The organism is Methanobrevibacter sp. (genome assembly GCF_015062985.1).
GTDB lineage: Archaea > Methanobacteriota > Methanobacteria > Methanobacteriales > Methanobacteriaceae > Methanocatella.
The window spans coordinates 57,672-112,517 of the sequence record NZ_SUTI01000003.1 but is presented as its reverse complement, the minus strand read 5'-3'; the positions used below and the strand labels follow the sequence as shown (position 1 = coordinate 112,517).

The 54,846-nt window shown below is 35.1% G+C and carries 77 protein-coding genes (2 of these 77 running past the window's edge); 15 read left to right on the top strand and 62 right to left on the bottom strand.

What is annotated here, in order from left to right; genetic code table 11:
• From E7Z77_RS02470 to E7Z77_RS02355, 24 genes are all read right to left on the bottom strand, one after another.
• On the bottom strand, positions 1-1,258 hold the beginning of the coding sequence (locus E7Z77_RS02470) for a phage minor head protein (RefSeq protein WP_292749790.1). The gene continues 1,280 nt to the left of window position 1, outside the view; only the first 1,258 of its 2,538 coding nucleotides appear in the window; the start codon lies at positions 1,256-1,258; the stop codon falls past the left edge of the window.
• Between the two features lie 13 nt (positions 1,259-1,271).
• Positions 1,272-2,867 (bottom strand): phage portal protein, encoded by a 1,596-nt coding sequence (locus E7Z77_RS02465; protein ID WP_292749788.1) that lies wholly within the window; start codon positions 2,865-2,867, stop codon positions 1,272-1,274.
• Between the two features lie 23 nt (positions 2,868-2,890).
• Positions 2,891-4,363, bottom strand: a complete 1,473-nt coding sequence (locus E7Z77_RS02460; protein WP_292749786.1) for a terminase large subunit — start codon at positions 4,361-4,363, stop codon at positions 2,891-2,893.
• A gap of 2 nt (positions 4,364-4,365) precedes the next feature.
• Complete coding sequence (locus E7Z77_RS02455) at positions 4,366-5,085, bottom strand: hypothetical protein (RefSeq protein WP_292749784.1); 720 nt, start codon at positions 5,083-5,085, stop codon at positions 4,366-4,368.
• A gap of 10 nt (positions 5,086-5,095) precedes the next feature.
• Positions 5,096-5,419: a hypothetical protein gene (locus E7Z77_RS02450; RefSeq protein WP_292749782.1), complete on the bottom strand. Its 324-nt coding sequence runs from the start codon at positions 5,417-5,419 to the stop codon at positions 5,096-5,098.
• Complete coding sequence (locus E7Z77_RS02445) at positions 5,409-5,714, bottom strand: hypothetical protein (protein ID WP_292749780.1); 306 nt, start codon at positions 5,712-5,714, stop codon at positions 5,409-5,411. The genes E7Z77_RS02450 and E7Z77_RS02445 overlap by 11 nt, the downstream gene beginning before the upstream one ends.
• A gap of 613 nt (positions 5,715-6,327) precedes the next feature.
• Complete coding sequence (locus E7Z77_RS02440) at positions 6,328-6,486, bottom strand: TFIIB-type zinc ribbon-containing protein (protein ID WP_292749778.1); 159 nt, start codon at positions 6,484-6,486, stop codon at positions 6,328-6,330.
• 90 nt (positions 6,487-6,576) lie between these two features.
• Positions 6,577-6,858, bottom strand: a complete 282-nt coding sequence (locus E7Z77_RS02435) for a hypothetical protein (RefSeq protein ID WP_292749776.1) — start codon at positions 6,856-6,858, stop codon at positions 6,577-6,579.
• Positions 6,855-7,175 carry a hypothetical protein gene (locus E7Z77_RS02430; RefSeq protein ID WP_292749774.1) on the bottom strand — a complete coding sequence of 107 codons (321 nt, stop codon included), beginning with the start codon at positions 7,173-7,175 and terminating at the stop codon, positions 6,855-6,857. The genes E7Z77_RS02435 and E7Z77_RS02430 overlap by 4 nt, the downstream gene beginning before the upstream one ends.
• Positions 7,176-7,181: 6 nt before the next feature.
• Positions 7,182-7,427, bottom strand: coding sequence for a hypothetical protein (locus E7Z77_RS02425; RefSeq protein ID WP_292749773.1), 246 nt, complete (start codon positions 7,425-7,427; stop codon positions 7,182-7,184).
• A gap of 64 nt (positions 7,428-7,491) precedes the next feature.
• Positions 7,492-7,746, bottom strand: a complete 255-nt coding sequence (locus E7Z77_RS02420) for a hypothetical protein (RefSeq protein ID WP_292749771.1) — start codon at positions 7,744-7,746, stop codon at positions 7,492-7,494.
• Entirely contained in the window at positions 7,743-7,934 is a 192-nt protein-coding gene (locus tag E7Z77_RS02415; RefSeq protein WP_292749769.1) for a hypothetical protein, read from the bottom strand. Before E7Z77_RS02415 ends, E7Z77_RS02420 begins: the two co-directional genes overlap by 4 nt.
• A gap of 112 nt (positions 7,935-8,046) precedes the next feature.
• Positions 8,047-8,181: an LIM domain-containing protein gene (locus E7Z77_RS02410; protein ID WP_292749767.1), complete on the bottom strand. Its 135-nt coding sequence runs from the start codon at positions 8,179-8,181 to the stop codon at positions 8,047-8,049.
• Positions 8,182-8,186: 5 nt separating this feature from the next.
• Entirely contained in the window at positions 8,187-8,375 is a 189-nt protein-coding gene (locus tag E7Z77_RS02405; RefSeq protein ID WP_292749765.1) for a hypothetical protein, read from the bottom strand.
• On the bottom strand, positions 8,372-8,554 hold the full coding sequence (locus E7Z77_RS02400; RefSeq protein ID WP_292749763.1) for a hypothetical protein: 183 nt from the start codon (positions 8,552-8,554) through the stop codon (positions 8,372-8,374). The genes E7Z77_RS02405 and E7Z77_RS02400 overlap by 4 nt, the downstream gene beginning before the upstream one ends.
• A 192-nt stretch (positions 8,555-8,746) precedes the next feature.
• Complete coding sequence (locus tag E7Z77_RS02395) at positions 8,747-8,890, bottom strand: hypothetical protein (protein ID WP_292749761.1); 144 nt, start codon at positions 8,888-8,890, stop codon at positions 8,747-8,749.
• A 73-nt stretch (positions 8,891-8,963) separates the two neighbouring features.
• Positions 8,964-9,221, bottom strand: coding sequence for a hypothetical protein (locus E7Z77_RS02390; RefSeq protein WP_292749759.1), 258 nt, complete (start codon positions 9,219-9,221; stop codon positions 8,964-8,966).
• A 145-nt stretch (positions 9,222-9,366) separates the two neighbouring features.
• Complete coding sequence (locus E7Z77_RS02385) at positions 9,367-9,552, bottom strand: hypothetical protein (RefSeq protein ID WP_292749757.1); 186 nt, start codon at positions 9,550-9,552, stop codon at positions 9,367-9,369.
• A gap of 194 nt (positions 9,553-9,746) precedes the next feature.
• A complete protein-coding gene (locus E7Z77_RS02380) occupies positions 9,747-10,145 on the bottom strand; it encodes a hypothetical protein (protein ID WP_292749755.1) in 399 nt (132 codons plus the stop codon).
• On the bottom strand, positions 10,138-10,389 hold the full coding sequence (locus tag E7Z77_RS02375; RefSeq protein ID WP_292749753.1) for an SWIM zinc finger family protein: 252 nt from the start codon (positions 10,387-10,389) through the stop codon (positions 10,138-10,140). Before E7Z77_RS02375 ends, E7Z77_RS02380 begins: the two co-directional genes overlap by 8 nt.
• Positions 10,389-11,273, bottom strand: a complete 885-nt coding sequence (locus E7Z77_RS02370) for a hypothetical protein (protein WP_292749751.1) — start codon at positions 11,271-11,273, stop codon at positions 10,389-10,391. Before E7Z77_RS02370 ends, E7Z77_RS02375 begins: the two co-directional genes overlap by 1 nt.
• Before the next feature lies 1 nt (position 11,274).
• The gene (locus tag E7Z77_RS02365; protein WP_292749749.1) at positions 11,275-11,523 is read right to left on the bottom strand and encodes a hypothetical protein; all 249 of its coding nucleotides are present in this window, start codon (positions 11,521-11,523) and stop codon (positions 11,275-11,277) included.
• Positions 11,520-11,933, bottom strand: a complete 414-nt coding sequence (locus E7Z77_RS02360; RefSeq protein ID WP_292749746.1) for a hypothetical protein — start codon at positions 11,931-11,933, stop codon at positions 11,520-11,522. Before E7Z77_RS02360 ends, E7Z77_RS02365 begins: the two co-directional genes overlap by 4 nt.
• Entirely contained in the window at positions 11,930-12,100 is a 171-nt protein-coding gene (locus E7Z77_RS02355; protein WP_292749744.1) for a hypothetical protein, read from the bottom strand. Before E7Z77_RS02355 ends, E7Z77_RS02360 begins: the two co-directional genes overlap by 4 nt.
• Positions 12,101-12,283: 183 nt before the next feature.
• Between E7Z77_RS02355 and E7Z77_RS02350 the strand changes: the two genes are divergently transcribed.
• Positions 12,284-12,436 carry a hypothetical protein gene (locus E7Z77_RS02350; protein ID WP_292749742.1) on the top strand — a complete coding sequence of 51 codons (153 nt, stop codon included), beginning with the start codon at positions 12,284-12,286 and terminating at the stop codon, positions 12,434-12,436.
• A gap of 498 nt (positions 12,437-12,934) precedes the next feature.
• On the opposite strand, the gene E7Z77_RS02345 is transcribed toward E7Z77_RS02350, so the two are convergent.
• From E7Z77_RS02345 to E7Z77_RS02290, 12 genes are all read right to left on the bottom strand, one after another.
• Entirely contained in the window at positions 12,935-14,152 is a 1,218-nt protein-coding gene (locus E7Z77_RS02345; protein WP_292749740.1) for a hypothetical protein, read from the bottom strand.
• Between the two features lie 86 nt (positions 14,153-14,238).
• Complete coding sequence (locus E7Z77_RS02340) at positions 14,239-14,670, bottom strand: DUF356 domain-containing protein (RefSeq protein WP_292749738.1); 432 nt, start codon at positions 14,668-14,670, stop codon at positions 14,239-14,241.
• A gap of 35 nt (positions 14,671-14,705) precedes the next feature.
• Positions 14,706-15,971 (bottom strand): hypothetical protein, encoded by a 1,266-nt coding sequence (locus tag E7Z77_RS02335; RefSeq protein ID WP_292749736.1) that lies wholly within the window; start codon positions 15,969-15,971, stop codon positions 14,706-14,708.
• A complete protein-coding gene (locus E7Z77_RS02330; RefSeq protein WP_292749734.1) occupies positions 15,961-16,416 on the bottom strand; it encodes a hypothetical protein in 456 nt (151 codons plus the stop codon). The genes E7Z77_RS02335 and E7Z77_RS02330 overlap by 11 nt, the downstream gene beginning before the upstream one ends.
• A gap of 81 nt (positions 16,417-16,497) precedes the next feature.
• Entirely contained in the window at positions 16,498-17,928 is a 1,431-nt protein-coding gene (locus tag E7Z77_RS02325; protein WP_292749732.1) for a Mur ligase family protein, read from the bottom strand.
• Between the two features lie 22 nt (positions 17,929-17,950).
• Positions 17,951-19,033, bottom strand: coding sequence for a phospho-N-acetylmuramoyl-pentapeptide-transferase (locus tag E7Z77_RS02320; RefSeq protein ID WP_292749730.1), 1,083 nt, complete (start codon positions 19,031-19,033; stop codon positions 17,951-17,953).
• A 197-nt stretch (positions 19,034-19,230) separates the two neighbouring features.
• Entirely contained in the window at positions 19,231-20,325 is a 1,095-nt protein-coding gene (locus tag E7Z77_RS02315) for an ATP-grasp domain-containing protein (RefSeq protein ID WP_292749728.1), read from the bottom strand.
• Positions 20,322-20,804 carry a hydrogenase maturation peptidase HycI gene (hycI, locus tag E7Z77_RS02310; RefSeq protein ID WP_292749726.1) on the bottom strand — a complete coding sequence of 161 codons (483 nt, stop codon included), beginning with the start codon at positions 20,802-20,804 and terminating at the stop codon, positions 20,322-20,324. The genes E7Z77_RS02315 and hycI overlap by 4 nt, the downstream gene beginning before the upstream one ends.
• Positions 20,805-20,813: 9 nt before the next feature.
• Positions 20,814-21,581, bottom strand: coding sequence for a methyltransferase domain-containing protein (locus E7Z77_RS02305; protein ID WP_292749724.1), 768 nt, complete (start codon positions 21,579-21,581; stop codon positions 20,814-20,816).
• Positions 21,582-21,607: 26 nt separating this feature from the next.
• A complete protein-coding gene (nikR, locus tag E7Z77_RS02300) occupies positions 21,608-22,057 on the bottom strand; it encodes a nickel-responsive transcriptional regulator NikR (protein WP_292749722.1) in 450 nt (149 codons plus the stop codon).
• Between the two features lie 116 nt (positions 22,058-22,173).
• Positions 22,174-22,641: a hypothetical protein gene (locus E7Z77_RS02295; protein WP_292749720.1), complete on the bottom strand. Its 468-nt coding sequence runs from the start codon at positions 22,639-22,641 to the stop codon at positions 22,174-22,176.
• A 59-nt stretch (positions 22,642-22,700) separates the two neighbouring features.
• Positions 22,701-23,345, bottom strand: a complete 645-nt coding sequence (locus E7Z77_RS02290) for a hypothetical protein (protein WP_292749718.1) — start codon at positions 23,343-23,345, stop codon at positions 22,701-22,703.
• 71 nt (positions 23,346-23,416) lie between these two features.
• On the opposite strand from E7Z77_RS02290, the gene E7Z77_RS02285 reads away from it, so the two are divergent.
• From E7Z77_RS02285 to E7Z77_RS02275, 3 genes are read left to right on the top strand one after another with little or no spacing between them, the layout of a single operon-like run.
• The gene (locus tag E7Z77_RS02285; RefSeq protein ID WP_292749716.1) at positions 23,417-23,971 is read left to right on the top strand and encodes a DUF2115 domain-containing protein; all 555 of its coding nucleotides are present in this window, start codon (positions 23,417-23,419) and stop codon (positions 23,969-23,971) included.
• 9 nt (positions 23,972-23,980) lie between these two features.
• Entirely contained in the window at positions 23,981-24,517 is a 537-nt protein-coding gene (locus E7Z77_RS02280; protein ID WP_292749714.1) for a TIGR00730 family Rossman fold protein, read from the top strand.
• Positions 24,517-25,164, top strand: a complete 648-nt coding sequence (locus E7Z77_RS02275) for a hypothetical protein (protein WP_292749712.1) — start codon at positions 24,517-24,519, stop codon at positions 25,162-25,164. The genes E7Z77_RS02280 and E7Z77_RS02275 overlap by 1 nt, the downstream gene beginning before the upstream one ends.
• Positions 25,165-25,170: 6 nt before the next feature.
• On the opposite strand, the gene E7Z77_RS02270 is transcribed toward E7Z77_RS02275, so the two are convergent.
• Both E7Z77_RS02270 and E7Z77_RS02265 read right to left on the bottom strand, forming a co-directional pair.
• Positions 25,171-25,812 (bottom strand): DUF6198 family protein, encoded by a 642-nt coding sequence (locus E7Z77_RS02270; RefSeq protein ID WP_292749710.1) that lies wholly within the window; start codon positions 25,810-25,812, stop codon positions 25,171-25,173.
• Between the two features lie 66 nt (positions 25,813-25,878).
• Positions 25,879-26,343 (bottom strand): HEAT repeat domain-containing protein, encoded by a 465-nt coding sequence (locus E7Z77_RS02265; RefSeq protein WP_292749708.1) that lies wholly within the window; start codon positions 26,341-26,343, stop codon positions 25,879-25,881.
• Between the two features lie 181 nt (positions 26,344-26,524).
• Between E7Z77_RS02265 and aksF the strand changes: the two genes are divergently transcribed.
• Together aksF and E7Z77_RS02255 are read left to right on the top strand one after the other, a co-directional pair.
• Positions 26,525-27,514 carry a homoisocitrate dehydrogenase gene (aksF, locus tag E7Z77_RS02260; protein WP_292749706.1) on the top strand — a complete coding sequence of 330 codons (990 nt, stop codon included), beginning with the start codon at positions 26,525-26,527 and terminating at the stop codon, positions 27,512-27,514.
• The gene (locus E7Z77_RS02255; RefSeq protein WP_292749704.1) at positions 27,514-28,983 is read left to right on the top strand and encodes a class I adenylate-forming enzyme family protein; all 1,470 of its coding nucleotides are present in this window, start codon (positions 27,514-27,516) and stop codon (positions 28,981-28,983) included. The genes aksF and E7Z77_RS02255 overlap by 1 nt, the downstream gene beginning before the upstream one ends.
• A gap of 23 nt (positions 28,984-29,006) precedes the next feature.
• Here the strand turns inward: E7Z77_RS02255 and argB are convergent, their stop codons facing one another.
• Positions 29,007-29,870: an acetylglutamate kinase gene (gene argB / locus E7Z77_RS02250; protein ID WP_292749702.1), complete on the bottom strand. Its 864-nt coding sequence runs from the start codon at positions 29,868-29,870 to the stop codon at positions 29,007-29,009.
• A gap of 100 nt (positions 29,871-29,970) precedes the next feature.
• On the opposite strand from argB, the gene E7Z77_RS02245 reads away from it, so the two are divergent.
• On the top strand, positions 29,971-30,648 hold the full coding sequence (locus E7Z77_RS02245; RefSeq protein ID WP_292749700.1) for a reductive dehalogenase domain-containing protein: 678 nt from the start codon (positions 29,971-29,973) through the stop codon (positions 30,646-30,648).
• Here E7Z77_RS02245 and E7Z77_RS02240 read toward each other — a convergent pair whose 3' ends face one another.
• The 6 genes from E7Z77_RS02240 to E7Z77_RS02215 all read right to left on the bottom strand — a co-directional run bounded on the left by E7Z77_RS02240 (position 30,649) and on the right by E7Z77_RS02215 (position 34,929).
• Entirely contained in the window at positions 30,649-31,350 is a 702-nt protein-coding gene (locus tag E7Z77_RS02240) for a hypothetical protein (protein WP_292749698.1), read from the bottom strand.
• Positions 31,351-31,419: 69 nt separating this feature from the next.
• Positions 31,420-31,668: a hypothetical protein gene (locus E7Z77_RS02235; RefSeq protein ID WP_292749696.1), complete on the bottom strand. Its 249-nt coding sequence runs from the start codon at positions 31,666-31,668 to the stop codon at positions 31,420-31,422.
• 156 nt (positions 31,669-31,824) lie between these two features.
• The gene (locus E7Z77_RS02230; protein WP_292749694.1) at positions 31,825-32,412 is read right to left on the bottom strand and encodes a DUF998 domain-containing protein; all 588 of its coding nucleotides are present in this window, start codon (positions 32,410-32,412) and stop codon (positions 31,825-31,827) included.
• A gap of 3 nt (positions 32,413-32,415) precedes the next feature.
• Positions 32,416-33,345: an SAP domain-containing protein gene (locus E7Z77_RS02225; RefSeq protein WP_292749692.1), complete on the bottom strand. Its 930-nt coding sequence runs from the start codon at positions 33,343-33,345 to the stop codon at positions 32,416-32,418.
• A complete protein-coding gene (locus E7Z77_RS02220; RefSeq protein WP_292749691.1) occupies positions 33,338-34,456 on the bottom strand; it encodes a low temperature requirement protein A in 1,119 nt (372 codons plus the stop codon). Before E7Z77_RS02220 ends, E7Z77_RS02225 begins: the two co-directional genes overlap by 8 nt.
• Positions 34,457-34,671: 215 nt before the next feature.
• Complete coding sequence (locus E7Z77_RS02215) at positions 34,672-34,929, bottom strand: hypothetical protein (protein WP_292749688.1); 258 nt, start codon at positions 34,927-34,929, stop codon at positions 34,672-34,674.
• Between the two features lie 51 nt (positions 34,930-34,980).
• Between E7Z77_RS02215 and E7Z77_RS02210 the strand changes: the two genes are divergently transcribed.
• Entirely contained in the window at positions 34,981-35,145 is a 165-nt protein-coding gene (locus E7Z77_RS02210) for a hypothetical protein (protein ID WP_292749687.1), read from the top strand.
• Here E7Z77_RS02210 and E7Z77_RS02205 read toward each other — a convergent pair.
• Positions 35,140-35,466 (bottom strand): hypothetical protein, encoded by a 327-nt coding sequence (locus tag E7Z77_RS02205; RefSeq protein ID WP_292749685.1) that lies wholly within the window; start codon positions 35,464-35,466, stop codon positions 35,140-35,142. The two genes, E7Z77_RS02210 and E7Z77_RS02205, sit on opposite strands and share 6 nt — an antisense overlap.
• A gap of 135 nt (positions 35,467-35,601) precedes the next feature.
• Here E7Z77_RS02205 and E7Z77_RS02200 point away from each other — a divergent pair, with 135 nt between their 5' ends.
• From E7Z77_RS02200 to E7Z77_RS02190, 3 genes are all read left to right on the top strand, one after another.
• Positions 35,602-36,045, top strand: coding sequence for a MarR family transcriptional regulator (locus E7Z77_RS02200; protein WP_292749683.1), 444 nt, complete (start codon positions 35,602-35,604; stop codon positions 36,043-36,045).
• Between the two features lie 21 nt (positions 36,046-36,066).
• A complete protein-coding gene (locus E7Z77_RS02195; protein ID WP_292749681.1) occupies positions 36,067-37,431 on the top strand; it encodes an MATE family efflux transporter in 1,365 nt (454 codons plus the stop codon).
• A gap of 141 nt (positions 37,432-37,572) precedes the next feature.
• Positions 37,573-38,046 carry a hypothetical protein gene (locus E7Z77_RS02190; protein WP_292749679.1) on the top strand — a complete coding sequence of 158 codons (474 nt, stop codon included), beginning with the start codon at positions 37,573-37,575 and terminating at the stop codon, positions 38,044-38,046.
• A 35-nt stretch (positions 38,047-38,081) separates the two neighbouring features.
• Here the strand turns inward: E7Z77_RS02190 and E7Z77_RS02185 are convergent, their stop codons facing one another.
• The 11 genes from E7Z77_RS02185 to E7Z77_RS02135 all read right to left on the bottom strand — a co-directional run bounded on the left by E7Z77_RS02185 (position 38,082) and on the right by E7Z77_RS02135 (position 48,322).
• Complete coding sequence (locus tag E7Z77_RS02185; protein WP_292749677.1) at positions 38,082-39,098, bottom strand: zinc-binding dehydrogenase; 1,017 nt, start codon at positions 39,096-39,098, stop codon at positions 38,082-38,084.
• On the bottom strand, positions 39,091-39,801 hold the full coding sequence (locus tag E7Z77_RS02180; protein WP_292749675.1) for a 2-C-methyl-D-erythritol 4-phosphate cytidylyltransferase: 711 nt from the start codon (positions 39,799-39,801) through the stop codon (positions 39,091-39,093). Before E7Z77_RS02180 ends, E7Z77_RS02185 begins: the two co-directional genes overlap by 8 nt.
• A gap of 196 nt (positions 39,802-39,997) precedes the next feature.
• Positions 39,998-40,588, bottom strand: a complete 591-nt coding sequence (locus tag E7Z77_RS02175) for a methyltransferase domain-containing protein (RefSeq protein ID WP_292749673.1) — start codon at positions 40,586-40,588, stop codon at positions 39,998-40,000.
• Between the two features lie 298 nt (positions 40,589-40,886).
• A complete protein-coding gene (argJ, locus tag E7Z77_RS02170; protein WP_292749671.1) occupies positions 40,887-42,110 on the bottom strand; it encodes a bifunctional ornithine acetyltransferase/N-acetylglutamate synthase in 1,224 nt (407 codons plus the stop codon).
• 17 nt (positions 42,111-42,127) lie between these two features.
• A complete protein-coding gene (locus E7Z77_RS02165) occupies positions 42,128-42,466 on the bottom strand; it encodes a hypothetical protein (protein ID WP_292749669.1) in 339 nt (112 codons plus the stop codon).
• A gap of 23 nt (positions 42,467-42,489) precedes the next feature.
• Positions 42,490-43,692 carry a hypothetical protein gene (locus E7Z77_RS02160; RefSeq protein ID WP_292749667.1) on the bottom strand — a complete coding sequence of 401 codons (1,203 nt, stop codon included), beginning with the start codon at positions 43,690-43,692 and terminating at the stop codon, positions 42,490-42,492.
• Positions 43,685-44,710 (bottom strand): Zc3h12a-like ribonuclease, encoded by a 1,026-nt coding sequence (locus tag E7Z77_RS02155; protein WP_292749665.1) that lies wholly within the window; start codon positions 44,708-44,710, stop codon positions 43,685-43,687. The genes E7Z77_RS02160 and E7Z77_RS02155 overlap by 8 nt, the downstream gene beginning before the upstream one ends.
• 86 nt (positions 44,711-44,796) lie before the next feature.
• Positions 44,797-45,540 carry a metallophosphoesterase family protein gene (locus tag E7Z77_RS02150; protein WP_292749663.1) on the bottom strand — a complete coding sequence of 248 codons (744 nt, stop codon included), beginning with the start codon at positions 45,538-45,540 and terminating at the stop codon, positions 44,797-44,799.
• A gap of 5 nt (positions 45,541-45,545) precedes the next feature.
• A complete protein-coding gene (locus E7Z77_RS02145; RefSeq protein ID WP_292749660.1) occupies positions 45,546-45,896 on the bottom strand; it encodes a nascent polypeptide-associated complex protein in 351 nt (116 codons plus the stop codon).
• Positions 45,897-45,985: 89 nt separating this feature from the next.
• The gene (locus E7Z77_RS02140) at positions 45,986-47,128 is read right to left on the bottom strand and encodes an aldo/keto reductase (protein ID WP_292749658.1); all 1,143 of its coding nucleotides are present in this window, start codon (positions 47,126-47,128) and stop codon (positions 45,986-45,988) included.
• 129 nt (positions 47,129-47,257) lie between these two features.
• Positions 47,258-48,322, bottom strand: a complete 1,065-nt coding sequence (locus tag E7Z77_RS02135; protein WP_292749656.1) for an acyltransferase — start codon at positions 48,320-48,322, stop codon at positions 47,258-47,260.
• 40 nt (positions 48,323-48,362) lie between these two features.
• Between E7Z77_RS02135 and E7Z77_RS02130 the strand changes: the two genes are divergently transcribed.
• The 3 genes from E7Z77_RS02130 (at position 48,363) to E7Z77_RS02120 (ending at position 49,896) form a co-directional block, all read left to right on the top strand.
• Positions 48,363-48,914: a DNA-3-methyladenine glycosylase I gene (locus E7Z77_RS02130; RefSeq protein WP_292749654.1), complete on the top strand. Its 552-nt coding sequence runs from the start codon at positions 48,363-48,365 to the stop codon at positions 48,912-48,914.
• A gap of 154 nt (positions 48,915-49,068) precedes the next feature.
• A complete protein-coding gene (locus E7Z77_RS02125) occupies positions 49,069-49,251 on the top strand; it encodes a hypothetical protein (RefSeq protein WP_292749652.1) in 183 nt (60 codons plus the stop codon).
• 102 nt (positions 49,252-49,353) lie between these two features.
• Positions 49,354-49,896 (top strand): hypothetical protein, encoded by a 543-nt coding sequence (locus tag E7Z77_RS02120; protein WP_292749650.1) that lies wholly within the window; start codon positions 49,354-49,356, stop codon positions 49,894-49,896.
• A gap of 331 nt (positions 49,897-50,227) precedes the next feature.
• On the opposite strand, the gene E7Z77_RS02115 is transcribed toward E7Z77_RS02120, so the two are convergent.
• The 4 genes from E7Z77_RS02115 to modA form a co-directional block, all read right to left on the bottom strand.
• Positions 50,228-50,776, bottom strand: a complete 549-nt coding sequence (locus E7Z77_RS02115; RefSeq protein WP_292749648.1) for a DUF2115 domain-containing protein — start codon at positions 50,774-50,776, stop codon at positions 50,228-50,230.
• Between the two features lie 55 nt (positions 50,777-50,831).
• Positions 50,832-51,869 (bottom strand): ATP-binding cassette domain-containing protein, encoded by a 1,038-nt coding sequence (locus tag E7Z77_RS02110; RefSeq protein WP_292749646.1) that lies wholly within the window; start codon positions 51,867-51,869, stop codon positions 50,832-50,834.
• A gap of 27 nt (positions 51,870-51,896) precedes the next feature.
• Positions 51,897-52,571, bottom strand: a complete 675-nt coding sequence (modB, locus tag E7Z77_RS02105; RefSeq protein WP_366510233.1) for a molybdate ABC transporter permease subunit — start codon at positions 52,569-52,571, stop codon at positions 51,897-51,899.
• A gap of 114 nt (positions 52,572-52,685) precedes the next feature.
• On the bottom strand, positions 52,686-53,510 hold the full coding sequence (gene modA, locus E7Z77_RS02100; protein ID WP_292749641.1) for a molybdate ABC transporter substrate-binding protein: 825 nt from the start codon (positions 53,508-53,510) through the stop codon (positions 52,686-52,688).
• Between the two features lie 399 nt (positions 53,511-53,909).
• On the opposite strand from modA, the gene E7Z77_RS02095 reads away from it, so the two are divergent.
• On the top strand, positions 53,910-54,317 hold the full coding sequence (locus E7Z77_RS02095) for a pyridoxamine 5'-phosphate oxidase family protein (protein ID WP_292749639.1): 408 nt from the start codon (positions 53,910-53,912) through the stop codon (positions 54,315-54,317).
• A gap of 26 nt (positions 54,318-54,343) precedes the next feature.
• Here E7Z77_RS02095 and E7Z77_RS02090 read toward each other — a convergent pair whose 3' ends face one another.
• On the bottom strand, positions 54,344-54,846 hold the 3' portion of the coding sequence (locus E7Z77_RS02090; RefSeq protein WP_292749637.1) for a carboxymuconolactone decarboxylase family protein. It continues 217 nt past the right edge of the window; the window shows 503 of its 720 coding nt (coding positions 218-720); its start codon lies off the right edge, out of view; the stop codon is at positions 54,344-54,346.

Genomic DNA, 54,846 nt, shown 5'->3' with positions numbered 1-54,846 from the left:
AATTATCAGCAAACCCCCGTGGACTATTTGAATAACCTTTATAAAATTCTATGTCATCTACTCCAACTTTTAGATTAGGGTGAGATTCATCATATATTCTTAAAATGTCTTTCAAGCGATATCCATTAAACTCATTATAACTCTTAGAATTTGTGAAATCAATGTAATTACATTTATTATACTTATCTTTAGCAAATCTTAGTATTGTATCATGTTTTGGGTCATAAAATTCAAAAGTTCTCATTCCTGCTTCTTCATAATATAAACCTTTTTCTCTATATTCATATCCAAAATAATCTGCAATTTCTTCATGTGTTTTCAATGCTTTGAATTTTGGGTCATTAGAAATAGGTGTATTGGCTAATGAGTATTCATGTGCATAATCATTTTCTAATAATCGTGGAGGGTTCCAGTAGTCTAATGTTGGGATTAAATCTTCTTCTTTGAATGGTGCAAATGATGGGGCAATATAACCATCCGGAATAACAAAAGGAGCATTACTACATCTACAATTAATCCATTCTTTTAGCGGACCTGATGTGTCTCCAGGATATCTCAAATCATTGCTATATGTTCCTCCCATTGGTATGATTTCACGATCTACATCCAAGTGTGAAGTTCTTGTCCTGGAGTCATGTGCAGCTATCCATTGAGTATATTCAACTCCCATTTCTTGGTAGATATCCATTGTTCCCATATTATGGGCGTTATGGATTTCTGTACGTGCAATCCTTGTAGATTCCCATGAGGATAACTGGTCAAACCTTTTAGTGATGTCATTTCGTACAACATTGATTCCTTTTCCGTTACGATAGCCATCACTTAATATTTTATTAATGTCTGAATCTATACGATTCATTGTACGTTCACTGGCTGTGAAAGTTTGATTTAATAATTTTTGCTCAGACCATGGGTTAGTATCAAATAGCTCATCCTTTTTAATTGTTGCATTTAATATGCTGGGCGTTTTACTTGCTTTATCAGCATAAGTTAAACTACCTTTTTTTGCTTTTTTACGTGCAAGTTTAACTAATCTACGGCCAGTTTTACGTCCAAACTTGTATTCCTTATGATTGAACTTACGTAGAATATTATAATATTCCTGTTGAGCTTCAAAAATAGGGGCCAATATCAAGTCAGCATGAGCTTGAAACATGAACTCTTCAGAGTAAAATTCTTCCAATTCACTGAGTACAGATTTTTTAAGGTTCTGGAAAAAAAGTGTTAATTCATACTTTAACGCTTGTTCATTGTTCAAGCTTCTAATAACACTAATCTTCGAGGCCAGTATCTGATTCTTCACTTTCTTCGATTGAGAACTCATCAACAGTTTCTCCTCTTAAGTTATCCTCTAAATCACCTAAAATCTTATCAGCTTCAAGATAAGGATTGTTCTCACTATTCTCCCAAACCTTTTCAAGGGGAACATTATTCAAATAATAACTGTTTAAATATGGGTCATCTGGGTTTTCTGGTGATAATCCGAATTTTTCACCGAAAGTGTTGATTAGATCCATTGGAGTCATTGCAGCACAACTAAACAAGAACTGTGCTAATTCTTTGTCTTTACTATAATCAACTGGATTAACATCAACGATTTTAAACTCCCAAGTAGTAACATCTAACTCTTCTCTTACTTGGTTAATCATTGATTCCAGTTCTGATTTAACGGGAGCTACTGTACCATATTTATAGGATTCTTTAGTGTTGTCACTGTTAGTACCGTTCAATTGTCCTGTTTCGAAAATAGCTAACCTTGATGGATCTACTTTATGAGCATGGATTACTTCATCACGAATGTCTTTACGGTACATTCTGAAATGGCCTTCTTCAGTTTGCACTGATAATGGTGTGATTTTAACTTCAACATTACTGTCAGACCCCATTGTTGGAATTGAAATACATAAAGCACTATGAGGATGTTTGATTAGCTCTTTGATTTGTTGACTTATTTGATAACGTAATGTTCTTCTTTCATCATAATCAGGATTAGTGATAGTGTTTCCATGTTCATCTTCAATAGTTTTTGGAACATCATAATCTTGAAAATCTCCTGTAACGGTTACTGCGAAACGTGGTAGTCCATTGTTTTCAAAGAAACTAACATTGTACTGTACCGCTGACAGGTCTCCTTTAATTGAAGGTAAAGCAGCAATAATTAATGGCCTTCCATAATAATTTGTTCCTGGTGCATACTCCATAGTCCACAGTAATTCATTAGCCCTTTCTTCTTCAGGCAAACTATTATATGGATAGAATACTCCTGTATCTGCATGAACATCACAGAGATGACCTTCTTCATCATAGTTTTTACCATATATTACATACCATACACGAGTCCCATCATCCGCTGTATGCAACACTCTTTTCTCATCAGTATGTCTACGCAATGTGTGGGATGGAATATGTTTGAATCGTCTAATATCAGATTTACTAGTATTTTTACGGATAATTTCTATAGCACCATAACCTAATGCTCTGCGGTCATAAGCACATCTTTTTAGATGAATATTAATCGATGGTTTGCTTGCTCTTAATATCTTATTAAACTTCTCTTTTTGAGCTTCGATAGGGTCTATTCCTTCAAGTGTATCTAAAGTGTAGTTTATACCAGCTGCATCTGTTGCTACTGCATCCACACAGGACTCATGATAACTATATAAATCAAGCAACTGCACCAATTCATACGGATCGTACTTTGGTTCTACTAATTGTTCACCAATCATGAAGTGCTTACTTGGCACCTGCTTACTTCCCGTTACTGGATCTACTTGAGCTTTGTCAGCATATTTATCTAATTCAATTGCATCTATTACATTATAATTCTTTTCATTATCTACAGTTACTATGAATGTTTCTGCTTTCATAATTCCAAAATCCTCCATTATTTTTAAACATTAATTTTAGGCCTGTTACGTGTCCAGTATCTAGCAGCTCCTGTGCATGTGTCTGTGATGTTATCCATTCCACCTTCCTCTCCAGTGAATTCAACTAATTCGTCAACAATCATGTCAAAAATAGATTCAGCAATTAATACTTTACCGTTTTCAGCTAATGCCTGTAAATCAAAACTTCTAGTTAATTTATCCCCAGCATGAGCAACATTGTCTGGTCTAATCATATGTCTTGATAGTCCTGGTAAATGTTGAAGTGTTCTTATTAACACTTTAGGTGATGCACCAGGTTCCTGTTCAACAAACACCCTAGTTTTTAAACCGTCACGTATACAGATATCTTTAAAATAATCTAACACACCTTTAGCGGTTAACTTACGGTTCAATTGTTTTCGTAAATATAAATATTCTCCATCCCAATAGGAGAGATTAGCAGCTGTCGGGTCACCATCCTCACCACTTGCACCTAAATCCCAGTAACGTAAACTAGGTAATTTCTCAATCATTTTGTCCATTTCCTTGTCAGGAACTTTACTCTTAGCAAACCATTTACGGTAGAATACGTTTCCTTCAGGTTCTCTTGGTTCACCTTGATATACTGCATTGAATCTGAAGCTTCCCATTTCTCTTTTGATTTGCTGAAGTTCTTCTAAAGGTTTTTGTTCAGGCCATAAAGGTTCACCTACTTGCCGACCTAATGAATCATTTTCCATTGCAATAGCTGGAAGGTTTAGTATTACCCAGGTCCCATAGGGGATGCTACCTCCATTTCTTAAGATTTCAATAGCTTCTTTGAAATCCATGTGAGGTTCGTTAGGAACTCGTTTATCCCCTTCAGTTTTATACAATATTTGACCTGCAAGGTCATTGATATTCAGTCTTTGCCATATGCCTATTACCCATGGTTTGGACCCGTCTTCAATGCCTGCGTTTAATCTGGTTTTAGCTTCAGTATACCACCAGTCATTAAGTTCTTTTTGATGAGTTTTTGACCTGGCTTTTTTGAAACCTTTTGTTGGATCATCAATAATGAAACCATCTGCACCTTCACCGAGAATAGATCCACCAACACCTGCTGTTACAAGGCCTCCGGAATGGTCTTTGATATTCCAGCTATGTGCTGCTTGACTGTCTTCAGCTAATTTTATGGGTTTTCCAAATGCATGTTCACCAATGAAATCTAGGAGATTTCTTACTCTTCTACCCCATTTTCGGCTAAAGTTGGCACTGTGAGTGGTTAGTATTACGTTTTTATCTGGGAAATTTCCTAAGAACCATGTTAAAAAATAGTAGCTTATTAATTCACTTTTTCCATGTCTTGGAGGCATGAATATCATTAAACGTGAGATTTTTCCTTCAACAACAAGCATTAATAAGTAGCATACTAATGTTAAGTGTATGAAGGGTTTCCATGTTCCCATGCTTGCATATTCTGCGAATTCTTTAATATTAAAAGCGAACTCTTTCATGATTATAAAATTCCTTTGTCTTTCAGTTCGTCTTCTAAACGTTTACGGGGTATGCCTTCGCGGATTTGTTTTTGAAACTCTTCCATCCTCACATCTAAAGGACTCTTAAACTCAGTTGTAGCATCAACATCCGCATCTAGATGTATATTAAAATTAGAATCTGATTCGCCTAGGTCTTTATCATCATTTTCATCTAAACCAACATAAGCTTGCACGCCTTGATTTACCTGAGACAATTTTCCCTTGATTAATTCTTTTTCAATCTTATCAAGGATATTATCTTTAATCTTCTGCTTCCTCTTGAATCGTTCTACTTTATATGCAAAACGTATTCCTCTTAGAGACCTGTTTATCTCTTCATTATCATCATTTATTTTATCAATTTCTCTAAGTGTCCAACATCCTTCTGAAGACATATTTTCAAGTTGACTTTGAGAGATAGGGATAATATTAGGGTTGATTACTCTTTGTTTATCAAAATCATAATTTTTCATCGCTTTTCTCACATCGTAACCATGGAAATATTTTTTTAATTCTTTGCGTAATTGCTCATTAGTCTCCCATGTTTTACTCATGATGGTATCGTATTGTTCTTTCAAATATTCTTCAAGTTGGCTTAATGATAGGTTTTCTTCTGTTTTTATTTGAAAGTAGAAGTGATGTCTTTGGTTTTCCATTTCTTGGAGTTTGTATGTTGGTTTTGATAATTCTGAGTATTGCATTGTTCTTTCTCTAGTGGATGTAGTTGATTATTAGCCAGATGATTCCTGAACCGAATAGTAGTGTTATTATCCATTTAATGACCTGCACTGTGTTTTCTAGGCTGGTGACTCTTTTGTCTATGTCTTTGTCATCTTTTAAGCTTTGTAGTTGTAAGTTGTTTACAGCTTCGGCTATGTGGTCTATTTTTTCTTCCATTCTTTTTTGGTCTGAGATTATCTGGTTTATTCTTTCATCTTTGTAGTTTGCACGGGTTTCGAGTTCTGCTGTTTTTCTGCTAATGTTTTGTATTGTTTCATCTTTGATACAGGTATACTCTGATTTTTTAGCAGCCATCTTCGTCACCAGTGTTTTCGTATTCACTTGCGGGATCTATATCATCAACAATATCATTAATATCAAATCGGGGTGTTTCTGTTGTGGGTTCTTGATTGAATATTGTGTTTGGGTGTGTTGCGTCTATATGTGCTAGTATTAGAAATATTATTGCACCTATTAGTTCGCTTAAACCTTCACTTGCTATTCCTAAATTAAATCCATAATTGGCAAGTAGTCCGATAAACCATCCTGCAATTAACATGCTTATGTATTTTACAATTGTTGAAATGTTTCCTATGTAATTGTCTGTCATTTTTTTAACTAACCCCCTGTAAAAAAGTTTTATTTTTTTGTGTATTGCTGGTAGTGGGAGTCGAACCCACCTTTTTTTTATTATTATAAGAAGTGATTATGTAGTATAATTAAAACAAAAACGTGAAACCGTAGTCTTTTTGTCTATTTTTTTATTTCCAGTAACCAGCATATTTTATTATGAAAAAAGTATGAAAACCCTCCCAAAAGAAAAAAATTCCTTTATTCTTTTTTTTAGAAGAGATTAAAAGGAGGATAAAACTATTCCTGTTTTTTTCCTCCTTTTTTTCATGTATCCTCTATCTTATTTTTTGAATGAAATTTGCTAAATGATTTTTTTTGAAGGAACTTTAATTAAAAGTTTAGAAAAAAAAATAATATCCGTAGGTTTGGGTTGATTTTTTTTGTGAGAATCCTAGTATTAATCCCCTATTTTTAATTCCCGTTTTTTTAATATATCCTCTGGAGTACAAAAAATGAAATTATATCGATGAAAATTTTAAGAGAAACCACTTAAAATGGCAGTAAGCATTGCAATCGTGACAAAATGTTCCATTTTAAACCACACCATGATTTTGGTGAAGCTTAAAAGGTTATGTATAAAGTTCAACCATCTATATTATCATTAGTACATCGTTTACTCTGTGGATTATTGTTCCGCATTTTTCACAGAATATTTCACCACGTTGTTCGTCGAAGCGAGTAGATGTACTTTTACAGTACCAACACATAGTGTTAGCGTGTTTCATATTTTTCAATGGATCAACTTTCATCTCACTCTCATTTTCAACCCAAAACCTAAATTATAGTCTAACCTTTAAATAAATATCCTTCAATAATAAAAGGTGGAAAAATAGATGAAATTATAAAAAAATAAGAATAACCCTAGTCATATAAGGACCATCAATATTTAAAGAATCTACAAAAGGATACAAATCATGTTCAACATTCCACTTTAACTGAGATAATTCATCTCCTGATACTGAACGATTTAAATTAAATATAAATTCAACATTAGCAATTAACTCTTTCGGTAAAACATGCATTTTGCATGATTTGATTTCCGGGTATTTTGGAATAATTGTTGAATTGATAAAGTTATAGACTTTTTCTCTGTATTCTGGATATTTAGTTTCATCTATCATATTATCCCTGCTTTTCTTTTTGCGTATTTTATTCTTTTTCGTTCTTCTATCCAATCACCAATCTTTTTAGGGAAATGAATTGTACCTATTTTCTCTGTTTCGTTGCTTATTAGGTGTCCTTCTCGGATTTGTTTTCGGCGTTTTCTTTGGTATGCTGCTTTGTTGTCTTGGGTGCTTTTGTTTTTACATTCATCTTTACAATATAAAGTTTTGTTTTGGAATTTTATAAATAGTTTTCCACAATACTTGCATTTGCTAAGGTAGAATTGTGTTTGTATTGTTCCATCTTTGTATTTGATATTTTTTTTAAGCAACATAATTATTTATATGGTTTTCTCCTGGAATTGGGGGCAGTTTGTTAACCCACCACGGTGATTGCATTCTTTTCTTTTACTTTTACAGACCAGTTCCCAACTAGTGAAAGCAGAATCTGTCGGTACACTCAAAGCTTCTCGACATTCACTGCATAAATGATATTCAATTATACTTTGTTGATCTTCTCCTTGATGCATTCCCAATCCTCCCTGCTGATTCGGTAATCTGCAAGTGGTGTTCGAAAGCAAATCCATCCATGGAATCTGCCCTCTTTTATTTCACATACGTTGAATTGTGATAGTACCCATTCTTGATGTTTCATAGTATCTCTAAATTTTCGGCTAATTGTTTTAGCACACTTTTTCCGAGTTCGGTTCGTTCTGTTTTGTAAGCTTCTTCGATGGTTTGTTTTATTTTATTGTATCCATCAACATGGAACTGAATTGTATCTCTTTTTGATTCAATTAAAGCATCTTGTTTGTTTAATCGGTTTACTGCTTGTCTAACAGTTAGTACTTTATGTTCTTTTGTGTCTATGATGCTTCCTGTATCGTAGCGGTATCTGCCTCTCATTCGATTCCCTCCATGTATAATTCATTTGCTAATTTTCGTAGGTTTCTTAATTGAGATTTTAACTGCTCATTCTCATCATGAAGTTGATTAATCAAATCAAAAGCATCTTCAACTTCAACTACATATCCAGTAGTTGTATCAATCCAAGCATAATCCCCATCACGAACAATTAATCGTTTTTCAGTCATTCACTCACCTTCCAGTTTATTGAATAAATATGCAATAATGAATAAAAGTAAAATTGTGCATACAACACTTCCAATAATACTCATAAGTAATGTTAATGGAAACATCAGTAATTCAGTCATTCATATCATCTTCCCTAAATGATGTGATTAATTCATAACAAGTCATGCAATATGGTTCATCATCAATTATTACAAATCTGCTTGTTTTTTCGATTGGATATCCGCATCTTGCACATTCTTCAGTCATTCAAATCACCTATGGTCTACAATCCAATCTTCACAGTTCTTCTTCTCATTTACTTTTCCTTTTTTTTGACAAGTTGCCAATCCGAAATTTGTTATATTATCACAATATAAACAACCTCTACATTTGCCAACCCATCCCATTTCTTCTGCTAATCTCATCTCCATTGATAATCCGCAAACTATAATTTCAGTCATTTTAATGGCACTCCTAAATCCAATATTGCTTCCCTGTTTTTGATTTTCATTAATTGTTTTTCCAGGTAAGCAGCATACTTGTAAATTTTACGATCTCTTAAAGATTCGGCTTTGATAATTAACACATCATGTATTAGAAAATCAATTGCTATTTCCTCGGTTTCTTTTGGTCCATTCATTATCAATCACCTAGTTATAATTTTGAAGTGTGATTAACTCCTACCTAATTCCCACCTTTTTAAGAGTTAAGAGTTAATCACAAATTTTTCAACTCCATACAAAAACTTGGAATGGAGATGAACAAGCTGTAGAACCATTTTTTTTTATTCCTCCACAAACAATATGTTGCTTCATTGGAACTGAAAAAATAGTTATGACTTTTTAACCTCCACATGTTTCAATAAATATACATCCTCTTTCACCTTAGCAACAAAAATTCCTGATTCAATATCATCAAAATGCTGCACACTATAATTCTTTGAAAAGTTTCCTAACCATTCACTTACTGTTAACATTCTCTCACCCCACAACAACCACAACATTCAACATCAAATATAACGCATAAACCTTGACTAAACCATTTACAAATCATAAATTTTCCACCTTTCTTTTACCACTGTAATCCTCATACTTGTATCCTTGACTTTCACCGTAGGCCACCACATCACGGTACCATGCTTGACAATACCTGTTTGCCCTCGGGGGTAAGTTTTTCACGATTCGTATTGCTTGACTATACGTGTAATTTTTGTCCAGGTATGGTCTTATTTGATTGAATAGATCAATTGTTTCCTGTCGGCGTTCAGCAGTGGTTTGGGTTATTATTGTTATTCCATCATCGCTCATTTTTAGATCATCCTTTTGTATTTTTTTTGGCGTTCATCAAATTCTTTTTGTGATTTGAAATCTTCCCTGAAGATGATGAAGAAAAGGATTAAACAGATGAAACATCCTGTTATTAATCCTATGAGGAAGCTTAATTGTTCGAGTATCATAGGTGTCTGCCTCTTTTTTGTAGTGTTTCTCTGCGTTGTTCGAGTATGGTTACTAGCCAGTGGTAGTCTGTTACTATGTCACTGTAATTTGCATCTACTCCGTCTTCTAATATTTTTAGTTCGTTTATTACTGTGGTCATGCGATTGTGGTATTTTTCGAGTTCGCTTATTGCTTTTATCATGATTTTACCTCTTTAATAACATTGTTATATTCTATCATTGATTGATTGATTTTCTAAAATAAATAAAATAAAATAAAAAAAATTTCCCTCTTGAAAAAATATCTTGAGATGAATGTGTATTAATGCGCATATACACACTAATACACATGGCCTTCAGGGTACTCTCGAATTTACACTTGAAATAGTTTAATTTCTTATGTAAAATTAACATAAGCAATCCCCTCATCATCCAAAATCTGCTTAATTTCATCAAAAGAAACATGTTTACGCTTGCATTCCTCTTCAACTTTATTCAAACCAACAACACCATTCCTGGAATAAATACCAACAATCCAATTCATAATCTCTTGAATATTAGAACCAGTTTCCTTAATTCTAACCTCTTCCTGTTCAAGTTCACAAATCCGTTTAGTTATCGATTTTTCTTCAAGTTTCAACTCATGCAATCTATTAACAAGCTCATCCTTTTCATCAGAACCATACATATCCATAGCCAATAACTCATTAACCCTATTAGATACACTAGGATACTTATCTTTAGCGGCAGAAATAATATCACAATCCAAAGTTAATTGAATCCTTTGTTTACCCAATGACACCACCTACAAAAACAGTTGGATCATCAAGCAAAGCCATATTCATCATCTTCATATACCTTTCACAAGCGAGTATATGTTTACAAAGATGACCCCCTTTTAAGCATCCTGGACAATCACATAACCAACCATTATCAAAATCCCATGTAACACGGTACTTTTCTTCAGGATTACTACTTGAAGGCACTTCAAACATAATCTTCTCATCATCACCGTAAAGAATAAAAATGGAGGAGTTCATTATTCCAACTCCTCTGGACAATGTTTCTCAATAAAATCAAACAAAACAGGCTTGTTTTCTTCAGGAAGAAGCTCCTTCTTGATTAATTGAACAACTTTTATACGCATACTCATTTTTGTTACAGGAATTCCTTCTTCATCAAGCATGTTTTTGATTTCCTGACAAGTGTTTCTAACTGGATCATCTTCAGGTTTTGGTTCCTCAATTTCAGCTGCAGTTACAAAAGAATCCTTTTCAATGTCAATTGTAGGAACTTCTATTTTAGGAGGTCCTGCAGGTATAGAGTTTCCAATAGAGTTTCCTACCGGATTAGAAACTGACCCTTTAAATGTTGAGTTATTGTTGATGTAATGATGGTCAGGGTCGTCACTTACTTTATATTCAGCACTCATCTCTTCACTACTAACCTCACCTGCACCAACTAACTCAGATATGGCCCTATTGGTTGCACGTGTTTTTGCAGTAGCAATAATTGTATGATCACTAACATTGCTTTTACCTTTTTCAGCCCTACTGCATAATGCATCAGATTCAACACTACGGCCATTAGGTAATGATGCACGTACACAGTAATAAGCTTCAGTAATTCTACCATTTTTCGACCTTTGGAACTCATGAACAATAATGTGAGTATCCACATTAAATGCTCGACCTAATTTTTGCCAAGCAGATTTCTTTTTGAATTCCCTTTCAACACGAACAAATTGGCCGTTTTCATCTCTTTGTTTGACAGTGATTTTTTGATAATCACTATCATCGAGAATGCCTCTGCATAATTCCTGATATGCTGCCCATTGTTTTTTTGCAATTTCAACATTAGGAACATCATCAACTTTAACTTGAGCATGGTCAGGAGTTAACATTAAACCAGTATGAGATTCCATTTTATATCACCTCTTGGAAATGATTGTACACAGTACCAGATTCAACAGCAGATACGCCACAAATAAAGAAACATACAGCAATAAACAGGAATAACATTACAATCAATGTGATTAATGCTATGATACCAAAGTTTCTTTCAACAAAACTGTTGAGTTTCTCTTTCATACTAGGTTTCTCTTTTTTGTGAAGATCATAAACAGGTGCAACATTGGTTACGCCGAAACCTAATAATGATAGTAATGTTTTCATACTATCACCTCTAAGTGATGGTACACATTTAATAAATCCATTGGTGTGTATCCTTCAAAGGTTACGAATTTGTATCTAGGTTTATGTGCAGGTAGTATTCTGCATGTGTATCCTAGTCTGGTCATGTTTTCAACAAATCTGTTAACAACAGTGTACTCTAATTGAAGTACGTGTTGGTATTCTCCGTCTATTTGTTCATATGCGAGGTTTACTGCACCGTATCCTCGGTCAGCGAGTTTTTCACCAATTAGGAATTGCATATTAAAAATAGTTTCTGGAGTTACTTGTTGTGCTTCTTTGTGTTTGATCATGTCGAGTAGTATTCCAGGGCAGTCATTGTTGCAGTTGTAGCAGCTGACTGGTTGACTTGGTAGTTCATCGAAAAATGATGGGTAATCAGTGAGGTTCATTCGGATGCACCTCCTCTGACTGTGTTTAATCCTTCTTTGAGGATAGTGTTCTCTTCTCGTATTACTTTGTATTCTTCTTTAAGTGTTTTGTAGTGTTTAAAGAAGTTTTCCTTTTTTTCTGTTGGTAATTTATTAAAATTAGCCAACATACGGGCAAATTCATTCATTTTTTACCATCTCGTTGGATTTTTAAAAAGAACAATATTCGAGTTGCAGCTCGAAAAAATGTCTTCTTAAATAATAATAGGATAACTTAGTATATAAAGGTTTCCCTATGGATAATTATATATACTTCCCATTACAAATATTAATTTATAAATATATTGAGCTATATAATTGGAGGTATGAAGTTGAAATATGAAACAAAACTACAATCCGTATCTGGTTCCTTAACAACAACTGTTCCCGCATTTGTGAGAGATTTTTTAGAGTTACACAAAGGAGATACAATTGAATGGATTATAGATACCAAAGAAGAACAAGTAACTGTAAGAAAAAAATAATAACCATCATCATTATTTAAAAAAAACCTTAAATAATGACCATTACCATTTGAATGCAATTTTAATTTTAAATTAGAATATTGCTTCGCCATTTTAGTAAATATTAAATAATATTTGGTATAAAATTAGTAATTGGTTACTAAAATTTACTCATCTCGTTGGTGATCTATTTTTTATGTAGCCAGTAAGGGTGAGAAGTTGCAGCTTTGTTTGAGCCCTTACTCTATACAGTTTTTTAACCATTGTACTTATTTTGTGTATAAACTTCAATTATTTTATTTTCATGGTGATTATTTTCCCCTCCGGTATTTTTTTTGAGTGGTTGATGAAATATTTATCCAATTGTATATTTAAACCTTTTCTTTTAATTATTTTAAACAATGTTCAACTAATTAACAATAACAATACACTAATGTACAGCGAAAATCGCAAAAACACATGGGTCATCTTCAAGAAAAAACAATAAAAAATTAGTGAAATGTACAAAAAGAAAATCACTCAAATCACATCATCAAACTCATCAACATCAAAACCACTACTACGCCTACCCTCCAACTTCTGCAACCTAGAATCAATCTCATCAAACATAGACTTATACTTAAAATTCTCCTCCCTAAGACTAACATTCTCATCTTTAATCAAGTCTAACTCCGATTTAACACGATTAACATCATCAACCAATAAAAAAGGCAAACACTGTATATACTCATCACGCAAAACATCCAACCTCACACGAAGATAAGACTTATGAATAACCTCCTGAGGCTTACGACCCTGCAACAAATTAATCTTATGCTCACTCATACCAGCCTCATGCAACTGAGTAGCATGAAACCTACGCATCATATGCGGAGAAAACTTAACATAATTACCAGCTTTACCCAAACCCACAGCATCATTAACCTCACGAAACATTCTTTCAAGACTTCCATGATTGGTTTTGAATAATGGATCTGTTAACTGTAGACCAGGATAAATTTTAGGATTGGCAGGATGTTTTTTATTGTATCTTTCAATGCTTTCTTTTTCCTTTTTCTCACGATACAGTAAGTAGTTGTTAATTGCTTTGACAACTTCAGGGCTTCCTATTGCATCATATTGCCTTCCAGTTTTCTGCCTAGTCAATTTCTTAAAAATAGGTACAACATCTTCAGCTTGATTTAACTCATGAATCATTTCATTAACATTCCTTGGATTGGAATGGTATTCGCTGGTGCTGTTGTAATAATCCATGATTGTTAGGTTCAGTAGATCTATTAGTGCAAATCCCATTTGGGCCATTGTGATTGATGATGCTTTTACTAATGGGTTTTTGACTTCAACGCATAGTTTGAGTTCTTCCTGTGTGATGATGTCTTCAGGTGTTAGTTCGACTTTCTGATATTTTGTTGTGCTGAATCCTTTTAGTGGTAGTATGTTTATGTCGAAGTGTTTGATGATTGCTTTTATTACTGTGAAGTACATTTTTGCGGTTGAAGGTTGGAATCTTTCGTATAAGTGTTTCCTAAAACTAATTAAGCAGTGGTATAATGTGGATTTTTGCCATTTTACTTTTTGTTCTTCGGCTTCCGCTATGTTTATTATTTCGGTTAAGGTTTTTTGTGTGTGTTCTTCGAACAGGCTTACTACTTTTTTGTAGATTCTTTGAGTGTTTGCGGAACTGTTTTTTTCTAAAAAATAAGTTTGTAGTAATGACTCGGTGTTCATGTTTTTCATTTTTATCACTTCTCATATATTTTGGTATTCGGTGAGAGAGCGTTTGAAAACTAATATTCCATATAGTCATTACAATTTTAATAATATTATCTCATATAGCTATTTATTTTATCATTTTTAATGCGTCTGTTTTCCGCATCTATCTTATAGTCTATCATCCCTTCATTTTTCGCCTTATTGAAATGGAATCCTGAAAATTCCTTTGAGCTGTCAAGCATGCGATACAATTTTTCATAACCTTCATATTCATCGCTGACGACAACGACATGAGCCGGAGGATGAATTTTTTTTATTTGCATAATGCTTAATGTAGCATCTTCTTTTACAAAAAATGCAGTGGCAACATTGGATTTTGTCTTAAGCTCAGAATTCAAGATATTTTCAACCAGAGAATCGGCAAAATTGGAATCGATTACCTTTGGCTTGGTTATTAAATTCAGATTACCGTGCTTTTCAATATCTGCTATTGCACTGAGTAATTTAGTATTGTTTTCGCCTCTAACTAAAATTAATGCCATAAAAACCACCTATAAAAAAAAGAAAGAGGTGAAAATCACCGTTTTTGGAAAGATTTGAGTAATCTGCTTCTGAATACAACCAGAAGGATTAAGATTATACCAACAACAGTCTGTACACTTCCCAATATATTGAGGATATTTCCATCAATTGGCAAGTCCCAAGCAGGAGAAGACCTTTCACCTGGAAGTGCTTTATAATAAACACCAACAGCCTTAGAACCTTGTTTTACATTAAGGTCTTTAGGTTCAACATGGTCAACACCCATTAACAAACCATTATTAATACCTCTATTGATAGATCCGGCAATTGCAGATGCATCATAACCGTATTTTGCAACAGATGCCTCAACAATCTCTTTAGTTGTAGCCTCCAGACCCGGCCGGTCACTACCGTATACTGAAACACTCACAGCATCTGAACTTACAGTCAATGCATTACCTAAAGCTTCATAAGCGTAGACTGTTCTGATTTCTGCACCACAAACAGGACATCTGTCATGAGCTTCCGCTGCAGGATAACCCATAGCCCAACCACAATCGTCACAAACTTTAGAATACTCCTCATCCATCGGATAACCTGTCGTATTCATGTCTTTTGGTGTAAACATGTCTGAGGTTGAAATGCCTGATATGAGATTTACTCCACCACCACCATATTTTTCTCCGGAGTCTCTGGCTACTTCTCCCATAGCTTCTGAGACAATGGTGGTTGCAGGATAACCGTCCCTAATCATCTTACCGATATTCATTGCAGTTTCCTTTCTTACTGCATCAGCAGTACCATATAAAGGATTTCCATTAGTATTCCTCAAGTGAATAATAGCTCCTTTCTGACCCGGCTGCAAAGAAGCTACGCCACTGGTATATGGAGTAACTTTGATTTCATTACTTGCGCTGTCAACAGTGATTACATAAGCATTGAAAGAACCTCCAACGGCAGCACCTATATTAGGACCTCCAACCATAAGACGAGCTCCCTTATATGCTGAAGCGATAGAAGCGGCTGAAGCCGCAGACTGATTTTTCTCCAAGCTGGCAACAGCATCAACAATAGAATCCAACCTGGTGTCGGAACTACCGGTACCCCCGGAAAGAACTGTGAAGTGGTTGTTTCTGGAAAGTAAAAAAGTTGACTGGAACATATTCTCCGCAAAAGACATACTTCCAGCTGCAGCACCGTTAGGGTCCTGTCCACTCGGATCAGTAATAACAATAATGTTACAGGTAGCAGCTACACTGCTCATTGTTAAAAGTAATATTACAAGAGAAATAAGTAAAATTTTTAACTTGTTACTCTTCATAACTACCAGTACTCCTTGTTTGATTCTCCAGTTCAACCGAAGAAAAGTCCTCTATAACTGTTACTGTAACAACACCAGTATTTTTATCAATTTGAACATCGGCTGCCACAATAGGTTCTACAGATGTACCTGGAACAGTCGACCGTGTTGCAAATTCTTGAGCCGTCAAAATCGCATCTTGCAGCGAAACTTCCCTTTTGGAAGTTTTTAAGATATCCCCGTAGATTACACTACCATCCCTAAAACCGGCTTGCATAACATTTGCTCTGATTGTTTCGATAGGAACAATATCATTACCTTTGACGATAATACCAGAAATAGGGATTCCATCATTAATATCATTTGAGGAAGCAAAAGCAACATAAGTAATTAAACGACCACAAAGAATCAAAATAAACGCTAATAATAAAATTATTAATGTGTCTCTCCTAATCTTTATAAACATGTTTCATCCTCTTAGCATTAATATTCTTAAAAAAAGAATAAATTATACATTTATTATATTAAATTAATATAATATTTAAATTTATATTATGTCTCTTAAAATAGACTCCGCAGGATCCATTCCCTGGGCACCAATTAATAGGATAATATCCTTTTTATCAGCTTTTCTGTAAACTTCATCAAGGCAGTCCCTCAAATTGTCGTAGTGGGTGAATTCGATACCGTTGCTGTTTAATGTATCAAAGAAGATATCCCTTTCATCGTCCTCCACATGGTTCAAGTCGTTTACGACATCCTTGCTTGATGTTAAACTTAATTCAACGTCGTCGGTCATTGCGTCAACAAGCGCTTCGACATTTAGCTTGTTGATTTCAACACCCCTTGAACCTCTAATGGCACATGCCACATGCAGTTTTTGATTTGGAGGAAGGACTTTGAGAGTTTCCAAAATGGTTGACCTTATCCCATCGGGATTGTGTGCGAAATCATCATATATCAAAGGTTCTTCGTTCAACTTGGAAAAACGCCTATCCAACGCCTTATATGATTTAACACCCTTCACTATATCATCCAGGTCTATTCCCAATGAAATGCATGCTCCGATAGCTGATAAGATATTTTGAATAAAGTGACTGCCCCTGAATGGCAAATCATCAATTGACAAAATACTTTCGCCACCGTAGACAATTGAATCGCCATTGAAGAAAACAGCATTTTCCTCATCCAATTCAGACATTGAGGTATAAAAAGGATTTTGAGCCTTTAATTTCATTACAAGATTATCATCATGATTCAATACGCAGATTCCACCAGCAATAGCATGTGGAACTTCTTTTATTTCATCAAATACCTCTTCAATAGAGTTTACAAGACCAATATGATCCATTGCAATGTTGGTTATTACACCTACTTTCGGATTGACGGCATCAGTCATCAGTGCCGCATGCTTTTTCATGAGTTTTCCAAGCCATCCCTGAACTTCAGACACTTCAATTACAAGGAAGTCCAAATCTCCTTTTGCAGATATTTCATCATAAATCAATTTGGAAACCATCGGATCAATCAGTGTATTGAATTCTGATTCGCTGTCGGTATTTGTCAATGCATGATATCCCGCATTATCCAAAATATGATAAATTAAATGTGAAGTTGTTGATTTGCCGTTGGTTCCTGTAATAACAACATTTGTTGAATCAGGTGAATATTTGCCTATTGTATGTGAAAGCGCATATGCATTTGCAAGTTCAATCTTATCTGTAATGATTAACGGGAAGTTAAGCTTTTCAGCCATTTCAATAGCCCCATCCTTTGGAGTTTGAGTAATCAGACAAGCAATATTCTTTTGGAATGCAATTTCAACACCCTTACTGTTGATCCAGTGCCTGATAACAATATCGCCGGTATGCGCATCATTTAAAAAGGTAAATTTCCCAGTGAATCCGTCAATTGAAAAAAAGTCATCATTACCTACAAGTTTTCCTTTAATATCATTAGCCAAATCTTGAATTTCCATATTTTCACCCAAAGAAATTTAATTAGAAAATGTACATTTTGGCAAGAATGCCTATAATGCATAATAATGCTGTAATTCCCCAATAACTAAATACAATTTTTGTCTCAGACATACCATAATGATTTAAGGTGTGGTGTAAAGGTTCAACAGGTAACTTAATGATATGTGCTCTGTGAAGCAAGCTAACAATTACTGAAAAGATAGGAACTCCTAATGCAAGAACTCCGAAATATGGAATGTCGCATAACAGCACTGCCGCTGCATAACCTGTACCCAATACAAAAGATCCGGTATCTCCCATAAAGATTGAAGCGGGATGTTTATTGAATATTAAAAACCCTAAACATATGGCTGCAAGAATCAGGAATGGTGGGATAATTGTAAATGGCCCAAATAAATAGCCATAAACACAGCATGCAATGGAAGCGATTGCAACAATACCTGCGGCAAGACCATCCATACCATCAATAAGATTAACGGAATTGATACATCCTAAAACAGCAATGATAACGATAGGAATAGTTAAAATTCCTAAATTAAAACCTCCGATAGTGGTTACTGCGCCAGTTAATCCTAAGAACAATCCTAACACGATTTGACAGACCATCTTTTCAAGCTCTTTAGGTTCTGTCTTAATAGGCACTTCGCCAACCACTTCAAATTTGCCTTCCCTGACCAATGCATCAACTTCTTTTTTTGCTTCGGGAGTGGCTACCCTTACTTCCTCATTAGGTTCAACATTAAGTCTTCCAAATGGAATCACTTCATCAGATACATTGACAACTATCTTTTGTATCTCCTTAATTTTCAAACCCATCAAATCATCGACCATACCTACAATTCCTCCTGCAAGCATGATGTATGATAAGATTAAAATTGGAGTGTTTTGATAATAAATGGCTATAATTAATGAAATTGTAAATAAAAATGCTATTCCACCCATTGTAGGGGTGCCTTTTTTATGCCTATGTTCACTAACTATTGGACTATCCGCAATTTTTGCTTGATTAAGAATTCTTTTAACATACCAAGTGAAAATCACCGTTGCGAAAAATGTTATTAAAAAAAGAATTAACAAATCATTACTAATCATTTTACCACACATTCAACCTTTTAAACTAATAAATAATTTATTTTTAATACTATATAATGTTAATTATAAGTTATAAGCGAATTTTCAATTCCTTGATTTTGATAATATTCAACAAATTAATGTTATGAATTGAATAAATCTAGAATCTATAAAAAAAAGTAGTTTAAAAATTAAAATAAAAGGGAGAACCCTAAAAAAATGTGCTTAAATTAGATTAACTCATTTATTCTGTTTTCAAGCTCACTTTTTGAATCTGCCCTAATTGTAATTCTTTGAAAGCCTTCAGGACCGTGAACAACGAAATCATTATGTTCAAATGACTTTAAAGGCTCGTTAGGTTGAGGACCTTCATAATTTCCAATTGGAATCTCGGTTGCATAATGATATTCCAATTTTCTGGAAATATCCTCCAATGAAAATTCGCCGATCGCCATGTTAACCAACTCGTATAAAGTGTTAATGCCGCATGTTGCGCTGGTCAGATATCTTGTGCCGTTAGGTCTTGTATTGACTTCAAGGGCATATAACTTTTTTTCCTCAGTTGAAAAGATAAAGTCGAATTCGAATATTCCGTCGGAATTAAGGTTTCTTGCAATTTTGGAGGCAACGTATTGGGTATAATTATTATCCAAGCCTTCAACCATACAAGGTCCTGTTTTAATCTTATTTAATGGATGGGTTCCTTCAAGACTGGTTTCGCTTTTGCATACTGGAGGCAAAGCAACGTACTGTCCATTAAATCCCAGCACCTCAATGGATACTTCATGCCCCTGGATGAATTTTTCACACAATGCCTCATCAAAATCATTGAAATATTCTAAAACATCATCCATGGATTTGGCTATTCTGATATCTTTACCGCCTTGACCTTCAGATTGTTTTAATACTACAGGAAAATCTAATTTGAGCTCATCAGGACTCTTTAAAATCTGAAACTCTGATGTTTCCACCCCAATTTCTGTGAAAAATTGTTTGGTTTTGCTTTTATCGGATGTTATTTCAACGGCATGAACATCAGCCGCGATTACAGGAATGTCGTATTCTTTTTCAACTTCCTCTTTCATATGAGCCACATCCAACAATGGAGGGTCAATTCCAATTAACGGAACGATAGCATCGACATTTTGCATTAATGCAACCTGTTTCGGGCCTTCCATTCCACGAGGAACAATGAAAACTTGATCAGGCAAATCTAAATTAATGGCATTCTCATTAGATTCAGTTAAAACACTTTCTATTCCTTTACTTTTAACATACCAATCAATATCATCATATAATCTTGACCCAATAAATAAAACTTTCATAATATCATTCCTTTTAAAATTTCTATAAATTCATAAGCGGTTTTTTCAACTTTTGAAGTGGGCTTTGCACCCCAATCCATTGTTTCAGGTTCTATTCCAACAAAGATTATCCTGAAATCCGTATCTCTTTCAAGATATTTGACAAAATACGCCAAGGACATCGAATGGGTTGAAATGCCAATATTGACGAAATCGTCCTTATCCACAATTTTCATATCACCTGGATTCAAACCCATCAGGCATGCATCAACTATCACCACATGTGTCGGGTTTTCCTTTCTGATTTTGCCAGTGAAGTTTTCAGGAACTGTTCCAGCATCAATAAGCATGAAACTGTCGCTTTCAATATCCTCTTTCATCATCTGTTTAACTATGAAAGGTCCGACGCCGTCATCGCTTTTTAGTTCGTTGCCAACCCCTAAAATAATCAATTTTTCAAAATTGTTTAAAAAATCTCCCAACTGGACTTCAAAGGACAATCTATCACCTTAATAATATCGGGTTTGAATACTTTCAATCCCATTTCCCATAATATATTTTAGTTTAACATTTATTAAATCATTTACCTTTATTTCCTTTTCCTTTAATGGGATTAGTAACGGTGGGTTCAGCATAGGTAAGGGACCCACTATCAGATTATCATTGAGTTTTGTGAATGTTGTTATCTTCAAGCCGTTCAGCAGTCCGCTGCAATCGGCTTTAAGGGACAGGTCCATTTCAACGTTTGGGTTGATTTCATCTAAAAAGTTAAATTCCGAATAAACTGAAGGCCTTGAGAGAACGTCATAATTCACTCCCTCATCCCAGTGAACATGATGCCTTTCCATGCTCACCAGCTCTGCCGTGTTGATAATTCCCTGAGGTATGATCTTGCCGTCAGGCTTCAGGAACTTCCGAGCATGATTTAAAACAGGAACTTCTTCTTCATCAATCAGGGCGGTGTCCAACATTTCACAGACTATCAAATCCGCCTTTTTTGTGAAATCATATTCAAGAACATCGCTGTTTACAACTTCAATATTTTCAAAAGGGGATAAGTTATCCTCTGCACATGCGAATGTTTTCCTGTCCATTTCGATGGAGATTATCTCATCGAATTTGTCGCTTAAAAAATAGGACAGAACGCCACTGCCGCAGCCTAAATCATAAGCTAAACTGGTATTTCCCCCATATTCGTCAATAGCTTCATAAAAAGCAGATAGCCTATCAATATCCTTAAGTAAATCTGAATGGTATGGCGTTGTCTTAAATTTCATGATAAAAAAAATGAAAAAAAGAGAGTTTAATGAGTGTGTGGGTGGTCGTGTGAATGGCCAGGCTCTTTAAAGTCCTCTCCATTTGCAGTACTTGTAAGTTTTACGTGCTCAACACCTTTTAATCTCATTATTCTTTCAGTTAAATCACGGATTTCAGCAATGTCTCCGTTTACTACAACAATTTCCATACAGTATTTATCAGTCATGTGTATATGCATGCTTGTGTTGATTTCATTTCTGAAACTGTGTTGGATTTCTGCAAGATTTTCCATGACTCCGGTGTAATGGTGGTCATAAATAATAGTTACAATACCTATTCTTTCCCCTTCCATTGAGTTCATCCATTGGTATCTTACAATATAATCTTGAAGAGCATCACGAATTCCTTTTGAACGAGATTGGTATCCTCTTTCTCTTAAAACTTCATCAAAATCAGCCAATAATTTTTTAGGTAAAGACATACTTATTCTCATCATATTAATACACATCAATCTCAATTATTATTTATAATTTTAATTTTTAATGTTATATAAATATTATGATTAAATTAGAAAATAATAATACTCAAATATTAAAAAGAATGTAAAAAATATTATTCAATAAGAAGGTAATATTCGCCGTCTTCCTTTTCGATGGATTTTAGAAGCCCTTTATTTTGAAGGGACAATATGATGTGATACATCCTAAAATTAGTGAGTTTTAAATCGCCGTAAAGCAAGTGACCCTCCAAAGTATATTTGGATACGAGATTCTTGTCATCGACAAGCTCCTGAATTAACTTATATGATTCCGCTTCCTTCATGTTCAATTCCAATTTTTGCAAATCTTTCCTGGAATCAACAGTGTTAATCTGCTTTTCACTGTCGGACAAACTGGCCTTGTTATCCTTGAAGTTGATTAAATCCTTTTCCTGAAGCTCTTCCAGAATCTGAACTAAATCATATTCATGAAATCCCAATTCCTTTCTCAGTACACTGATTGGAATGCCTTCGGGATATTCTATATTGAATATTCTAATCTGGTCCAGAACAACTTCTTCGTTTTTAGTAATAGTAATCATATAATCAGTTGAATTTGCTTTTTATAATAATATCTATTCAAATAATATTACTTAAATATTTATGATAATTGCACTTCATTTTCCAGGGCTTTCTGTTCCTGCCTGTTTTTTTCCGCATTCTCTTCGGGAGTCAAATCGAATGGTCGTGTGAAGAACAGTTCAATGTCATTGACAACCTGACAAATTGACATGTGAAACAATTCCTTAAGAGCAAGGCTTTTCTGAACCCTGTTTAATGAATCGTCAGAGTATATCCTTTCATAGTCATCCTTATAATCCTGGCGAATTTTAGCCGGATCCAAATCAACATTGAGGGTTTCCTCTTCATATTCTTCTGTCAGAAGCATGAAATTAATCAATTCGGCTTTTTCATCTTCAAAATCGTTTTCCTCATCATCAATAACATCATGGAAATATCTGAAAACAGACTGGAACACATCCCTTGAAACGTTGCCGTTTATGATATTGTCCAAAAATAAGCCGAAAGTCTCTGAGATGTAATATTTGCCGTTCTCTTCTTTTGTATGGAAAACAAGCTCATTTTCAACATTTGCAACATATTGGATTAAAACGACGTCCTGTCCTTTTTCGAATGTATTGAGATTAAATTTAGTGTTATTTAATTTATAATCTGCATTGACTTTCAATGCGTTTTCAACATTTACGATATCCTCTTTTGAAATTTCCATGAATTCCTCTTCCATATAAATCAACCTGAATATTAATTTGGATTTTATATTAAAAGTATTTATTTATTGAATTTTATAATAAAATCATGGAAAGCAAGTGCATATTAGTTGAACTAAAAAGATTATCCCTCAACGAAAATATCACCAAAAAGGATATTATGGATATGCTTAAAAGATATGCCGCCACCATTTCAGTGTATGATTTGATGTTGGCTTCAGCATATATGAGAAAAGATGGGGAATACATTCATGCCCAATACCGTGAAAAATACCTGGAAATCTATATCAAACACTTTATCATGAGAATGAAGGAAGTACTTGAAAAAGAAGACTACGAACACCATTCAACTATTGATAAAGCGGCTTTAATAAATTCACTCCCCCTTCTTGAGAGAACATTCGAAAATGAAAGAATGAATGACTCTAAAGATGACAAATTCCCATTGATTTATGTGATAACCTCATTATACACCACTTTCATTTTAGAGGAACCTATTCATCCTGTTGGAAGCGAATTTCCGGGAAGTTTGAAAGTTGAAGAAAGAAACGGAGAGTTCTTCTGTCCTGTCAAAGATAATCAGAAGGACAACGTTAATGCAATCTGTCATTTATGCCTTGCAGAGCAGACACCCGACATATAGAGTGATTACATGAACATCTGTTTATATGGATCAGGAAGCAGAAAAATAGATAAAATCTATACTGATGAAGCATACAAATTAGGCTGTGAAATTGCTAAAAAAGGCCATAAACTTGTTTTTGGTGGAGGAGACACCGGAATGATGGGAGCATGTGCCCGTGGCGTTCATGACAATGGTGGAGAATCTCTTGGAATAGCTCCAGAATGGATTAATGACTTTGAACCGCTGTGCGAAAACTGCAGCGAATTCATCTATGTGGATACAATGGATGAGCGAAAGAAGAAGTTTGAAGAAAATTCCGATGCGTTCATCATATCCCCCGGAGGAATCGGCACGCTTGATGAATTCTTTGAAATTGTCACACTCAAAAAGCTCAAGCAGATTGACTCCGAAATCATCATCTTCAACATTGCCGGCTTTTATGATAAGATGATTGAAATGATTGATGAAATGGATGAAAAGGGATTCCTGTATAAACAGGAGGAACTCTTTAAGACAGCAGACAGGATTGACGAAATATTCGAACATTTAAGTAGGGTAGGATAATGATAAGCGATGAGGAAGCTTTAAAAATAGCTGAAAGATTGGAAAATGCCGACAACATTGACATTAAAGAGACAATTGAAAAAGCTGCAACCGCAGGATATTTGGGAGAAAAGCACTTTTACTGCACTGCTATAGAAGATGGGGGCATAACCCATACGGTTCCTGAAATATTGGGAGACAGATACAAATCAATACCCCTGGACAATCTGTATTATGACATCATTTCAAAATCCCTTGACTTTGATGGGATTTATATTTCATTGGGATACTGCACCGCTTATTTTAACATTCCCGATGAGGAATGCAGCGAAATAATCGAATATGACGATTATGATTTGGATGACGATGAATATGACTATCTGATTGAATACTGCCTGATTGCTGCAAGCGGCATTAAGAAATTCAGGATATATGCCGAAGAAGGAATATCAGGCCATGAGCGAACGGAAGATGTCGGACTCATCGTGAACATAATTGACGGGGAATACAAGGCTTATTTTGCACTTAGATCAACCGACCAGTGCATGTCCATTTTCAGAGTTATTCCTTTTGGCGCTGAATATCCTAAAGAACATCCATTGTCATTCAGAAATCCGATAAACAAGCTGCTGATTGAAATGATTGATGAAACAATTGTATTGAAATAGAAGTTTCTATTCTATCAATCTTGCAACTGATGAATCAAGGTATTTCTTAAGAACCCTGACAATAGGTCCTATGATCAGGGCAGAAATTACTGTACCTTCACGGACTCCAGCAAGATATCCTAAAAATACTACTGACAAGACTGCTGCGATAATAACCATTGAAGTGTCAACGAATGGCTTTACGGTGGAAAACTCCTTTTTTAACACTTTTGAGATTGCTACAATAACACCATCGGCGGGAAGATAAACGATTTCCGTTTGAATCTCAAGCAAAACACCGAAAGCAACGACCACACAGCTAACAAGCAACAGAATCATCTGATTAACATATCCGACAGGATTTATGAAACCGACAAGAATCAGTGAAAAATCAACAAAAACAGAAAATATTGTTCCGACAACCAGCTGCAGGTATTGCCTTTTTTCAAAATCACCCCTTAAAAGAGCGACCTGGATAAAAATGAAAATGAGAGTAAATGCAAACATCACTTCTCCAACGCTGAATTTGGTAATCAGACTGCAGACATAAGGCAGACAGATTAACGGAGAAGTTCCCAAATTAGCTTTGATGGATAATGAAGCTCCTAAGGATATGATAAACAAAGAAAGAAAATATATTATATACCTGTTGTACTTTTTTAATCCCATGATTAAATATTGTTTTAAATGATTAAAAAAATTTATTAAAAAAAAAGAAATGAAAAGAAATAGAATCTATTTCTTAATGGAAGCTATTGCACTTTGTGCACCTTGTCTTACAAAACCGCTTTCATCGTCAAGCAGTTTTTCAAGTTCAGGGATAGCTTTTTCATCACCGATGTTTCCAAGAGCCCAAGCTGCTGCCCCTCTTACTCTCCAGTCTTCATCAGCTAAAGTTTCAATTAAAGGATCTAGAGCAGGTTGACCCATACGGGATAAAGCGGTTGATGCTTCTCTTCTAACTAACTTATTGTTGTCTTTTAAAGTATCAATTAAAGCAGGAATAGCTTTTGGGTCACCTATTGCACCTAAAAGAGTAGCTGCATGTAATCTTACACCTTTTTTCCTATGAGATAATGCATCAATTAACGGATCTAAGGATTCTTCTTTTCTTAATTCTAATTCGCCCATGACATCTTCAACAACGAAGTCATCTTTGTCATTCAATAACTCAATTAATTCATCGATACTTCTTTCCATTTTTAATCCCTCACAAATTCAATAAGGAAATCTATCTTAATTTATGTAATTAATATATAATTATAACTTTGGTTATATAAAAGTATTTCGATAGTATACGAACAAAATTTAAAATTAACTTAAATAGCATAAAATCAATATTATTAATATACGAACAAATATTGTATTCAAAGGGAGAATAATGTATAACATTGCAATTATAAGTGGAGACGGAATAGGAAAAGAAGTAATGGAATCATGCGAATATCTGCTTGACAATCTTGATTTGGAATTTAGTTTTGAATATGGGGAAGCCGGTTTCGAGTGTTTTAACAAAAACGGAACAACATTACCAGAAGAAACAATAAAAATAGCTAATAAAAGCGATGCAGTATTATTTGGAGCATCCACATCAACACCCGGTGAACCTAGCCCGATTATCAATTTAAGAAAGGAGCTTAACGTTTATGCAAACATAAGACCCATAAAATCTTATAAAGGCGTGGACTGTATCCGTGATGACATTAACTTCACAATAGTTAGGGAAAATACAGAAGGGCTCTATTCACAGGTTGAATATGGCGATGAAAATAAGATGATTGCAGAAAGGCACATCACAAAGAAGGCCTCAGAAAGAATTTCAAAAGCAGCATTCAATTTATGCATAAAAAGGGGGCAGAACAAGGTGACATGTGTCCATAAAAGCAATGTGTTGAAAAAGACTGACGGAGTATTTAAAGAAAGCTTTTACAAAGTGGCTCAGCAGTACCCTCAAATCACTACTGAAGATTATTATGTGGATGCAATGGCAATGTATCTTATTACCCAACCTCAAAACTTTGATGTTATCGTTTCAAGCAATTTATTTGGAGACATACTCTCTGATGAAAGCGCAGGTTTGGTGGGCGGACTTGGACTTGCACCATCCGGAAACATTGGAGACCACAACGGATTATTCGAACCTGTGCACGGATCCGCACCAGACATTACCGGAAAGAATATTGCAAACCCTTGTTCTATGATTTTATCCGCTTCAATGATGCTTGATTACTTGGGAGAATGGGAAATCTCCAACGACATCAAACAGGCTGTTGAAAAGGTAATTGCTGACTGCAAAATCAGAACCCCCGATTTAGGAGGGGATTCATCAACAATGGAAGTTACAAAAGCTATTGTTAGGGAGTTAATTTAATGTTGAACATTACAACTTTTTTAGATGCGAATTCAAAACGTTTGGATAAAGATGTATTATACAATCCAACAACAGGAGACAAATATAATTCCAATGAAATCTTATCAATAGTTTCTGAAATTGGAAGAGAATTAAAAGCACGTGAAATTGAAAAGGGCGACAGAATTTTAATTTATTTGAAAAATTCCGAAGAATACCTGTTTTCACTTTTCGCAATTTGGAGGATAGGTGCAATAGCCATCCCGACAAACAGGGTCTTCACCCCTTCAGAACTCGAATACATCGCAAGCGATTCGCAAGCCAAACTGATGATTACAGATAACGAAGCGAAAGGCATAATCGATATTGAAATGTATGTCCCTGAAAACATCACAGAGTTTAAAAGCTGCGAAGTGCTGGAAGCTGAAAATACTGATTGGGATGACTTATGCCAATTGCAGTACACATCAGGAACTACCGGAAAACCAAAGGGCGCAATGCTAACTCATGGAAATTACTTTACTGCGATACACAATGAGTGCGATGTTTTGACATTGAAACAGGATGATGTTTTTTTAGGAATATACCCTATGGCTCACGTGGGCCTTTCCTGGGGAATATCCGCACTAAGGGCAGCCGCCTACTACATCATGATGGAACAGTTCAACATTGATGAATATTTAGAACTATGTGAAACTGAAAAGGTTACTGTCTTAAGCGGAATGCCACCCGTAATCCATTCCTTAACAACCATGGATGCCAGAAAGCACCTGAAGACCGTTCGTGAAATCATCTCAGGCGGAGGGCCATTGCATAAAAAAATATGGAAAGACTTCCACCAGACATACCAGATACCGATTATCAATGCATACGGACTGTCAGAAAGTATTGTAATCGGGACCGGAACAGTCATAAGACCTGAAGATTACTGGGAAGCGGACAGATTTGAAAGTGTGGGACATCCCGTTTGCTTTTCAGAAGTTAAAATCGTGGATGAATATGATCCGTCAATGACCTTGCAAAAATACAAGCAAGGTGAAATTGCGCTTAGAGGTCCGGCCATTGCAAAAGGATATTGGGGAAATGAGGAAAAGACCAAAGCATCATTTTTAGATGACGGATGGTTTTTAACCGGAGATGTCGGATATCTTGACGAAGACAACCGTTTATTCATTACTGACCGTAAAAAGGATATGATTGTAATGAGCGGATGGAAAATCTATCCTACTGAAGTGGAGGAAGTCCTAATCAAATACCCTGCAGTTAAAGAAATAGCTATTTTCAGTATCGATGACTGTCACAGAGGCGAAATCCCCGTAGCTGCAGTAGTTTGGGAAAATGAAGCTGACGATGAAGGATTAATCAGATTTGCCCGTGAAAACCTGTCAAGATATAAGGTTCCCAAAAAGATATTTGCTCTCGACGAACTTCCAAGAGTGAACGGGTGGAAATTGCTTAGAAGAGAGCTTAGAGAAATGTTTAAAATTTAAAAAAAAAGAAAAAATGACTATGATTATTTACAAATCATAGTTCCAATACCATCTGTTGTGAATATTTCCAAGAGTAATGAGTGCTTTTTACGTCCGTCAATGATATGAGCTGATTTGACACCATTTTCAATAGCGTTTACACAGGTCTCAATTTTTGGAATCATTCCTCCGGAAAGGATACCATCTTCGATTAAACCAGGCACTTCATCAACATGGATTTCTTGAATTAATGATGTTGGGTCACTAGGATCTCTTAAAACACCCGGAACATCTGTTAATATAATCAATTTTTCAGCATTGACTGCACTTGCCACTTCACCTGCTGCGGTGTCTGCATTCAGATTAAGACTGGTTCCATCCTCTGCAATACCGACAGGAGATATGACTGGAATGTAATTATTATCCAAAAACATGTCGAGCAATTCAGTATTCACGCAATCGACTTCACCGACAAGCCCTAAATCAACAAGTTCTTCATCAATTTTACTTGCTCCTTTTTTATGAGCAAATATCAAGCTTGAATCTTTTCCGGATAAACTGATTGCATCACCGTCATTCTTAATAAGTTCTGAGACTATTTCTGTTGATATCTTACCGACAAGAACCATTTCAATGATTTCCATGGTTTCCTCATCGGTTACTCTCAATCCTTTAATAAATTTAGGTTCCTTACCTAATTTATCCATTGATCTGGATATTTCAGGACCTCCACCATGTACAATCAATGGTTTCATACCAACATATCTAAGTAAAACAGTATCGCGAGCAGTGGAAGACATTGCACCATCATCTATCATCGCGTGTCCGCCATATTTTATTAAAATTTTTTTTCCATGAAACTTCTTAATATAAGGTAAAGCTTCAATCAAAACCTCAATATCTTTCATTTTATCACTATTTTAATATTTTACTTAATCCTTTATAAGTTATACAGTCAAATGTTTATTACAACATCATTTAAATAATTTATTAATTATAACAAATATTATGTCTGAGATGAATGAACTTAAAGAATACTTGATAAGTGTGGGGGCGAGCAAAGTCGGATTTGCTGACGTTAATGGATTGGCTAAGGAATTTGTTGATTTGCCTAATGGAATCAGCCTCGTTTTAAAAATTCCAAAAGAAACTATCCAATTAGTTAAAGATGAGGAGTATGAGCAATACTGGAAGTCTTTTCACAGACAGATTGGCGAATTAACCAGAATTTCCCACAAAGGTGAGAGATACATCAAAAAACTCGGATATAATGCATTTGCACTTACCATGAAACGGAATGAATGCGATATGGAAAAGCTGTTAAGCATCTTGCCATATAAAACAATTGCTACAAAATCAGGTCTCGGTTGGATTGGGCGCTCTGCATTGTTTGTCACACCTGAATACGGTTCTGCAGTAGCATTGGGCGGAATACTTACAGACATGCCGCTTGAATTTGGAACACCCATAACAGACAGTGAATGTGATGAGTGCACCAACTGTCAGGATGCATGCCCTGTTGATGCAATAAATCCTCAAAAATGGAATGACCGGCTAAATAGGGAAGACATCATTGACATCGCTACCTGCAGCGAATATATCATTGACCAATACAGGGCAGGTCTCGGCTGTACAAAATGCATGAGTGAATGCAAGCTAACTCAGGAATATTTAAAAAACGAATAGCTAATCGAAGCCTTCCGATTCCAGATAATTGTCAATGTCATAGTTATCCCCATATTCATAATGGTCATAATAAGCACCAGGGTCGACTCTTGACAAAGTATATCTGTCGGGCACTACTGTGTGATAATGACCTGATGGGGCTGAGGAATAACCGACACCGCCATATTGGCCAGATTCATATGATAACTTAAATCCGTTAGGATTCAAACCCAATATATTATATATTAATTGAGATTCGGAATAATCATAACGTTCCGTACTAAGCATCACCCCATAGACCGCATGGTCTTCATATGAATATTCAACGAAACATTTTCCGGCAATGCTGCCGGTCAGATAGCAGGAAACATATTGATTTACGGATTCATTTGTCTCAACCCAATAATACTTGCCGGGGTCCGTTTTCCAGATAATGAAATAATCCTTATCGCCGAACATGTCGACGTAGGTTATGTTTTTTGCATCGTAATATTTTATTTCACCCTGTGAAGTTGAAAATGATCCGTCAGGTATGTCCCTTTCGTCGATTTTTAGACAACGCTTGAGCGTAACGTTTAAAAAATCATCTCCTCCTATTTTTTCAAAAACAACATCGTTATTATAATCGGCCTTAGGGGGAGCAAAGATATGGCTGAAAAATGAAAAGGCGCCAATGACCAAAACAGCCAATACCAGAATAATGATGATTTTTTCTTTTGACATGATAAAATATTAATATGAAATTTGTATTAAAGTTGTTGCTAAAAAAAAGGTAGGAGTTAATTAAAACTCCTATAATCCGCATTTGAATTTGAATCTGTACTCTTGGTTAACAATTTCCATTCCTTCAAATGAACCGTCTAAGATGTCAGCAACTTTCTGCAAGTCGCTTGCGGTTATTTCACTACCGTTTGCAATCGGTGAGAAAAAAGTAATCTCATCGTCAGTTATAAGGTAGTTCAAAAGTTTTGTATTTTCCTTTTGATATTTTTCAACGATTGCTAAGATTTCTTCTTCGGTTTTTTTATCAAGGTCTGTCATAATATCACCTTTAAACATAATTAATTAAAGTAATATTTAAATCTTTATACATCATGTGGACTAAGTGAAAAAAAAACTATTTGAAAATAATGATGCAATTAAAAGGATGCTTTAATAGAAGATTTTGCGAACTCTTGAAAATGATTCAGGACAAAATCAGTTTCTGATAACGTGAATGCCTGTTAAAAAGAACCAGATTATCAGGGTGTATACTGACAGCCTTTCAAACACAGGCATGTAGGCATTTCGCATGTTGAAAAACATTATCCAGAATGCCACCAATCCGATAATTCCAAGAAGCAATGTCAATTTCTGATAAAATCCAAAATCCTCCATTGACCTTGAAATGATTACCAAAAGAATATTTCCACCTAGAATTGCCATCATTGCCCCCAGCATATGATAACCTAATGTAAACGGATTTCCTCCATGAACCAGACCAACAATGATAACGCCGACAGCGGCTATCACTGAAAATATATAGAAAACAGCCTTGTTTTTAATTATGAAATCTTTAAACTTGTAAAAGTTGCCGAAAAGCAGAAGTAAACCAATAAGAATAAATGCTGAATTCATTAGCCAGAATAATGGTGAATTCATATTCGGAATTCCGAGTTCCGAAATCGTGTGAAAAATATAGGTGTTGAAAAGGGAATCATTGAAAAAAGTTGCTGAAATGGCCTCGGCTTTAATATAGTACAAGCTTCCGATTATAAATGCGCATCCGGCAACTTTGCTTTTCATGATTTAAATCCCGAATTTCTTATCAAAATATTTTTGTTTTAAGTCAAAATTAAGCTCTTCAATGTCTGCACCCGCAATAGCTTTCTGGAGAACCTTAAAGCAGATTTTCTTAGGTACAGTAATGTTTGTGATATGTGATTTGCTCCATATCCTGTCAAATCTTTTCTTTAGACTGCCCATCTCCAATTTTTCAAGGACATTTTTCAGATTTAAAACATTAGCTTCATTAATTATATTGTATGTAGCATAAGTTTGAGGGTCCATTACAATCGGATTCAATCCTAGAATATAGCGTTGCAGGTCATAGTCTAAAAATGAATCGTAATCCCCATCATATGCATAGACATGCGCTTTTGCAGACAATGCATCGATAAACACTAAAAACTGATTTGCCAGCAATGCTCTTGAGATGATTTCATCACAGAAGTTCAATGCTGTTTCAATCTTGCCGGCAGATGATGAGCCAACATAGGTTTCATAGTCTTCGAACCTGAATGCGACAAGGGCAAACATGTACAGATCCATCCAGTCATTTTCTTCTAAAAATCCATAAGCCTTGTCAGTCAATTTCAAATCATATGATTTTTCTTCACCGTCCTCATTTGACTTGCCTGCGTCAGCAGCTTCCTGCAATACGGGCAAAACTCTTTCAACAAGTTCGGCCTTTTTGCCTGAAACCTTCAATCCGTTTTCCCTCAAGATATCCTTTAACTCGGAAACAGTGTATTTTTTTGATATCTCCTCGGCAGTTATCTCCACTTTATCATTGACCGGGAAATCGCCTTCAAGATATCCTTCCTCAACCATATATCCAATGCAATCCTCGGCTGATGGAAATGTTCCAAATTTGCCTTCATTCAATATATCTTCAAGTTCAAAGCCTCTATTTAAAAAATTCAAAACATTAAAAATCTCTAATTTTTGTTCACTCACTTAAACACCCTTTATACTTGGTTAACAATATTTTAAAGTTACCAAATGTTATGATTAAACTTCCAATTAAGAAAGCATATAAATTAGAAATAAATATCAATGAAATAATTATTCCCAAACATGTTACTAATAACATTAACAATATATCTCTTTTAGTTAATTTAATGTTTTCCTTATAATACTGCTTATTTGCCATTAGGGAAATATAAAAAATCACAAGCGAAACAATCATCAAAACTGTTGCGAATATGGGGTTCACTTCACCACTATGGATTAACTCCAAAGCTACAGTCACTAAATTTATACTAATAACAATGAAATAATGGCTGAACATTAATCTTAAAGACCTTTCCACCCTATGATGTTCCATTAGATAATGAATTTGAATCACATAAGAACCAAACATTGTTAAGACAATGAAAAATACCAAGATAGGCACTAATGAAAAATTTCCCACATCAAAAAAATGTGTGAGTCCCACAATAGCTTCACCGAATGTTATGATTGTTAAAAGTTCAAATCTTTCAACCAGATGCGGAAAACTGATTATACTTTTATCAAAATTTCCTCTAATGAAAAATGGCAGAAACGCACCGCCCAAAACCGCTACCACATCAATTAAAATAACATAATTTGCAGGCAAATTGAATATTAAGGCTACAATAGCTATCAGATAAATAGTACATACAATTGAAAGAATTGAAATAGAATTGCCTGCTGCACCTTTAAGGGAATTTTCTCTTCTGGCTTGAATAACATACAATATTACAACCGTCAAAAGCATTATAAGCATGGATAAATTAAATGTAAACGACATGGATGTCCAGTTTGGCGAGATTGTATTTGCCATGTAAATTACGGCAATCATGTTCACACAGACCAGCGCATAATCATGCCACTCCCATTTTCCATAACGATTAACATAGTTTGTAAAGTAAAGCCATGCCTGAAGGATTACAAATGAAGTGATGATATATGCAAAAAAGTTATTTAAGGGAATTATGCCCCCAACAGGTTCGGAAACCAAAGCAGTTAATTTTGAAATTGCATAAACAAATATCAAATCATAAAATAATTCTATTAGCTCAACTGGTTTTACTTTAACTTCCATATTAATATTTAACACAATAATCAATATGTATTTTTCTAAGAAATCAGATGATTGAAACCAATGCTGGTTTCAACCAACACGCTCTCAACATAGTCTTAAGTGATTTGCAATGCCATTAACGTTATAACAAGACTGTGCCGTAATCTGCAGCAAGAAATAATAATTAAAATGATTTAGGAAATACGGATTGAAAGTAATCCTATAAAAAAAAAGATTTAAGGATTGCATGCCTCATCGGCAGCACCCATAACAACACTGATTTCATCGGAAATGTTTATTTCTGATATCCTTTTTTCAGACTGGTATTTGGCATTGTAATAGGCCTGTGCAAAATTCATAGTGATGAATGTTACATCCTTAAAGTCAATTATAAAGTCATCTTTAGGTATCTTATTCAAAATATCAATTAATTCTACTGCAATTTCGCTAGTTTCCAAATGTGTGCCGAATTCAGCACCAATATTAATAAGCATGATTACACCTACACTAATATTTAAGGTTCATTATTAATATAATTGAATAATATGAAAACATGTCCGAAATGCATGAGGGAATTGAAAAAGGTCTTTCATGACTCAACAGACGAGCTTGCAGTTGAATCAATGAAGGGGGAAATAATAATTGGAAACTGCTGCACAAGTGAGTACAACTATTATTGTGAATACTGTGACGAATTCTTTAGATTATAAGCCTAAAACATCCCTGTCGGGATCGGCATTTTTGAATAAATTAATTTTTGCATCCCTTTTCCATGTGAATTTCAAAAGGCCTGCATGAACAACTTCAAGTTCCTCATCAGAAAAGCCATCCAAATAATAGATTTTGCCCCTTTCGCCGACATTCACCAAAAATCTGATCATATGCCTGTAAACCATTATTGCATGCGGTCTGTAAACCACGATATCATCTGTAATGTATTCAACCAGGTCATCTATCTCAAAGACATCGGGGCTTATTACCTCAACATTGCATGTCGGAAACTTTTCAGAAATTATTGCTTCGTAATCCACAACATCACCATTAATAGTTTTTCATTGCTTGCTATTAAAGTATTCCAACATATTGTTTATCGATAAACAGTTTCCGAGGAAACATTTATATACTCTTCAAAACAAAGTAATCTTAAAAAACAATATGATGAAATCATGACTGGTGAAGAAATGGACAAGTTCGATACAATGCCTTTCATTGCATTAATCCAGCACATATCTAAAAACAAACTGAAATACTCTTTGAAAAACCCGAATCGCATAGATATGATTCATGAAGGTCAATATCTGATGGAGATATATGAAAAGAAAAATTTATCCCAGGATGACCTTGCAAACATATTCGGCCAGAGCAAAGGAACAATAGCCAAAGCCTTGAGAAAATTGGAAGACAATGAATATGTTGAGAGAAGGATTGATGACAACAACAGGCGAAAATACATATTGAATACAACAGAAAAAGGAGAGAAATTAGCTATTCTATTAAAAAAGGATTTGAATGAATGGGAAGAACTCGTCGGAATCGATAAATTGGACGACACCACAAAAAATCAATTGAAAGAAATAGCTAGAAAAAGTGAAAAGATACTTGAAGAATAATTATTAAAGATGGGATTAATTATGGCTAATAAAAATGTAGAGTTAATGAGAGGAGAACCTGAAATAGCAGTTAAAAAACTGGCCATCCCGATTATGATATCAATGATTCTGACTGCATTATACAACATCATTGACGGAATCTGGGTAGCGGGGCTAGGACCAACAGCAATTGCAGGAATCGGTTTTGTAACACCTATTTTCATGGTATTGAACGGTGCAAGCGTAGGACTTGGAAACGGTGCAACAAGCAGCATATCCAGGTTCATTGGTGCAAAAAATAAGGAAATGGCTACCGAAGCGGCAAAACACTCAATGTTTATTTTTTTAATAGCTTCAGTCGCATTGACAATCATCTTCATAATTATACAAAAGCCTCTGCTTATGAGTTACGGCGCTACCGGGCAAACCTTAAATGAAGCTATTGCTTATGCAACACCTTTATTTTTAGGTTTAGTAGCATTGATGTTTGGAAACGGCTGCAGCGGAATTCTTCGTGGTGAAGGGGACATGAAACGTGCAATGTATGTCGTGATTGTTTCCGTCTTTTTAAACGCAACCCTTGACCCGATATTCATTTATGTCTTCGGTTTAGGATCAGCCGGAGCGTCACTCGCCACAATAGTGAGTGCCGCCGTCTCAGCAATTGTAATTTTATACTGGATTTTAATTAAAAAGGACACATATATTGATGTTACCCTTAAAGACTTCAAGTTCAATCACAAATTGGCAAGAGACATTTTGAAAGTCGGAATTCCGTCAGCGCTTGACATGCTGATTATGGCAATTGCAATGTCCATCTACCTCATAGTGATTTCAATGGTGGGTGGCGATTACGGAATCGCAACATTCACTTCAGGTCAGAGACTGTATCTGTTTGCAATAATGCCACTCACATCCATTGGATCTGCAGTTATTGCAGTGGCAGGAAGTGCATATGGTGCCAGAAACGGAGATTACCTGTCCAGAACACACACATATGGTGTTAAATTCGGTTTTGCTTTAGGAACTGTAATTACCATAATACTTGTAGTGTTTGCAACTCCCCTGGCTACAATATTTGCATATACTCCCGAAACTGCAAATCTGGTTCCTGGAATTGCAGAATACCTCAGATTGGTTTGCCCATGCCTAATCCTAACAGGTATAGGAATACCATCCAGTTTCTTCTATCAGGGAATTGGAAAAGGAGTGTACAGCCTGATGTTTACAATTTTAAGAGAGATACTCTTTGTAGTTCCTTTAATCTACCTCTTCGTATTTGTCTTCAATTGGGGCCTTGTTGGAATCTGGCTGGGATTATGTATAGGAAGGGCAATAGCTAGTGTAATAAACTACCTATTTGCAAGATACGAAATCAGAAGAACAAGAGCAAAATTCGGAAATTAAGAGTTTTTTTAACTCTTAACTATTTTTTTATTTTAAATATTGATTTAACTTTATCAAATTGCTTTAAAAAATTACTTACTACTTTATAAATCTTAAAATCAAATATAACTAATGCAAATTAAAAATTGTAAAGGTTAAACTATGAACAAGCAAGATTTTGAGATTAAAGCAAAAATTATAAGAGAAACATTTAATGATAAACGAAAGATAAAATATCCCCTGTGTGAAAATTTTGAAAACATCTACGGTGCAGAAAATATCTTTACCACTGAAGACGGCCAGGTTATTGATTTGGAACTTTTCATCGGAGACTTCAGGGAGGGCGAACTTAAAAAATATGTCCATCTTGCAGAAAGATTATATGAGAAGACCGAAAAGCATGTTTCAATATATATTATATGTCCTGATGCATCAAGGATATATGTCAAAGAATGTGAAATCCAATCAGAAGCAAGTTTTACAATTAAATTGGCCTGTTTCAACGAAGATCCCGTGCAATTTATCTTAAATGTCATTCAGGAAAAACTAAAAAATGGTGAAATGCTTGATGAGGACGATTTTTTCGCCATCCTAATGATTCCATTAATTTACAAACAGGAGAATGAGAACTATTAGCCAATCTGCTTTTTCATAACAATAAAATGAGATTATTATTTTTCCCACTTTAAAATAGTCTTGCCGAAATTGGAAATATGATCCTTGTCGAATGCCTCTTTCAAATCATCGAGTGAGTTTATTTCACATATATTGGTTATCAAATTCTCAAGATATTCGAATAATTCCGGATTTTGTTTGAGGGTTTCGACAACTCCTAGAAAATCTTCCCTTTCAGATCTGCTATTTCCCTGGACAGTCAACCCTTTCTCCAATATCATGCGGGTATTGATTGGTACAGGATATTCGCTTACGCCAAATAGGTTGATTGTTCCTTGGGGATTGATTATGTCAATAATCTGGTTTATGGCAGCCTGTGATGCACTTGACCCCACGCATTCAAAGGCATGGTCCACAACAAAATCATCACCTACATTGTGAATCTGGTAAACCCCATCAGCAAATGAGAACAGATTCAGGTTATCCTGATGCTTTCCGAAGACAAGAACCTCGGAATCAGGAAACTTATTCTTTAAAAGAAGGGCTGTTATGAAACCTAAATTTCCATCTCCCCAAACGCCCAGTTTATCTTTTGGAGTGACGGCAATCATTTCAAATTTGGATATTCCCTGATAAGCTACAGAAATCAGTTCAATGAATGCTGATACATTAAGATTGAAGTCATCAGGTATCTTCACAACCCTGTCGGAATCCAACTTAATCAGGTCTGATGTGAATCCATCGAAACCGCTGCCCCTAAATTTGGACTTATATGAATAATTCAGCCTACAAACATCATCACCTTCAGGGGTGTTTGGAATCATCACGACCTTATCCCCTGATTTGAAATTATTTTCACTGTCGAAAATAACTTCCCCAACACCTTCATGAATCAGTGCCATAGGCAGTTTCTTCTCCAGTATTTCGACAGGTCTTGATCCCTGGTAATATCTTTGGTCCGCCTGACATATTGAAAGGACAAGGGGCCTTACCACAACGCCATCCAGTTCAATTTCATCTATCGCCTCTTCAAAGAATTTTGGGGATTTTAACCTGTATACAATGTTAATCATGATTATCCTCAAGTATAGTATTAGCTAATTTTAAGTCATAAGGGTATGTAATCTTAATATTTGTGACTTCACCCTCGACTAGATATACATCTTCATCTTTAAGTGTGAAGATTTTGCATGCATCTGTAAGAATATTGGTTTCTTCTTCTGTTAAACTATTGATTAAATTAAAAAGTTTCTTTATATTGAAGCTCTGTGGCGTTTGGCCTTGGTAATAATAATCCCTCACGGGGATGCTTTCGATGGTGTTGTTATTCACGCTTTCAACTATGGTGTCGGTGGCCGGAATTACTGTATCGCATGCCCCATATTTTTTTGCAACCTCAATGTTGTCCTCAATAATCCTATGGGTTACGAAAGGACGTACTGAGTCATGGGTGACGATGATTGAATCATCATCGATTCCGAAATTTTCTTCAATATATCTTATGCTGTTTAAAAGAGTATCGTTTCTGGTTTCGCCACCTTCAATGACAATGATATCAGCGGAATCTGAAATATGCTCTTTAATCAAATGATTAGTATGATTTATGTAATTTTCAGGGGTCAGAACAATGATTTTATCAATATGATTGTTTATTACAAATTTTTCAATTGTATGAATGATTACCGGCTTGTTGCCCAAATTCAAAAATTGTTTGGGAGTGTCTGTGCCTCCCATTCTGGATCCAATTCCACCTGCCAATATCGCTGCAAAAATCATCTGAAACTACTCCTTTCCAGGTAATGTCCACATCAATGCTGATTGGATTTTCAAAACCGATCTGGAAAATCTGCATTGACTTTATATAATATTATGAATCACCTGTCTATAGATAATATTATTCTAAAAAATAGTATTTAATGATTTTTAATCAAAAAATGAAAAAAAGTTATGGGATTTAATCTCCCATTGGAATCTATTCTTTTTGAAATACGATGAAATAGTGGGATTTGCCTTGAGGAATATCTTCACCGATTTCCTCATTGAGATAAGTCATCTTCAGATTATGTTTCATGAAGATTTCCTTTAGCTCATCAGGAGAGCTTCTTACTGCTGTTGGAGGTCCTTTCGGGACATCCCATGCCTTATAATCCATTATTGCAATTTTACCGTCCTGCTTGATTATCCTTGCAAATTCATCTATGGCATCATCCATTGTCCTTGAAGCCTTGAATCCATGGAATACATTGACCGTCAAAACAACATCAACAGATTCGTCTTCCACACCAGGAATACCCTTTGGGATGTCTGCTTCAATGTTAATCAGATTTTCCACATTATTTTCGCTCTTATATGTTTCCATGTCTTCGATTGAAGCGTCATAGACGTCCACCGCATAAACTTTTCCATCCGGAAGATACTCTTCGACCACTTTTATTGCGATATGGCCATCACCACATCCCGCATCCATAAAAGTTTCATCACCCTTAAGGTCCAATTCCCTTATGATTTCATCCGAATCTAGAAAAAGTGCACTTGAAAATCCATGAGCCCTATGGCCGTTCATATTATCACCACATTATATTATCTAAAAAATAGTATTTATTGATTAAAATTGCATAACATTTAAAAATAGCTTAAAATAATAAAAAAAAGATTATAAGAGGATTATTTTTTCCAGGTTTGTTTTACTCCTCTTCCTCTTTTACTACCAGGTTTAGTATAACTTCTTTTTTGTCTGGTTCTTCTATTAGTTCCTTTAACTTTTGCCATATCTTACCCTCCTTAACAGTCAATCATGAAAATAATTAGAATTAAATCTATAACAAAAAAATATTTGTTTTCAAGATATTTAAAGCTTTTCTTTAAGTGGTATATTCTGCATTGATTTTGACATAATCATATGTTAAATCACAACCCCATGCAGTTGCCTCACCATCACCTAAAAACATGTCTATGTTTACGACAACATTTTTGGACTGCATTATTTTTTCAGCCCTTTCAAGGTACGGGGTATCTTCAAATGCAAGGATTTCACCTTTTCTGACAAGATCCACCTCATCCTCATCATCAGCAATGGCTATTGTCACGATATCAGGATTCAAATCACATCCTGAGTAACCTATTGCAGATACGATTCTTCCCCAATTAGGGTCTCCACCGAATACTGCGGATTTGAAAAGACTGGATGATATTATGGATTTGGCAGCCAATTTGGCATCTTCAAAATCCTTTGCACCACATACATTAGCTTCAATGAATTTTGTGGCTCCTTCACCGTCACGAGCCATCTTTTTAGCTAAATCTGTGCATAGGTAATTTAGGGCATCCTGGAAATTAGGATCCAATTCCCCATCGTTGATGACATCCACGCCAGATGCACCGTTTGCCATCATCAGGCAGGTGTCATTGGTACTTTCATCACCATCAACAACAATCATGTTAAAGCTGACATCAGCAGCCTTTTTTAATGCTTTTTTAATCTCATCTGAAGGTATAATCGCATCAGTTACAATAAATGAAAGCATTGTGCCCATATTAGGAGCTATCATACCGCTTCCTTTTGTAATTCCTGCAATCTTAACTTTTTCACCGGTTGTTAAAGTCACCTCTACTGCACATTCCTTTGGAAATGTGTCTGTTGTCATGATAGCTTTTGCAGCCGCAAGGGAATTTTCCGGCTCATTTCCCAATTTTGAAATAGATTCATAAGCAACCTTGGAAATTATGTCAATCGGCATTTCACGACCTATGACTCCTGTAGATGAAATTGCTATCTCATCGGAAGGGATGTCCAAATCCTTGGATACGAGTTCTACCAAAGTTTCACAGTCCTTAATACCTTGCTGACCGGTAAAACAATTAGCATTACCACTGTTAACGAAAACAGCAGAAATGATCCCTTTCTTAAGCACGTTTTTTGTATATTTGACCGGAGCTGCTACAACCTTATTTGATGTGAAAACCGCAGCAGCGGTACTGTCTGGACATAAGATTATGCTTACCCCATATTTGCCTTCACGTGCTCCAGATACTTTAATATTTTCAATTACTGAAAATCCACCATTTAAATCTTCAATATACTCCATAAAAATCACAAAATAAGTCAATATGACGGCTCATTTGTAATGTTTAACTTTTCAAGAGTTTCATTATCATTGAAATCAACACGGTCCTCTTCAATATCGTAAACGACTGGATTATGGCTCACATTGGTAGTCATCTCTCTAGTGACATTTTTCCATTCTGGCCCGTTAGAACCGTCGTCAAAAGTAAAAGATATTCCAATTCCTGCCCCGATTACGAAAGCGACCAAAGCAACAATCACAATGAATAGAAAACGTCCATTATGTTTGCCTTTTTTTCTCTGCCTTTTTTGTCTTCGGGGGTTTCTTTGATTATTTCTAGGAATTAAAACCCTCTTATCATCTTTTTTTCGTCTCATGATTCTTCTCTTTTAAGTTTTTACTAAGCAAGGAATGCGTAAGCAACGACCAGTATTATTACAACGAAACTATACATTCCCAATCCTAAAACGGCCAATAAATATGTAAATATGAATACAAAGGCGAATACACCAATTAGCTTTGCCTTTTCATTTTCAATTAAATTAATCAATGTTCTTGTAAATTCGGAAGGGATATTATATGCATATAAACCATTAGCCAAATCAAATACGACTAAGGATAATGGGGATGTTGATTCAAGACTGTCAACAAGCTGAGCCCTTTCACCGGCTTCCCTTCTACTTCTTCCTATTCCTGCTCTAATTTTTGCACCGTTATTCAATGCAAACCATGCGGCATCAAGTCCTGCGCGTATTGCCAAATCTTTAGATGGGAATCTGGCGATAAAGTCATCACCACCTTCACGATAACCTTCAAGCTCACCATCACACTCTGATTCGATGAAATTCTTAATTCCGTTCATTAACTCTACCAACTCGTTTCTTCCATGCTTGTCAATGAACTTGGTGGAATCAATCAGATCAATGAATAGATAATTTTCCAAATCTACAGGGCGTGATTCCCTAAGTAAAAATGGTGAATCGAAAACCAGTGCATATTCACCACCCAATTTGGTAAATGCAATTCCAGGAAAGCTTCCCACATTTTGCGTATAATGAATCGCACGTTCTATAGAAGCTGCACCTGTCATTCCAACTGCAGAAATGACTTGCACTCCTTCGGACAATCCGATTCCAATAAGTTCTATAGCTACACGAATTGCATCATTTTTACTGAGCATTTTCGCAACAAGTTCTGTCGCTGTCTTTTCGACAACTTGTCCTTTTTCATTTTCTATAATTTTAACGAATATATTAATTAAATTAGATGGATGAGGTAATTCAATATAAAAATAACGGTCACTACCCATGATGATATTACTTACCAAAGCATATTCCTCTATCCTGTTTTCAGCAGGTTTCAATTCATAAAAGCTATAATCAGTTGGAATGTTTTCCGCACCCACATCCCGAATGAGATTCTGCAGAATAGTGTCTGAATTGATTTCTGCCTTTTCAAGCTCAAAAAGGATAGTTTGAGTATAATTGAACAATTCAACATACTCAGTTTCTAAAGAATTGGTCGGAAAAAATTTAGTTCCAACAGCAATAGGCTCTAACTTAGTGGTGAGCTTGATGATAGCCTTGGTTAAAGCATTAACCATCTAAGCCCCCTCCCTTCTCAAGTTCTATTTCAAACTCTCCAGGTTTTTCTAAAAACATGTCCGGTTTGACAGAAACGAAGGGGAATTTCCATGATCCAAGTCTTCCAGCTATTGTACTGGCAATATTTCTGGAATTCTTTTTAATGAATACTTCATCATGATTACTTACACGGATTAGGATGTTGTATGGGGCATTTTCTGTCACCTCATCGGCCAGCATAATATTCAATTCAAAATTGCCAGGTTTTGTGAACAGGTCATTACGGACCGCAATCAATGGTTTCTTTTCAAGGCCTAACCTGTCTGCAATTGTAACGGATATGTTTCCCGCATTTTTAACGGCCAATTTATAATCTTTAGGATGCACCAAGACAAAAATGACATATGGCGCTGCAACTTCAACATCATCAACCATTTCCACAATCTTATTAAACATAGGAATTTTTGAAAAGATGCTTTCAAGTCTGGAATCCGCATTATTCTCATTATCAATACGTATGATTGCCTGTTTAGCAATGTTTAATGGGGAAATCTCCAAACCTTCCTTGCCTGTGTAAATTTCCCATTTTTTAAAGGTCAATTCCTTAATAATCTCATCACAGATATGTTGAAGGATATTTTTATCTTTTTTAGGTTTTTTCGGTTTTCCGAAAGTGAGCCTGTTGTTTTCAATGATAAATGGAATTCTCATGGATGAAATATTTCTAAATTCAGCAGCATAATCTCTGAATTTATCATTAGACAATACTTTAGCCTTTTCATTTGAAGCTATTTCTAAAATAAAATGATCTGCATCATTACCTGCCGGAACTTCCTCTACATTTTCACTTTCCAACAGTTTTAGATATTTATCTTTATCATCAATGTCATGACGAAGTGATGCGTCGGCAATAATTACAAATTCATCTTCACCTTCTTCCAATGCTTTAACAGCAGCAAGAATATTGGCAAGTTTAGGTTGCCCGTTTTCATTTTTTGTGTAATGAGCTACATTAGAAGCATCTACGACCACTTTCATAATATCACCTAATAATTGTATTCAAAATTACTTTTGTTCAAATCGGTATAATATATTTGTTTTATTCTATTATTTAAACTTATAAGTTATAATCTATTTCTACGATATTTTCCAAATAAAAATTTTTCTCCACCGACGTTATTTAGAAATATTTCTATTTCATCCTCAGAAATGTTATACACATTATATGAATTACCATTTTTACCTCTAAGCTTTGTGGAACATAGAGAACCTGCATTTACAATCAGAGTATTGTTTATTTTCCATATATTTGGAACGTGCTTGTGTCCTGACATTACCAGGTCCACTTCATGTGTGGTTAAAGTCTTTAAAATATCTCCTGCATCGGATAATACGTTACGTTCACGGCCTGTCTGAGGAATGGATATGACATGATGGTGCAAGGATACAATTGAGAAATTTTCATTAATGACACATTCATCCAATTGGTGTTCCAACCACATATGCTGAGGACTGCCGACATGACCCCTATTTTCATCAGGAGAACTGCTGTCCAAACCTATTACAGTAAAATTATCGTCCATTGTTAATTTCCAGCTTTTTTCACCAATCAACTCTTCAAATGTTTGATAACCTAAATTACGAGCATCATGGTTTCCTGGAACAGCAAATAATGGTGCTTCAAACAGTTCCAGATATTTGGTTGCCTGTTGAAATTCCACATAATAACCATTGCCGGTAATATCGCCTGTCAATATGATCATATCCGGCTGCAAGTGGTTTATTTCACTTACGGCCTGCATGAAAACTTCCTCATCAAAATCTGATTTGCTTATGTGCAAATCGGAAATGTGTGCAATTAAAGTCATGTTATCTATTCATTTAATTTCATAATGGCTTCTGCAAGGTCTCCTTTACATTCCTCCAATGCCGCTTTGGCTTCATCAGCAGAGACGCCTGCACTGTTGGCCACCATTTCAATGTCTTCATCAGGAATTTCAACTTCATATTCAAGTTCAACTTCACGAGCTTTTCCATCAATCTGGTAGGTTTCCTGACCCATTACATTCATCAGACTTACACTAGGATTATCGATGATCAATTCCTTATCATCAAAACGGATAATGACTTCGCGGACACCTTCCAAATCTTCCATTTTCATGCCCATCTTTTTCATTTGCCTTTCCATCTGTTTCATTTGCTTTTTATTCATACCCGGTATCATGATAAAACCTTCAATAAATTAACTATTTATAAATATATTATTTAATGTTATTAAAATTTGCTTAATTGGAAAAAAAATAAACAACGGATTTAATTTTTAAATCCGTAAACTTCAGTTTCAAATAATTTTGCAACATCCTTTAAAACTTCAGGAATGTTGATTTGTTGAGGACATTCCACAATGCATGTTTCACATTCTGTGCACTGTGAAGCTATTCCAACATTAGGAAGCCTTGAATAATTCAGATAAGCATTTCCCAATTGAGTCCAGCCTTCAATACCAAGCATTTTATCCTTATTGTACAAGTCAAAGATTTTAGCAATGTCTATCTCTTCAGGACAGGCGTCAACACAATATCTACATTTGGTACAGTCAACTGTGATGTTTCTGTTGATAATCTCTGAAACCTCTTCAAGTATTTTATACTCCTCATCATTCAACGGGTCAGCATTTTTAAATTCCTCGATATTATTTTCAAGCTGTTCGAGATTGCTTGCCCCGGTCAAGACTACACAAACATCATCGAGGTTGGCTACAAACCTCATGGCCCATGAAACGACAGACCTGTCAGGATTGTATTCCTTCATGATTTTTTCAGCCTCATCAGGCACATCAGCCAAAAATCCTCCTTTATAAGGCTCCATTATCATTACATGCTTGTTGTATTTTCTTGCAACTTCCAGACATTTTTTGGATTCAATCCCTTCATCTTCCCAGTCAAGATAATTAATCTGAAGCAAGACGAATTCCAGTTCAGGATGCTCGAATAGAATTTCTTCCAGAAATTCTGCATTACCATGAGTGGACAAGCCAATATGTTTAATATAACCCTCTTCCTTTTTCCTTTCGATGAATGAATATAAATCAACGTTCTTCCATGCGGTTTCAGTAAATCCGCTTACGTTATGAAGCATATAATAATCAAAGTATTCTACACCGCAATTCTTGAGCTGTTCGTTGAAAAGAGGTTCAAGCTGTGACTCTTCAGTAATAACGAACAAAGGCAATTTTGTTGCAATCTTAAATGAATCGCGAGGATATCTTTCAACTACACATTTTTTAAATGCATCTTCACCTGCACCTTCATGGTAAACATATGCAGTGTCAAAATGATTGAAGCCTGCTTCCATATATTTATCGACCATCTGGTTTACCTGATCATAATCAATATTTGTAAAATCGTTTTCATCCAAAAGAGGAAGTCTCATCATTCCCATACCTAATTGCGCCATATAAACACCCTATCTATAAAATTTAATAAAACATATAATACTATAATATAATATATAGTTTACAAACATTATATTTGTTTCTTTCAACAACAAATCCCTGCCATGCCTGTTGAAGACTTACATAAATAGCTATTTTACTCCGCTTCCGATTTTTAAAATAGGGATTTTGCTCATGACATAAATCAAAGCCCAACAGATACTGATTATTATTATCGCAGACAATGGGAAATAAATAAAGAGATTTTTACTGCCCCAACCTCTCATGAAGCCAAACTTAAAGAGATAAAGCATCAGGATGTAGTGGGAAAAGTAGATTCCGAAACTGCATAAGCTGAACTGAACTATCACCTTTCCAAGGGCCTGTTCTTTAATTGGATTGATTTTGTCTGAAATCATTTTAACATCCGCATACTTGAATGCTATGAACAATCCTATTGTCTCAAGTATCACGAAAATGTCAAAGAAGTCTATTGGAGCCAGTGAAACCCCTCCCAAACCCTTATAGTATATTTTAATAAAGTGGCCTGCAATTCCGATTGAAAACATCAGGATTCCAATTAGAAACATCTGCCGATTTGAGAACTTGAATTTTGTATTGTGGACATAAGATCCCATGATGAAATATCCCAAAACCGGGAAAAAGTTAAAAATGACTCTGAAATCGTATTTGATCTGCTGTACGTCGAAAAAACCGATTGTGTAAAGAATTGATAAAATCAAGGTTATCATTATAAGATATTCCGTGCCTGAAGGACCATACTCACGAATAAAACTGCTTAAAACAGGAATCAAAAGATATACTCCAATCAATGACCATATGAACCAGAATAATGATGACAAAGCATGAGATCCGAATATCACACCATAAAAATAATCCAGTGTGGGCTCATAATGCCAAATCAAAACACCTGCAATCAGATAAACAACTATCCAAAAAGCGAACGGCAGAACCACTCTCTTGAACCTTCTTGTCAGAAATTGCCTTATGTCATGCTTTCTTGTCAAAAGCAATGCACCGCTTACTGTAAAAAATAACGGAACTCCAATGCGCGTAAGCGAGAAAACACCGGAGCAAATCTGCCAACTGGCAAAATCCTTTGAAAAATAACGAATTAGATGGCCCAAAACTACAAGGATAATGGCTAAAGAGCGGATCTCATCTAAATATAAAATTCTCTTCGGACTGATATTCATTGAAAATATATTTAAATACTATACATAATAAGTATTTCTTATGGAAAGGAAAACTCGCTGCTCATGGGTAAATCTGAATGAAGAAATCTACATTAGCTACCATGACAAGGAATGGGGAATTCCGACTCATGACGACAGGCAACTATTCGAGATGCTTGTTTTGGAATCATTTCAGGCAGGGCTTTCATGGATTACAATACTTAAAAAAAGAGAAAATTTCAAGAATGCCTTCGACGGCTTTGATGTTGAAAAAGTGGCCGGTTATGACAATGCCAAAGTTGAGGAATTGCGCGCAAACGAAGGAATCATACGCCATAAAGGCAAAATTGCCTCAGCCATCAACAATGCAAAAGTCTTCATTGAAATACAGAATGAATTCGGAAGCTTTGATAAATACATATGGGGCTTTACCGATGGCGAAATCATAAAATCAGAATACCTGACCGAATCTGATTTGTCCCGGGAAATTTCAAAGGATTTGAAAAGGCGCGGAATGAAATTTGTCGGTCCGACAATAATCTACTCATATCTTGAATCGATTGGAGTAATCAATAATCATGAAGAGGATTGTTTTAGATTCCCTAGAAAATGAGGAAATGTAAGGTGTTTTTTGTTAAAAAATTCATGTCCTCAAAAATGCTGAAAATAAGCTATGATATTGATGTTAAATTTATGGATTTTGAGGAAACCCGCCCTAAAATATGAGGTGAAAATTACGTCCTCACGAGACTTTGAAATGAAGTAAAATGAAAGTGTTAAATGAGCAATTAAGGAAAAATTATGCAGTGTTTGAAATGAATGTTTTCAATGAAAATATTCCAAACCATGTCCTGCTTAAAGGATTTGATGCTTCAGCAATGGATTCAAGTAATAAAAATATGCCTTTTAGAAAAATGGATGATGTAAAAATTCAACATTCAAGTCATTAAGGTTATATTTAAATACTATTCATGCCAAAATAGTATTACTTTGTTGAGATTATTTGTTTTTTTTAAAATCTTGTAAAGAAAAATTAATTATGGGGAAAAACGATGAATACGAAAAAAACTCTATTACTTGCAGTAATTTTAGTGGTAGTTATTTCTTCCTTAGGTATGGTAAGTGCAGGATGGTTCGGCAGTGATGATGTAGAAACATCCTCATTTAAATTTGAATGTCCTGATGGATACAATCAGGTTGATTACGCTACAACATTCAGTAATACTGCACTGCCTATTGGTGATCCTTTATATTTAAATGGTACTAATGATAGTAAGATAATGGTAGCTGAAATTTCTAAGGAAATGTATGACAATCTTTCAGCAAAAGAATATAAAAATACATCTTCAGATGATCTTCCTGCAGAGTGGTCCGGCACTGCTCTGGCTATGGGTGATAAAGTTAAAATGGATGAAACTGAAGGCCCTATGAGAATTGTATCCCAGTCATCTTCTCTTGGAACAGAAACACTAGGCATCACTGAAATTGATGGCAAATATTATTCTGTTGAAATAGCTCATACTTTGGAATATATTGACCCTAAGGAAGATGCGGATTTAATCAAAAATATATTCTCTTCATTAGAAGCCAAATAAAGATGAATATTATTCGTTAGATAACTTATCTAACAATAATGAAAAATTAAAGTTTAATGAACTTAAATGAAGATTAGGTTCATAACGGACTTCAATCTTCATATAACTATTTTTAAATAAAACAAAAATGTTTTCAATGTCAGGTTCATGCGGAAAGGCAAATGGGATTTCCTTATCGCAACTGTTTATTAAAAGTTTGGAATTTACATTTTTTCATGTGGGTATTTTTTTAGCATATTAATTAATTCAATTTTCACAAAATTAAAATCTGTTTCAGAATTACATGGTTTGAAATGAATGTTTTCAATGAAAATATTCCAAACAAACACAGTTAGAATTCCAATTGTTCTGCAATGCACATTTTACATACTGCATTGGGAGATTCAAGATTTGCATCCTTAACCGGACAGTAAAACTTTCCATCATGTTCTTCAACATATAAAGATCCAGGAAACGGGGTGCCCACGGGATGTATTGGCTCTTCCAAAATAAAGGTAGTGTAAATTGAAATAATTCCGTAAATCAACGGGAATTTTGTTTTTGAAGTAACTGATTCATTAATATGGTATGATTTCAAGGTAGCTACTGCATCAATGAACTCTTCCTTATCTATGTCGTGATCATATTTATTGTTATCACTATGAACGTCTTTAATGCGCCCTAAAAAATATTTTACATATACTCCATGACTTTTATCCTTATAGCTGTCCTGAACATATTTGCTTTCTTCAATCATCTCAGCATTGACGGCCATCAAATCAAAAACAGAAATCGTGCCGGAATACTCCTTTAAAATATCTAAGACTGATTCGGTGGAAATGCTTTCCTCATTTGAGACAACATTTGAAAAATCATCATACATACTTAAAGAATCATTCATAATGATAATTATAGATTACATGAAATAAAAGGATTTCCAAAATCAAAAAAAAATCTTACTCTTCAAGAAGGATTATGTTTTTAGGATCCACTTTCAGATAATCCGGAATCTCAAATTCATGCTCATGAATCTGTTTGTCTCGTTTCCACCACAATCCATTTTCCAGGGTTATCTCCCATTCGAATGGCATTTCCAGTTTAGTTGAATTTTTTGTATCAATGACATTAATGTCATCTTTCTGGGCAGGATCAAAATCATGAGCCCTTATTCCCATATGTGTAATATTTGGTGAAATTTTTTCGGATACTTCAAATGTGACTCCCCAATCCAGGGATTTTAGATGATAATCATCGATTATTTCTATTTTGGAAATGTTTTTACAGCCGGTCAGCCTGGCAACCTGAACCTTTCTCGGATTTTCGAATACTTCATGGGTATCCCCTTTTGCTATGATTTTGCCTTCATCCAATACTATGAGCTCATCGCAAAACTGGAATGCCTCATCACGATTATGGGTAACCATAATGGAAAATCCATCAAAATCATTTAGCATTTTTACAAGTTCAAGACGCAACTGTTCCTTCAGGAATGTATCCATAGCACTGAATGGTTCATCAAGCAATATGACATCCGGACTGTAAGCCAATATGCGTGCTAATGCTACCCTTTGCTGCTGACCTCCGGACAGTTGCCTAGGATATCTATTTTCCAAACCATCCAAATGGAAACGTTTAATCATTTCAGAAACGATTTTTCCATCATCATCTTTAGACAAACCGACAGCAATGTTTTCCTCAACTGTCATGTTTGGAAATAAAGCATAATTCTGAAACAGATACCCCACATTTCTTTTTTGGGGTTTTAAATTAATTTTTTTATTAGAATCAAAATAAACAGTTTCTTCATTAGTTGTTAGGCTAACAACGCCCTTATCGGGATCTACAATGCCTGCAATGGATTTCAATGTCATACTTTTGCCGCATCCGGAAGGACCAAGAATACCTAAACGCCTATTTTTCAATTCAAAACCAACATCCAGTTCAAATTCCTTAAGTTCCTTTTGGATATTTACCTTCAACATTTTATTACTCATAAGATCCCCTAACACCTGAATTGCGGATTATTTCCATTGCTTATCCTTACGTATAGAAACATAATCCATTATGAAAATGGCTATAAATGATATGATAATGATGACGATTACATAATTAAAAGCATCACCCATATTGCCTGCAGCTACTTCAGAATAAACTGCCATAGGAAGCGTTCTAGTTTGCCCTGCAATATTACCTGCGAGCATGGCTGTAGCACCAAATTCTCCTAAACCCCTGGCATAAGCAAGAATTCCTCCGCTGATGATTCCAGGCAATGCATTTGCAAATAAAACTTTCCAGAAAATTTTCCACTCGGACATACCTAATGTACGACCGGCATCAAGCAAGTTGGAATCAACCTGTTCAAATGCACCACGGGCAGACCTGTACATTAACGGGAAAGACATGACTACCGCTGCAATAACGGTTGCAGGCCATGAGAATGCAATTTTTACAGCAAAAAAGTCTATGAAAAACTTACCTATAGGTCCTCTAACACCAAAAATCCATAATAAAAAGAACCCAACTACAGTAGGAGGTAATACAATCGGCAATGTGAAAATGCCGTCAAGCACAATTTTTGTGGTGTCATTTTTAATCTTAATAATCCCCCAAGCAACAATCAAACCTACAAAAAAGGTTATGAAAATTGATATGCTTGCAGTTTTCATTGAAATTAAAACAGGGGACCAGTCCATCATCATGATATATCTCTTAAAAATTAATTAATAATAAATTTAATAGTTGAATCGAAATAGTATGTGAGTCACACTATCCCATTCAACATTTATATATATTCATGAACAGTTATAAATTTATTTTTCATGAATAGTGAAACCATATTCAACGAATATGTCTTTAGCTTCTTGAGTTTGCAAGAAGTCCATAAATAGTTTTGCTGCATCTGTATTGTTTGAATTTTTAACCATAGCTACAGGATAGATAACAGGAGTTTTTAAAGCACCTTCAGGAGCTTCACAAACTACTTTAACATCATCATTGGATTTAGCATCAGTAGCATATACAATACCGCAATCAGCAGATCCTTGAGCTACTTGGTTTAATACAGCAGTTACATCAGTACCTAAAGATAATTTGGATTCAACACTGCTCCAGATACCTGTGTTGTTTAATGCTTCTTTTGCATATTGTCCTGCAGGTACGGATTCAGGATCACCAATAGCAATAGTTCCGTTTACATTTTTCAAATCATCGAATGAAGTTATGTTGAGTGTTGAATTTTTCGGTACAATTAAAACAACTTTGTTTTCCAACAATTGCACATTAGTACTGTTATCAACTAAACCTTCTTCAGCTAATTTGTTCATTTGTTTATTAGCGGCAGACATGAATACATCCGCTTCTAAACCGTTTTCAATTTGAGATTGTAAATCCCCACTTGAAGCATAAGTAGGGGTAACTTTTATATTAGGGTATTTTTGATTAAATAAAGGAATCAAATCTTTATCATAAGCGTTTTTTAAACTGGCAGCAGCTGCTAAATTAACTTCCCCAGTCATGTTATTATCTGCAGAACCACCGCTCATAAAGTCAAACAAACCTGCGGAGCATGCGCCTGCACTAACAATAACTATTGCAGCCAAAATAGCAACAAACATCAATTTTTTCATAGATTTCATAGTTTTTTCTCCTTTTAAACAATTAAATCAATAGCACTACCTGACATCAAATTCATAATGAAAGATTAGCAAATCCAATAAAGAATAATAATCTGTATGCCAAATTCATTTCTTTCCCCTAATCTTAAATTACAATTTAATTATCATGATTAGTAATTATTAATTTATAACAAATGATATATAAATATTTTCATATCGAGGTGAACAAATAAGAGTAAATCGAATATTAATCGCAGAAAATATATTCATGAAAAATGTGTAAACCTAAAAATAAACCACATAAACGCTTAATTTCGAAGATAAATATAATCATAATCGAAGCAAAAAATCGAAAATAAACAATGTTACTATGGAACTTTTATATACTCTTTTTGCAAATATAAAATCAGAGGTGTTTTAATGTCAGATATTGAAAAAGTAGATGAACTTTTAACAAAAGCAGAAGTATTTTATCTTGCAACCGTAAACGAAGACAAACCAAAAGTCAGACCGCTTGGATTCCACTTATTGTTTGAGGATAAAATTTACTTTGGTGTTGGAACTCATAAAGACGTTTATAAACAACTGGAAGCAAACCCAAATGTGGAAATAGCCGCATGGGATGGAGAACACTTTTTAAGATTCTACGGAGTTGCAGATTTAACCAAAAATCAGAACGTCATTGATAAAGCATTTGAACTCATGCCCGAAATCGCTGAAGCATACAAAGCCAACAACTGGGAAATGGGCGTGTTCTATCTCAACGATGCAACCGCAGAATTCAGAAACATGTTCGCAATTGAAGAATCATATGAATTTAAATATTAATGTTAAAAACATTAATATTCTTTTTTTTATCCGCAAATTTCGTTAACAATAGCCAAAGCATTGAGGGTTCTTGGAAAACCTATATGCGGCAAAATCACTGTTATGGCTGAAATTAATTTTTCCTTATCGTTTCCGACCGCCAAATTGCCTTGAGTATGACCCCTCAACTGATTTTCACAACCGCCCAAAGTTGCAATGAAAACAAATGTAATCAGTTCCCTTTGCTGGTCATTTAAACCGTCACGAGTGTAAAAATCACCGAAACAGAAGCCCTCTAAAAATCTATTGAAGTGTTTTTGACCATCTGGAGCATTGTCATTCATGGCCTGAATCATCTCAGCTCCGAAATATTTGTCCTGAAGTTCACGACCCTTGCCATATCTATTTTCAGGATTAGTGTTTGATCTGTTTTCCAGAGGCATTTCGATTCCCTTTTTTTCAAAGACCTTTATCACAACACCGAAAAAGTTGTGCGCACGTCCGAATCCTACATATGGAACAGACTGATAAAGCAGTTCCTTAACCTCTT

Bases quoted from the DNA above. Each gene is read 5' to 3' on its own strand.
- E7Z77_RS02465 (WP_292749788.1), bottom strand. From the start codon at position 2,867: ATGAAAGCAGAAACATTCATAGTAACTGTAGATAATGAAAAGAATTAT.
- E7Z77_RS02460 (WP_292749786.1), bottom strand. From the start codon at position 4,363: ATGAAAGAGTTCGCTTTTAATATTAAAGAATTCGCAGAATATGCAAGC.
- E7Z77_RS02455 (WP_292749784.1), bottom strand. From the start codon at position 5,085: ATGCAATACTCAGAATTATCAAAACCAACATACAAACTCCAAGAAATG.
- E7Z77_RS02450 (WP_292749782.1), bottom strand. From the start codon at position 5,419: ATGGCTGCTAAAAAATCAGAGTATACCTGTATCAAAGATGAAACAATA.
- E7Z77_RS02445 (WP_292749780.1), bottom strand. From the start codon at position 5,714: ATGACAGACAATTACATAGGAAACATTTCAACAATTGTAAAATACATA.
- E7Z77_RS02440 (WP_292749778.1), bottom strand. From the start codon at position 6,486: ATGAAAGTTGATCCATTGAAAAATATGAAACACGCTAACACTATGTGT.
- E7Z77_RS02435 (WP_292749776.1), bottom strand. From the start codon at position 6,858: ATGATAGATGAAACTAAATATCCAGAATACAGAGAAAAAGTCTATAAC.
- E7Z77_RS02430 (WP_292749774.1), bottom strand. From the start codon at position 7,175: ATGTTGCTTAAAAAAAATATCAAATACAAAGATGGAACAATACAAACA.
- E7Z77_RS02425 (WP_292749773.1), bottom strand. From the start codon at position 7,427: ATGGATTTGCTTTCGAACACCACTTGCAGATTACCGAATCAGCAGGGA.
- E7Z77_RS02420 (WP_292749771.1), bottom strand. From the start codon at position 7,746: ATGAGAGGCAGATACCGCTACGATACAGGAAGCATCATAGACACAAAA.
- E7Z77_RS02415 (WP_292749769.1), bottom strand. From the start codon at position 7,934: ATGACTGAAAAACGATTAATTGTTCGTGATGGGGATTATGCTTGGATT.
- E7Z77_RS02410 (WP_292749767.1), bottom strand. From the start codon at position 8,181: ATGACTGAAGAATGTGCAAGATGCGGATATCCAATCGAAAAAACAAGC.
- E7Z77_RS02405 (WP_292749765.1), bottom strand. From the start codon at position 8,375: ATGACTGAAATTATAGTTTGCGGATTATCAATGGAGATGAGATTAGCA.
- E7Z77_RS02400 (WP_292749763.1), bottom strand. From the start codon at position 8,554: ATGAATGGACCAAAAGAAACCGAGGAAATAGCAATTGATTTTCTAATA.
- E7Z77_RS02395 (WP_292749761.1), bottom strand. From the start codon at position 8,890: ATGTTAACAGTAAGTGAATGGTTAGGAAACTTTTCAAAGAATTATAGT.
- E7Z77_RS02390 (WP_292749759.1), bottom strand. From the start codon at position 9,221: ATGAGCGATGATGGAATAACAATAATAACCCAAACCACTGCTGAACGC.
- E7Z77_RS02385 (WP_292749757.1), bottom strand. From the start codon at position 9,552: ATGATAAAAGCAATAAGCGAACTCGAAAAATACCACAATCGCATGACC.
- E7Z77_RS02375 (WP_292749753.1), bottom strand. From the start codon at position 10,389: ATGAACTCCTCCATTTTTATTCTTTACGGTGATGATGAGAAGATTATG.
- E7Z77_RS02370 (WP_292749751.1), bottom strand. From the start codon at position 11,273: ATGGAATCTCATACTGGTTTAATGTTAACTCCTGACCATGCTCAAGTT.
- E7Z77_RS02365 (WP_292749749.1), bottom strand. From the start codon at position 11,523: ATGAAAACATTACTATCATTATTAGGTTTCGGCGTAACCAATGTTGCA.
- E7Z77_RS02360 (WP_292749746.1), bottom strand. From the start codon at position 11,933: ATGAACCTCACTGATTACCCATCATTTTTCGATGAACTACCAAGTCAA.
- E7Z77_RS02355 (WP_292749744.1), bottom strand. From the start codon at position 12,100: ATGAATGAATTTGCCCGTATGTTGGCTAATTTTAATAAATTACCAACA.
- E7Z77_RS02345 (WP_292749740.1), bottom strand. From the start codon at position 14,152: ATGAAAAACATGAACACCGAGTCATTACTACAAACTTATTTTTTAGAA.
- E7Z77_RS02340 (WP_292749738.1), bottom strand. From the start codon at position 14,670: ATGGCATTAATTTTAGTTAGAGGCGAAAACAATACTAAATTACTCAGT.
- E7Z77_RS02335 (WP_292749736.1), bottom strand. From the start codon at position 15,971: ATGAAGAGTAACAAGTTAAAAATTTTACTTATTTCTCTTGTAATATTA.
- E7Z77_RS02330 (WP_292749734.1), bottom strand. From the start codon at position 16,416: ATGTTTATAAAGATTAGGAGAGACACATTAATAATTTTATTATTAGCG.
- E7Z77_RS02325 (WP_292749732.1), bottom strand. From the start codon at position 17,928: ATGGAAATTCAAGATTTGGCTAATGATATTAAAGGAAAACTTGTAGGT.
- E7Z77_RS02320 (WP_292749730.1), bottom strand. From the start codon at position 19,033: ATGTGTGGTAAAATGATTAGTAATGATTTGTTAATTCTTTTTTTAATA.
- E7Z77_RS02315 (WP_292749728.1), bottom strand. From the start codon at position 20,325: ATGAAAGTTTTATTTATTGGGTCAAGATTATATGATGATATTGATTGG.
- E7Z77_RS02305 (WP_292749724.1), bottom strand. From the start codon at position 21,581: ATGAAATTTAAGACAACGCCATACCATTCAGATTTACTTAAGGATATT.
- nikR (WP_292749722.1), bottom strand. From the start codon at position 22,057: ATGATGAGAATAAGTATGTCTTTACCTAAAAAATTATTGGCTGATTTT.
- E7Z77_RS02295 (WP_292749720.1), bottom strand. From the start codon at position 22,641: ATGATTACTATTACTAAAAACGAAGAAGTTGTTCTGGACCAGATTAGA.
- E7Z77_RS02290 (WP_292749718.1), bottom strand. From the start codon at position 23,345: ATGGAAGAGGAATTCATGGAAATTTCAAAAGAGGATATCGTAAATGTT.
- E7Z77_RS02285 (WP_292749716.1), top strand. From the start codon at position 23,417: ATGGAAAGCAAGTGCATATTAGTTGAACTAAAAAGATTATCCCTCAAC.
- E7Z77_RS02280 (WP_292749714.1), top strand. From the start codon at position 23,981: ATGAACATCTGTTTATATGGATCAGGAAGCAGAAAAATAGATAAAATC.
- E7Z77_RS02275 (WP_292749712.1), top strand. From the start codon at position 24,517: ATGATAAGCGATGAGGAAGCTTTAAAAATAGCTGAAAGATTGGAAAAT.
- E7Z77_RS02270 (WP_292749710.1), bottom strand. From the start codon at position 25,812: ATGGGATTAAAAAAGTACAACAGGTATATAATATATTTTCTTTCTTTG.
- E7Z77_RS02265 (WP_292749708.1), bottom strand. From the start codon at position 26,343: ATGGAAAGAAGTATCGATGAATTAATTGAGTTATTGAATGACAAAGAT.
- aksF (WP_292749706.1), top strand. From the start codon at position 26,525: ATGTATAACATTGCAATTATAAGTGGAGACGGAATAGGAAAAGAAGTA.
- E7Z77_RS02255 (WP_292749704.1), top strand. From the start codon at position 27,514: ATGTTGAACATTACAACTTTTTTAGATGCGAATTCAAAACGTTTGGAT.
- argB (WP_292749702.1), bottom strand. From the start codon at position 29,870: ATGAAAGATATTGAGGTTTTGATTGAAGCTTTACCTTATATTAAGAAG.
- E7Z77_RS02245 (WP_292749700.1), top strand. From the start codon at position 29,971: ATGTCTGAGATGAATGAACTTAAAGAATACTTGATAAGTGTGGGGGCG.
- E7Z77_RS02240 (WP_292749698.1), bottom strand. From the start codon at position 31,350: ATGTCAAAAGAAAAAATCATCATTATTCTGGTATTGGCTGTTTTGGTC.
- E7Z77_RS02235 (WP_292749696.1), bottom strand. From the start codon at position 31,668: ATGACAGACCTTGATAAAAAAACCGAAGAAGAAATCTTAGCAATCGTT.
- E7Z77_RS02230 (WP_292749694.1), bottom strand. From the start codon at position 32,412: ATGAAAAGCAAAGTTGCCGGATGCGCATTTATAATCGGAAGCTTGTAC.
- E7Z77_RS02220 (WP_292749691.1), bottom strand. From the start codon at position 34,456: ATGGAAGTTAAAGTAAAACCAGTTGAGCTAATAGAATTATTTTATGAT.
- E7Z77_RS02215 (WP_292749688.1), bottom strand. From the start codon at position 34,929: ATGCTTATTAATATTGGTGCTGAATTCGGCACACATTTGGAAACTAGC.
- E7Z77_RS02210 (WP_292749687.1), top strand. From the start codon at position 34,981: ATGAAAACATGTCCGAAATGCATGAGGGAATTGAAAAAGGTCTTTCAT.
- E7Z77_RS02200 (WP_292749683.1), top strand. From the start codon at position 35,602: ATGACTGGTGAAGAAATGGACAAGTTCGATACAATGCCTTTCATTGCA.
- E7Z77_RS02195 (WP_292749681.1), top strand. From the start codon at position 36,067: ATGGCTAATAAAAATGTAGAGTTAATGAGAGGAGAACCTGAAATAGCA.
- E7Z77_RS02190 (WP_292749679.1), top strand. From the start codon at position 37,573: ATGAACAAGCAAGATTTTGAGATTAAAGCAAAAATTATAAGAGAAACA.
- E7Z77_RS02185 (WP_292749677.1), bottom strand. From the start codon at position 39,098: ATGATTAACATTGTATACAGGTTAAAATCCCCAAAATTCTTTGAAGAG.
- E7Z77_RS02180 (WP_292749675.1), bottom strand. From the start codon at position 39,801: ATGATTTTTGCAGCGATATTGGCAGGTGGAATTGGATCCAGAATGGGA.
- E7Z77_RS02175 (WP_292749673.1), bottom strand. From the start codon at position 40,588: ATGAACGGCCATAGGGCTCATGGATTTTCAAGTGCACTTTTTCTAGAT.
- argJ (WP_292749671.1), bottom strand. From the start codon at position 42,110: ATGGAGTATATTGAAGATTTAAATGGTGGATTTTCAGTAATTGAAAAT.
- E7Z77_RS02165 (WP_292749669.1), bottom strand. From the start codon at position 42,466: ATGAGACGAAAAAAAGATGATAAGAGGGTTTTAATTCCTAGAAATAAT.
- E7Z77_RS02160 (WP_292749667.1), bottom strand. From the start codon at position 43,692: ATGGTTAATGCTTTAACCAAGGCTATCATCAAGCTCACCACTAAGTTA.
- E7Z77_RS02155 (WP_292749665.1), bottom strand. From the start codon at position 44,710: ATGAAAGTGGTCGTAGATGCTTCTAATGTAGCTCATTACACAAAAAAT.
- E7Z77_RS02150 (WP_292749663.1), bottom strand. From the start codon at position 45,540: ATGACTTTAATTGCACACATTTCCGATTTGCACATAAGCAAATCAGAT.
- E7Z77_RS02145 (WP_292749660.1), bottom strand. From the start codon at position 45,896: ATGATACCGGGTATGAATAAAAAGCAAATGAAACAGATGGAAAGGCAA.
- E7Z77_RS02140 (WP_292749658.1), bottom strand. From the start codon at position 47,128: ATGGCGCAATTAGGTATGGGAATGATGAGACTTCCTCTTTTGGATGAA.
- E7Z77_RS02135 (WP_292749656.1), bottom strand. From the start codon at position 48,322: ATGAATATCAGTCCGAAGAGAATTTTATATTTAGATGAGATCCGCTCT.
- E7Z77_RS02130 (WP_292749654.1), top strand. From the start codon at position 48,363: ATGGAAAGGAAAACTCGCTGCTCATGGGTAAATCTGAATGAAGAAATC.
- E7Z77_RS02125 (WP_292749652.1), top strand. From the start codon at position 49,069: ATGAAAGTGTTAAATGAGCAATTAAGGAAAAATTATGCAGTGTTTGAA.
- E7Z77_RS02120 (WP_292749650.1), top strand. From the start codon at position 49,354: ATGAATACGAAAAAAACTCTATTACTTGCAGTAATTTTAGTGGTAGTT.
- E7Z77_RS02115 (WP_292749648.1), bottom strand. From the start codon at position 50,776: ATGAATGATTCTTTAAGTATGTATGATGATTTTTCAAATGTTGTCTCA.
- E7Z77_RS02110 (WP_292749646.1), bottom strand. From the start codon at position 51,869: ATGAGTAATAAAATGTTGAAGGTAAATATCCAAAAGGAACTTAAGGAA.
- modB (WP_366510233.1), bottom strand. From the start codon at position 52,571: ATGATGGACTGGTCCCCTGTTTTAATTTCAATGAAAACTGCAAGCATA.
- modA (WP_292749641.1), bottom strand. From the start codon at position 53,510: ATGAAATCTATGAAAAAATTGATGTTTGTTGCTATTTTGGCTGCAATA.
- E7Z77_RS02095 (WP_292749639.1), top strand. From the start codon at position 53,910: ATGTCAGATATTGAAAAAGTAGATGAACTTTTAACAAAAGCAGAAGTA.